The sequence below is a fragment of the Kribbella steppae genome, from assembly GCF_004342025.1.
In the GTDB taxonomy this organism is placed as follows: domain Bacteria; phylum Actinomycetota; class Actinomycetes; order Propionibacteriales; family Kribbellaceae; genus Kribbella; species Kribbella steppae.
In genome coordinates this window covers 114,586-172,256 of the sequence record NZ_SLWN01000017.1, presented here as the reverse complement: position 1 = coordinate 172,256, position 57,671 = coordinate 114,586, and the positions used below count along the sequence as shown (strand labels likewise).

General features: G+C 67.8%; 51 protein-coding genes (1 of these 51 running past the window's edge). 23 read left to right on the top strand and 28 right to left on the bottom strand.

Features of this window, described 5'->3' with window-relative positions; genetic code table 11:
- Nucleotides 1–89: 89 nt before the first annotated feature.
- The 7 genes from EV652_RS37580 to EV652_RS37550 all read right to left on the bottom strand — a co-directional run bounded on the left by EV652_RS37580 (nt 90) and on the right by EV652_RS37550 (nt 9,353).
- On the bottom strand, nt 90–1,394 hold the full coding sequence (locus EV652_RS37580) for a cytochrome P450 (RefSeq protein WP_132214601.1): 1,305 nt from the start codon (nt 1,392–1,394) through the stop codon (nt 90–92).
- 551 nt (nt 1,395–1,945) lie between these two features.
- A complete protein-coding gene (locus EV652_RS37575) occupies nt 1,946–2,740 on the bottom strand; it encodes a DUF2785 domain-containing protein (protein ID WP_132214521.1) in 795 nt (264 codons plus the stop codon).
- A 229-nt stretch (nt 2,741–2,969) separates the two neighbouring features.
- Nucleotides 2,970–3,734 (bottom strand): ABC transporter permease, encoded by a 765-nt coding sequence (locus EV652_RS37570; protein ID WP_132214519.1) that lies wholly within the window; start codon nt 3,732–3,734, stop codon nt 2,970–2,972.
- A gap of 1 nt (nt 3,735) precedes the next feature.
- Complete coding sequence (locus EV652_RS37565; RefSeq protein ID WP_132214517.1) at nt 3,736–4,734, bottom strand: ABC transporter ATP-binding protein; 999 nt, start codon at nt 4,732–4,734, stop codon at nt 3,736–3,738.
- A 323-nt stretch (nt 4,735–5,057) separates the two neighbouring features.
- On the bottom strand, nt 5,058–6,230 hold the full coding sequence (locus EV652_RS37560) for a DUF4142 domain-containing protein (protein ID WP_158441442.1): 1,173 nt from the start codon (nt 6,228–6,230) through the stop codon (nt 5,058–5,060).
- A 245-nt stretch (nt 6,231–6,475) separates the two neighbouring features.
- The gene (locus EV652_RS37555; protein ID WP_132214513.1) at nt 6,476–8,779 is read right to left on the bottom strand and encodes a sodium-translocating pyrophosphatase; all 2,304 of its coding nucleotides are present in this window, start codon (nt 8,777–8,779) and stop codon (nt 6,476–6,478) included.
- 214 nt (nt 8,780–8,993) lie between these two features.
- Nucleotides 8,994–9,353, bottom strand: a complete 360-nt coding sequence (locus tag EV652_RS37550) for an STAS domain-containing protein (RefSeq protein ID WP_439649119.1) — start codon at nt 9,351–9,353, stop codon at nt 8,994–8,996.
- Nucleotides 9,354–9,514: 161 nt separating this feature from the next.
- Here EV652_RS37550 and EV652_RS37545 point away from each other — a divergent pair, with 161 nt between their 5' ends.
- The 9 genes from EV652_RS37545 (at nt 9,515) to EV652_RS37505 (ending at nt 20,552) form a co-directional block, all read left to right on the top strand.
- Nucleotides 9,515–11,824 (top strand): DEAD/DEAH box helicase, encoded by a 2,310-nt coding sequence (locus tag EV652_RS37545; protein WP_132214511.1) that lies wholly within the window; start codon nt 9,515–9,517, stop codon nt 11,822–11,824.
- Nucleotides 11,825–11,859: 35 nt separating this feature from the next.
- Nucleotides 11,860–12,282, top strand: coding sequence for a hypothetical protein (locus tag EV652_RS37540; protein ID WP_132214509.1), 423 nt, complete (start codon nt 11,860–11,862; stop codon nt 12,280–12,282).
- Between the two features lie 409 nt (nt 12,283–12,691).
- Nucleotides 12,692–13,459, top strand: coding sequence for a DNA-directed RNA polymerase subunit beta family protein (locus tag EV652_RS37535; protein WP_158441440.1), 768 nt, complete (start codon nt 12,692–12,694; stop codon nt 13,457–13,459).
- 726 nt (nt 13,460–14,185) lie between these two features.
- Complete coding sequence (locus tag EV652_RS37530; RefSeq protein ID WP_132214505.1) at nt 14,186–15,610, top strand: extracellular solute-binding protein; 1,425 nt, start codon at nt 14,186–14,188, stop codon at nt 15,608–15,610.
- The gene (locus tag EV652_RS37525; protein ID WP_132214503.1) at nt 15,610–16,617 is read left to right on the top strand and encodes a carbohydrate ABC transporter permease; all 1,008 of its coding nucleotides are present in this window, start codon (nt 15,610–15,612) and stop codon (nt 16,615–16,617) included. The genes EV652_RS37530 and EV652_RS37525 overlap by 1 nt, the downstream gene beginning before the upstream one ends.
- Nucleotides 16,614–17,438, top strand: a complete 825-nt coding sequence (locus EV652_RS37520; protein WP_132214501.1) for a carbohydrate ABC transporter permease — start codon at nt 16,614–16,616, stop codon at nt 17,436–17,438. Before EV652_RS37525 ends, EV652_RS37520 begins: the two co-directional genes overlap by 4 nt.
- On the top strand, nt 17,438–18,559 hold the full coding sequence (locus EV652_RS37515; RefSeq protein WP_132214499.1) for an ABC transporter ATP-binding protein: 1,122 nt from the start codon (nt 17,438–17,440) through the stop codon (nt 18,557–18,559). Before EV652_RS37520 ends, EV652_RS37515 begins: the two co-directional genes overlap by 1 nt.
- Nucleotides 18,559–19,806 carry a CehA/McbA family metallohydrolase gene (locus EV652_RS37510; protein ID WP_132214497.1) on the top strand — a complete coding sequence of 416 codons (1,248 nt, stop codon included), beginning with the start codon at nt 18,559–18,561 and terminating at the stop codon, nt 19,804–19,806. Before EV652_RS37515 ends, EV652_RS37510 begins: the two co-directional genes overlap by 1 nt.
- A gap of 332 nt (nt 19,807–20,138) precedes the next feature.
- Nucleotides 20,139–20,552: a hypothetical protein gene (locus tag EV652_RS37505; protein WP_132214495.1), complete on the top strand. Its 414-nt coding sequence runs from the start codon at nt 20,139–20,141 to the stop codon at nt 20,550–20,552.
- 140 nt (nt 20,553–20,692) lie between these two features.
- Here the strand turns inward: EV652_RS37505 and EV652_RS37500 are convergent, their stop codons facing one another.
- The 8 genes from EV652_RS37500 to ssd all read right to left on the bottom strand — a co-directional run bounded on the left by EV652_RS37500 (nt 20,693) and on the right by ssd (nt 26,619).
- Nucleotides 20,693–21,313, bottom strand: a complete 621-nt coding sequence (locus EV652_RS37500) for a response regulator transcription factor (RefSeq protein WP_132214493.1) — start codon at nt 21,311–21,313, stop codon at nt 20,693–20,695.
- A gap of 171 nt (nt 21,314–21,484) precedes the next feature.
- Entirely contained in the window at nt 21,485–21,850 is a 366-nt protein-coding gene (locus EV652_RS37495) for an Rv3654c family TadE-like protein (protein WP_132214491.1), read from the bottom strand.
- Entirely contained in the window at nt 21,847–22,194 is a 348-nt protein-coding gene (locus EV652_RS37490; RefSeq protein WP_158441438.1) for a TadE family type IV pilus minor pilin, read from the bottom strand. The genes EV652_RS37495 and EV652_RS37490 overlap by 4 nt, the downstream gene beginning before the upstream one ends.
- Before the next feature lie 181 nt (nt 22,195–22,375).
- Nucleotides 22,376–22,588 carry a DUF4244 domain-containing protein gene (locus EV652_RS37485; protein WP_132214487.1) on the bottom strand — a complete coding sequence of 71 codons (213 nt, stop codon included), beginning with the start codon at nt 22,586–22,588 and terminating at the stop codon, nt 22,376–22,378.
- Nucleotides 22,589–22,729: 141 nt separating this feature from the next.
- On the bottom strand, nt 22,730–23,440 hold the full coding sequence (locus EV652_RS37480) for a type II secretion system F family protein (RefSeq protein ID WP_132214485.1): 711 nt from the start codon (nt 23,438–23,440) through the stop codon (nt 22,730–22,732).
- Nucleotides 23,437–24,057 carry a type II secretion system F family protein gene (locus tag EV652_RS37475; protein WP_242002245.1) on the bottom strand — a complete coding sequence of 207 codons (621 nt, stop codon included), beginning with the start codon at nt 24,055–24,057 and terminating at the stop codon, nt 23,437–23,439. Before EV652_RS37475 ends, EV652_RS37480 begins: the two co-directional genes overlap by 4 nt.
- Before the next feature lie 325 nt (nt 24,058–24,382).
- On the bottom strand, nt 24,383–25,540 hold the full coding sequence (locus EV652_RS37470) for a TadA family conjugal transfer-associated ATPase (protein WP_132214481.1): 1,158 nt from the start codon (nt 25,538–25,540) through the stop codon (nt 24,383–24,385).
- Nucleotides 25,537–26,619 (bottom strand): septum site-determining protein Ssd, encoded by a 1,083-nt coding sequence (ssd, locus tag EV652_RS37465; RefSeq protein ID WP_132214479.1) that lies wholly within the window; start codon nt 26,617–26,619, stop codon nt 25,537–25,539. The genes EV652_RS37470 and ssd overlap by 4 nt, the downstream gene beginning before the upstream one ends.
- 204 nt (nt 26,620–26,823) lie before the next feature.
- On the opposite strand from ssd, the gene EV652_RS37460 reads away from it, so the two are divergent.
- The gene (locus tag EV652_RS37460) at nt 26,824–28,539 is read left to right on the top strand and encodes a glycosyl hydrolase family 18 protein (protein ID WP_132214477.1); all 1,716 of its coding nucleotides are present in this window, start codon (nt 26,824–26,826) and stop codon (nt 28,537–28,539) included.
- A 28-nt stretch (nt 28,540–28,567) separates the two neighbouring features.
- Nucleotides 28,568–30,121 carry a cellulose binding domain-containing protein gene (locus EV652_RS45915; RefSeq protein WP_132214475.1) on the top strand — a complete coding sequence of 518 codons (1,554 nt, stop codon included), beginning with the start codon at nt 28,568–28,570 and terminating at the stop codon, nt 30,119–30,121.
- Between the two features lie 90 nt (nt 30,122–30,211).
- On the opposite strand, the gene EV652_RS37450 is transcribed toward EV652_RS45915, so the two are convergent.
- The gene (locus EV652_RS37450; RefSeq protein WP_242002244.1) at nt 30,212–30,970 is read right to left on the bottom strand and encodes an SGNH/GDSL hydrolase family protein; all 759 of its coding nucleotides are present in this window, start codon (nt 30,968–30,970) and stop codon (nt 30,212–30,214) included.
- Between the two features lie 76 nt (nt 30,971–31,046).
- Nucleotides 31,047–31,934, bottom strand: a complete 888-nt coding sequence (locus EV652_RS37445; protein WP_132214473.1) for a LysR family transcriptional regulator — start codon at nt 31,932–31,934, stop codon at nt 31,047–31,049.
- Nucleotides 31,935–32,005: 71 nt separating this feature from the next.
- Here EV652_RS37445 and EV652_RS37440 point away from each other — a divergent pair, with 71 nt between their 5' ends.
- Together EV652_RS37440 and EV652_RS37435 are read left to right on the top strand one after the other, a co-directional pair.
- Complete coding sequence (locus EV652_RS37440) at nt 32,006–33,229, top strand: MFS transporter (protein WP_242002243.1); 1,224 nt, start codon at nt 32,006–32,008, stop codon at nt 33,227–33,229.
- Between the two features lie 4 nt (nt 33,230–33,233).
- Nucleotides 33,234–33,683, top strand: coding sequence for an aminoacyl-tRNA deacylase (locus EV652_RS37435; protein ID WP_132214471.1), 450 nt, complete (start codon nt 33,234–33,236; stop codon nt 33,681–33,683).
- Nucleotides 33,684–33,699: 16 nt separating this feature from the next.
- Here EV652_RS37435 and EV652_RS37430 read toward each other — a convergent pair whose 3' ends face one another.
- Nucleotides 33,700–34,614, bottom strand: a complete 915-nt coding sequence (locus tag EV652_RS37430; protein ID WP_132214469.1) for a helix-turn-helix domain-containing protein — start codon at nt 34,612–34,614, stop codon at nt 33,700–33,702.
- Nucleotides 34,614–36,092: a chitinase gene (locus EV652_RS37425; RefSeq protein ID WP_132214467.1), complete on the bottom strand. Its 1,479-nt coding sequence runs from the start codon at nt 36,090–36,092 to the stop codon at nt 34,614–34,616. The genes EV652_RS37430 and EV652_RS37425 overlap by 1 nt, the downstream gene beginning before the upstream one ends.
- A 534-nt stretch (nt 36,093–36,626) precedes the next feature.
- Here EV652_RS37425 and EV652_RS37420 point away from each other — a divergent pair.
- Nucleotides 36,627–37,439 (top strand): HAD family hydrolase, encoded by an 813-nt coding sequence (locus EV652_RS37420; protein WP_242002242.1) that lies wholly within the window; start codon nt 36,627–36,629, stop codon nt 37,437–37,439.
- Between the two features lie 296 nt (nt 37,440–37,735).
- Here EV652_RS37420 and EV652_RS37415 read toward each other — a convergent pair whose 3' ends face one another.
- Nucleotides 37,736–38,515 carry a Fic family protein gene (locus tag EV652_RS37415; protein ID WP_132214463.1) on the bottom strand — a complete coding sequence of 260 codons (780 nt, stop codon included), beginning with the start codon at nt 38,513–38,515 and terminating at the stop codon, nt 37,736–37,738.
- Nucleotides 38,516–38,539: 24 nt separating this feature from the next.
- On the opposite strand from EV652_RS37415, the gene EV652_RS37410 reads away from it, so the two are divergent.
- The 4 genes from EV652_RS37410 (at nt 38,540) to EV652_RS37395 (ending at nt 44,635) form a co-directional block, all read left to right on the top strand.
- Nucleotides 38,540–40,762, top strand: a complete 2,223-nt coding sequence (locus EV652_RS37410; protein ID WP_132214461.1) for a bifunctional glycosyltransferase/CDP-glycerol:glycerophosphate glycerophosphotransferase — start codon at nt 38,540–38,542, stop codon at nt 40,760–40,762.
- Nucleotides 40,763–40,876: 114 nt separating this feature from the next.
- The gene (argS, locus tag EV652_RS37405; RefSeq protein WP_132214459.1) at nt 40,877–42,586 is read left to right on the top strand and encodes an arginine--tRNA ligase; all 1,710 of its coding nucleotides are present in this window, start codon (nt 40,877–40,879) and stop codon (nt 42,584–42,586) included.
- Between the two features lie 10 nt (nt 42,587–42,596).
- Entirely contained in the window at nt 42,597–43,625 is a 1,029-nt protein-coding gene (locus tag EV652_RS37400) for an alpha/beta hydrolase-fold protein (protein WP_132214457.1), read from the top strand.
- A 41-nt stretch (nt 43,626–43,666) separates the two neighbouring features.
- On the top strand, nt 43,667–44,635 hold the full coding sequence (locus EV652_RS37395) for a GNAT family N-acetyltransferase (RefSeq protein ID WP_132214456.1): 969 nt from the start codon (nt 43,667–43,669) through the stop codon (nt 44,633–44,635).
- Between the two features lie 45 nt (nt 44,636–44,680).
- On the opposite strand, the gene EV652_RS37390 is transcribed toward EV652_RS37395, so the two are convergent.
- The gene (locus EV652_RS37390; RefSeq protein ID WP_132214454.1) at nt 44,681–46,162 is read right to left on the bottom strand and encodes an MFS transporter; all 1,482 of its coding nucleotides are present in this window, start codon (nt 46,160–46,162) and stop codon (nt 44,681–44,683) included.
- Between the two features lie 199 nt (nt 46,163–46,361).
- On the opposite strand from EV652_RS37390, the gene EV652_RS37385 reads away from it, so the two are divergent.
- Nucleotides 46,362–46,940, top strand: coding sequence for a TetR/AcrR family transcriptional regulator (locus tag EV652_RS37385; RefSeq protein WP_132214452.1), 579 nt, complete (start codon nt 46,362–46,364; stop codon nt 46,938–46,940).
- Here EV652_RS37385 and EV652_RS37380 read toward each other — a convergent pair.
- Nucleotides 46,921–47,424, bottom strand: coding sequence for a dTDP-4-dehydrorhamnose 3,5-epimerase family protein (locus EV652_RS37380; protein ID WP_242002241.1), 504 nt, complete (start codon nt 47,422–47,424; stop codon nt 46,921–46,923). The two genes, EV652_RS37385 and EV652_RS37380, sit on opposite strands and share 20 nt — an antisense overlap.
- 22 nt (nt 47,425–47,446) lie before the next feature.
- Nucleotides 47,447–48,661 (bottom strand): DUF2786 domain-containing protein, encoded by a 1,215-nt coding sequence (locus EV652_RS37375; RefSeq protein ID WP_242002240.1) that lies wholly within the window; start codon nt 48,659–48,661, stop codon nt 47,447–47,449.
- A gap of 179 nt (nt 48,662–48,840) precedes the next feature.
- On the opposite strand from EV652_RS37375, the gene EV652_RS37370 reads away from it, so the two are divergent.
- On the top strand, nt 48,841–50,232 hold the full coding sequence (locus tag EV652_RS37370) for an FAD-binding oxidoreductase (protein WP_132214448.1): 1,392 nt from the start codon (nt 48,841–48,843) through the stop codon (nt 50,230–50,232).
- A 41-nt stretch (nt 50,233–50,273) separates the two neighbouring features.
- Here EV652_RS37370 and EV652_RS37365 read toward each other — a convergent pair whose 3' ends face one another.
- From EV652_RS37365 to EV652_RS44305, 4 genes are read right to left on the bottom strand one after another with little or no spacing between them, the layout of a single operon-like run.
- Nucleotides 50,274–51,023, bottom strand: coding sequence for an SDR family NAD(P)-dependent oxidoreductase (locus EV652_RS37365; protein ID WP_199238619.1), 750 nt, complete (start codon nt 51,021–51,023; stop codon nt 50,274–50,276).
- Complete coding sequence (locus EV652_RS37360; protein ID WP_132214446.1) at nt 51,013–52,254, bottom strand: AMP-binding protein; 1,242 nt, start codon at nt 52,252–52,254, stop codon at nt 51,013–51,015. The genes EV652_RS37365 and EV652_RS37360 overlap by 11 nt, the downstream gene beginning before the upstream one ends.
- Nucleotides 52,251–52,502 (bottom strand): phosphopantetheine-binding protein, encoded by a 252-nt coding sequence (locus tag EV652_RS37355; RefSeq protein WP_132214444.1) that lies wholly within the window; start codon nt 52,500–52,502, stop codon nt 52,251–52,253. The genes EV652_RS37360 and EV652_RS37355 overlap by 4 nt, the downstream gene beginning before the upstream one ends.
- A gap of 32 nt (nt 52,503–52,534) precedes the next feature.
- Nucleotides 52,535–52,705, bottom strand: coding sequence for a hypothetical protein (locus EV652_RS44305; protein WP_158441436.1), 171 nt, complete (start codon nt 52,703–52,705; stop codon nt 52,535–52,537).
- Between the two features lie 108 nt (nt 52,706–52,813).
- On the opposite strand from EV652_RS44305, the gene EV652_RS37350 reads away from it, so the two are divergent.
- Nucleotides 52,814–55,246, top strand: coding sequence for a hypothetical protein (locus EV652_RS37350; RefSeq protein ID WP_199238618.1), 2,433 nt, complete (start codon nt 52,814–52,816; stop codon nt 55,244–55,246).
- A 3-nt stretch (nt 55,247–55,249) separates the two neighbouring features.
- Here EV652_RS37350 and EV652_RS37345 read toward each other — a convergent pair whose 3' ends face one another.
- Nucleotides 55,250–56,818, bottom strand: a complete 1,569-nt coding sequence (locus EV652_RS37345; RefSeq protein WP_132214442.1) for a glycoside hydrolase family 10-like protein — start codon at nt 56,816–56,818, stop codon at nt 55,250–55,252.
- 83 nt (nt 56,819–56,901) lie between these two features.
- Here EV652_RS37345 and EV652_RS37340 point away from each other — a divergent pair, with 83 nt between their 5' ends.
- Both EV652_RS37340 and pseI read left to right on the top strand, forming a co-directional pair.
- On the top strand, nt 56,902–57,411 hold the full coding sequence (locus tag EV652_RS37340) for a GNAT family N-acetyltransferase (RefSeq protein WP_132214440.1): 510 nt from the start codon (nt 56,902–56,904) through the stop codon (nt 57,409–57,411).
- On the top strand, nt 57,408–57,671 hold the 5' portion of the coding sequence (gene pseI, locus EV652_RS37335; RefSeq protein ID WP_132214438.1) for a pseudaminic acid synthase. 789 nt of this gene lie beyond the right edge of the window; only the first 264 of its 1,053 coding nucleotides appear in the window; it begins with the start codon at nt 57,408–57,410; its stop codon lies beyond the right edge, outside the window. Before EV652_RS37340 ends, pseI begins: the two co-directional genes overlap by 4 nt.

The window sequence follows — 57,671 nt, the reverse complement described above, 5'->3', positions numbered from 1 at the left end:
GGCCAGGAGCACTCGGCGTCGCGGAGCAGGACGCCGGCGGCCTGGCGTTTGCGGCCAGGCCGACGACGTACTGCTCGATCGGCTGCAAGTCAGCCGGCGGCCTGGGTGGCGGCGGTGGCGTGGAGTTGGACGGGGAGAGTCTCGACGCCGTACACGATGGAGAAGTCGCGGAAGCGGAGCTGCTCCTCCGGGACTGCCAACGCGAGGTCGGGGAATCGGTGCGCGAGAGCCGTGAAGGCGGCGCGGAGCTCCATGCGGGCGAGTTCGGCGCCGACGCAGCGGTGCATGCCGTGGCCGAAGGCGAGGTGGGCGGCGGGCGCCGCACGCTTCGGGTAGAAGTCCTCGGCGTCGAGGCCGAACACCTGCTTGTCCCGGTCGGCCCCGGACAGCGACACCGCGACCAGGTCACCCTTCTTGACCTGCTGGCCGAACAGCTCCAGGTCGTGCCGAGCGAACCGCGGGAACGCGACCTGTACGACGGTCAGATACCGCAGCAACTCCTCGACCATCGTGTCGACCGCACCCGGCTCGTTCCGGATCCGCTCGAAGTTCTCCGGGTCGCGCAGCAGCACCAGCGTGCCGAGCGCGAGCATGCTCGCCGACGTCTCGTACCCGCCGAGGAACACCCCGTCGGCCAGGCCACCCAGCTCGATGTCGTCGATCTCGTCACCCTGCGCGCGGATGATCGACCCGATCAGCCCGTCCCCGGGCTGCCGGCGCTGCTTGCGGACGATCTCGAACAGGAAGTCGCGGGACTCGCTCGCCGACCCGAACACCCCGATCCCGCCGCCGGACAGATCGAACCGGGCCGGACCGAGCGCCCGGAACCGGTCGCGATCGGACTCCTCGACGCCGAGCAGGTCGGCGATCAGCAGGAACGGCACGTTGAAGGCGAAGTCCGCGACGATGTCGACGACCGGGCCCTTGGTCTCCATCAGGTCCAGCTGGTCGTTGACGATCTTCTCGATCACCGGCTCCAGCCGGGCCAGCCGGCGCTTGGTGAACTCCGGCGTCAGCAGCTTGCGCAGCCGGGTGTGGTCCGGCGGATCGGTGAACCCCAGACCGCCGATACCCTCCGACGGCTTGTTCGGGTCCGAGCCGACCAGCGGCCGGATGTCGTTGCTGAAGTTCGCCGTGTCGGCGAGCACGGCCTTCGCCTCCGCGTGGCCGCTCACCATCCACACGTTCAGTCCGAACAGATGAGCCAGCTTGTGCACCGGCTCGGCCTCGCGCACCTGTCCCAGCGCCGGGACCGGGTCCACGCCCTCGCGGCGGAGCGGCATCGAGACCTGACGTGGGACGATCCGCATCTTCGACAGGTCGAGACCACCTTTGCGGGTGGTCCTGTTCAAGATCCGGCTGCCGACCCATCTCTTCAGGTATGTCGCAACCATGACTTCCACGCGCCCTCTCTAAAACTGCTGCCCCTAACGGCTTTCGTCAGCAAAAAACTAACGTCGCCAGGGACCAGGTCCGATGGTGTTGGCACTACTGCGGTAGTGGCGTTGGCACCACCATGGGAGGGGGCCACGGCATTGCCACCCAGACGATCCCACGACAAGGGTTCGGCTTCCACCGGAACCCACCTGTACCGTGCCCTGGACCGCGGCGCATCGTCCCTCGGGGACAGTTCAGGGAAACCCCAGCCGAAAGTCGGATGCGCCGGCCGCCGATCGTCGGCTGTCCTGAATCCATGACCAGGGCAACCAATCCCGGCAGCTCATTGGGCCAGGTTAGCCTTACCAACAGCCCCAGCCCTGCCGCACCTCACCAGATCCGTCACTCGGTGAGTCGCTCGCGCATGTCCGCGCTCTGCAGGTAGGCATCGACGTACCTGCCGTTGAAGATCCGCGCGCCGTACTGGTTCCGCTCCTGGCCCATGCCAGGCAGAAGCCGCAGTCCTCACCGGATACCAGCCGGGCCCAGTTGCCCGGCCATTCGGGCTTCACAGGTAGTGCGGTGTGACGATGCGGACGACTTCGGTGAGTTTCGACTTCACCTGGTCGCGGTGCGGGATCCGGGTCGGCAAGTTGGCACCGGGGAGCCGGGTGCCGTGGTCGACCAGGAGGTACAGGGCCCGCAGGGTGCGAAGGGTGTTGGTGACCTCGGGGGTGATGCCTTCGACGGGCGGGGTCGCCAACGCGCGGAGGACGGGGTCGAGCCAGTCGACGGCGTCGATCTCGGCGAGGTCGGCGCGGGTCATGGTGACCGCCAGGGCATAGCCGAGGCGGTCGTCCTCCAGGTCGCGCAGGACGTACGACGTGGGCGTCAGGAGCCGGCCGATACCGAGCCGGAGCATCTGCACCGGCTCGACCGCCGGATGCAGGCCGAGGGTCCCGAGCAGGTCGGCGCCGTGCGCGACCGCGTGCAGCCAGCCGAGTTTGGCGTCGTACCCGCGCAGATCCTCCTCGGCGACGTACCAGCGCTCGAACGGCGGCACCCAGCTCGGCTCGAAGACGCCGGCCGAGACGATCGAGTCGAGGATCAGCGGCGCGAACGTGCGGGTCTGGATCTCCGGATCGGCGAACCGGGTGACCATCTCGTCGCCGAGCTCGCGGAGCTGGTCGGCGGACAGGACACCACGGCCGATCCAGGTGGCGAGCACGGCGTACCCGTGGGCGTCGCGGGTCACTGGATCCGGTGATCGCAGCAGGCCGGACAACTCGGCGACGAGATCGGTGAGCGGACGATCGGTCGGGACGGCGTAGCCGTCGGCGCGCACCCGCGCCCAGTCGGTCATGCGCGGCAGGCTAAACGCTTTCCCACACAACCCGCCAGCCCTACCGGCCGGTTCCGGAACCGGTAACCGGGGTACGACGACCGGCCGCAGCCGGGCCTGGAACGGGTAACGGCCCGTGGTACACCCGGTTTCCCGGATGTTCCACGGGCCGTAGCGGCCAGGACCCCTCAGCCCGGCCGGGCCTCGCGTCCCCGGCCAGGGCCCCTCAACCTCGGCCGGGGTCGTCTTGTCAGGCGTCGCGCTTGCTTGCGGTCACCAGAGCGATGATCAGCACGCCGATCGCCCAGGCCGCGTAGTAGGCCAGCGCCCACCACGGCGACAGCGCGGTGGAGGCACCCGCCGCGTCCGCACCGGCCAGGCCCATGTCCTGCTCGCCGTTGAGGAACTGGTTCGCGTTCGTGAACGGCGTCCACTTCTGCAGGTCGTCGCCGATCTTCGGGATCAGCGGCAGCAGGCTCTCCACCAGCAGCGGCCAGAGGATCAGGATTGCGATCGCACCGGCGCTCTGCCGGATCAGGATGCCGATCGCGATCGCGAAGATCGCCGAGAGCGCGTAGACGAACGCCTGGCCGAACATCAGCCGCCACTCGGCGGAGGTGTTGATCGCCATGTCCGCGGTCGGTGCCAGCAGGTTGCCGATCGCCCACGAACCCCACGAGGCGGCCAGACCGACCACGGCGGCCAGGGTGGCGACCACGATCGTCTTGTTCAGCAGCAGGGCGGCCCGCTGCGGGACGGCCTGGAAGCTGGTCCGGATGGTGCCGAACCGGTACTCGGTGGTGACCGCCAGGGCCGCCATCACCATGATGACCATCTGCCCGAGGCCGACGCCGAACTGCGTCATCGCGGGCGTCACCTCAGCCTCCTGCGGACCGGTGGCGAAACCTGTCGCGAGCGCGGCCAGACCGATGGACAGCACGGCCGCGATGATCATGCACCACCACGGCGACCGGGTGGAGAAGAGCTTGATCCGCTCGACTTGGATCAGCGACATGTCAGTTGTCCTCCTTCGGACCCGAGACCACCTCGACGCCGGTCGGCGGCGTGAGGTTCACGTCGCCGACGTGGGCGAGCTCGTCGTGTGCGTGGTACTGGACCGAGTCGCCGGTCATCTGCATGAACGCCTGCTCCAGCGAGCCGCGCTGCAGGGTCAGCTCGTGCAGCACGATGCCGTGCGCGGCGGCCGCCTCACCGATCTGGTCTGTGGTCAGGTCGCCCTCGACGAACAGCACCTTGCCCTCCTTCTCGATGTCCTCGATCCGGGTGACCAACTGCTGTTGATGCAGTACGCCGGCCAACTGATCCAGCTGCGGGGTCCGCACCTTGACGGTAGTGCCGCTGGCCCGGTCGACGAACTCCTGAGTGGAGCTCTGCGCGATCAGCCGGCCACGGCCGATGACGATCAGCTCCTCGGCGGTCTGCGCCATCTCGGACAGCAGGTGACTGGAGACCAGGACCGTCCGGCCCTCGGCGGCCAGCCGGTGCATGAAATTCCGGATCCAGAGGATGCCCTCGGGGTCGAGGCCGTTGACCGGCTCGTCGAAGAGCAGGATCTCCGGGTCGCCGAGCACCGCCCCCGCGATGCCGAGCCGCTGGGACATACCCAGCGAGTAGGCACCGGCCCGCTTGTTCGCGACCGAGGTCAGGCCGACCATCTCCAGCGCCTTGTCGACGCTCGACTTCGGCAGCTTGTTGGACGCGGCCATCCAGGCCAGGTGGGACCGCGCCGAGCGGTTCGGGTGCACCCACTTGGCGTCCAGCAGCGCACCGATCTTGGTCAGCGGCTGGCGCAGGTCGCGGTAGTGCTGACCGTCGATCCGGACGTCGCCGGAGGTCGGAGTGTCCAGGCCCAGGATCATCCGCATGGTGGTGGACTTGCCGGCCCCGTTCGGGCCGAGGAAGCCGGTCACCTTGCCGGGTTTCACCTCGAAAGACAGGTTGTCAACGGCAACGGTTGCGCCGTATCGCTTGGTGAGGCTTTCTGCCTCGATCATCGCCGTACTCCTCGTTCGGTGGCGCGCCATTGGTCGTGGGCGGTGTCGCATTCAGTATCGAGGGCTGACCGGGCCAGATCATCGGACCCGGGGCGGATCCGGTGTGTCCACCCCTGGGTTGATTCTGCCGTCCGGGCCGATCGCGCTGCCATCGGTTAAAGCCCTGACCACAACCCCGACGATCCCCTATCCGGGCAGGAGTCCGCATCAGCCGAAAGTCGACGGCCACCAGTACTTCGGCATACCGCGGGACAAACGCTTGAAGCTGGAAGTCACCCCCGAATGGCGGCAACGTACGGTTTAACGCGAAACCGCCCGCCGATTCAGGTGCGAGCCACCGGGACGCCGTAGAGCACCAGGTTATGGCTGTAGCGGTGCGCCGAGTGGTTGTACGAGCCGATGCAGGTCACCAGCGCCAACCGAGGCTTCACAGCACCGTGGAACAGGTCGGCGGGTAAGGCTTCCTGCCGGTAGGTCCGGCGAGCCACGATTCGGTACCAGTGCACGTCTCCGTCCCCGGCTGTCACCGCAACTTTGGCGCCGACCTGCACTTGCGACAGCGCGGCGAACACCCCGCGCGCGGACCGGGCGGAGTCCACGTGGCCGGCGAGCAGCACGGTTCCACCGGCCGAGCCCGGCGCCGCACCCGCCGCCCACCAGCCCACCTCGGCCGGCGACTTCGGCATCTGCAGGCGCCTGTCGCTGCCGGTCGCGACGGGCAGCACCGGCGCTTCCACGACGCCGGGCAGCGCCAGCCGGACCGGCGGAATGGCGGCTTCCCGTTCCGCAACGGAACGGCCGGCTTGCGGAACCTCTCCGGTATCGCCGGGCGACCCTCCGAACACGAGGGCGATCCCCATTCCCAGCGCACCAAGGCCGAGGAGCCGCCGCCGCGCCCGGATGTGCTTGCCGGCGAGGAGGATCACTCCGAGGCCGAACAGCACCAATCCCGTCCGCGAGCGGATCCGCTGGGCGTCGGCGACCTGGCCACCGTCGCCGGTGGGCACCGTGATGGAGCCGGTTCCGACCCGACAGGTGCCTTTCACCATGTCCAGATGCATCTGGACCACGGGCTGGGCGCCCTTGGCCACCGACTTGACGGCAGGCTCGGTGCCTTTCGCCAGCTCGCCTTCGATCAGGGTCAGGAGCTGCTGGTGCTCCTGCCGCTGCAAGGCCAGCCAGGCGGCGTCGTACCCAGAGGTCCCGGCCTTGGCGGCGAGGGCGTCGAGCTGCTGACGCTGTGCCTGCGAAGGGATGGTGACCAGCCCGACGCCCAGTTGACTCGCGGCCTCGAGCTCCTGCGCGGCCAGCCTGCGATGGTCCCGTTCCATCAGGGCGCCGACCTGCCGCACGCACGAACTCCGGCCCTTGGTTTTAGCAGCCTGGGCGGCCTGAATGATCGTCAGATTGCTCTGGTGGGCAGCGTTGAGGTAGGCGACATCTTGTTGCGTCGTCGTCGCGTACCCCGGCTGCGCCGCTCCCAGCACTCCCGCCATGACCAGCAGCAGAAATGCCGACAAGCGGGTCGTCGCCACCCGTCGGGGAGGAGCAGAGCCCTTGTCCTGTCGCCGAGGCACCCCTACCTCCCCTGCGCTCAGACCGGCAGTCACCCTCAAGCATTCGTCGTACAGACGACAGTAGAACGGTGAACTGTCCGGGTCCATTCGTCAGGGCGGGGCGGCCGGAGGATGCGAAACGGCCCGCCGGATGACCGGCGGGCCGTTTCTGCTGCTTGCCTGGATCAGGCGGCGGCGTTCACCTCGGCCGGGGTTTCGGAGATGACCGACTCCCGACGCTTGGAGATGATCACGGCCACGGCCAGGATCACGACCGCCACGAGGGCGATACCGATCCGCAGCGGGGTGTTGGTGTCCTCGCCGATCGAGGACATCCCCACGACGGCCGGGGCGATCAGCACCGAGACCAGGTTCATCACCTTGATCAGCGGGTTGATGGCCGGACCGGCGGTGTCCTTGAACGGGTCACCGACGGTGTCACCGATGACGGTGGCCTCGTGCGCGGGCGAACCCTTGCCACCGTGGTTACCGTCCTCGACCAGCTTCTTGGCGTTGTCCCACGCGCCACCGGAGTTGGCCAGGAAGACGGCCATCAGGGTGCCGGACGCGATCGCACCGGCCAGGTAGCCGGCCAGCGCCGAGGCACCGAGGCCGAAGCCGACGGCGATCGGCGCGGTGAGCGCGAGCAGACCCGGGGTGGCCAGCTCACGCAGCGAGTCGCGGGTGCAGATGTCGACGACCTTGCCGTACTCCGGCTTGCCGGTGCCCTCCATGATCCCCGGGATGTCGCGGAACTGGCGACGGACCTCGTAGACGACCGCACCGGCGGCGCGGCCGACGGCGTTGATCGCGAGACCGGAGAACATGAACACCACGGCGGCACCGATGATGATGCCGACCAGGGTGGACGGGTCGAAGACCAGCGCGTCCGCGTTGAACGCCGCGTCGCCCGCGTCGTTCAGCACCGCGTAGATCGAGTCCGTGTAGGAACCGAACAGCGCGGTCGCGGCCAGTACGGCGGTCGCGATCGCGATGCCCTTGGTGATCGCCTTGGTGGTGTTGCCGACGGCGTCCAGCTCGGTCAGGATCTGGGCCGCCTCGCCGTCCACGTCACCGGACATCTCGGCGATGCCCTGGGCGTTGTCGGAGACCGGGCCGAAGGTGTCCATCGCGACGATGACGCCGACGGTGGTGAGCAGACCACAACCGGCCAGCGCGATCGCGAACAGTGCGACGACACCCGAGCCGCCGACCAGGAAGGCGCCGTACACGGCGGCCGCGATCACCAGTGCGGTGTAGACGGCGGACTCGAAGCCGACCGAGATACCGGACAGGATGACGGTCGCGGCACCGGTCAGCGAGGTCTTGCCGACGTCCTTGACCGGCTTGTCCTCGGTGCCGGTGAAGTAGCCGGTCAGGGCCAGGATGATCGCGGCCAGCACGATGCCGATGATCACCGACACGGTGGCGATCAGCCGCGGGTCGCCGTCGTGGGCGGCGATCGCCTCGGTGGCGCCGGTCAGGTCCCGGAAGTTGCCCGGCAGGTAGACGAACGCGGCCACCGTACAGAGCACCGCGGAGATGACCGCGGAGATGTAGAACGCCCGGTTGATCGTGCGCAGGCCGTTCTCGCCGGTGCGCGGGCGGGTCAGGAAGACGCCGATGACCGCGGTGATCGCGCCGATGGCCGGCACGATCAGCGGGAAGATCAGGCCCTGCTCGCCGAAGGCGGCCTTGCCCAGGATCAGCGATGCCACCAGCATCACGGCGTACGACTCGAACAGGTCGGCCGCCATACCGGCGCAGTCACCCACGTTGTCGCCGACGTTGTCGGCGATGGTGGCGGCGTTGCGCGGGTCGTCCTCGGGGATGTTCTGCTCGACCTTGCCGACCAGGTCGGCACCGACATCGGCGGCCTTGGTGAAGATACCGCCGCCGACACGCATGAACATGGCGAGCAGGGCGGCACCGAAACCGAAGCCCTCGAGCACGGTCGGGGCGTCACCCTTGAACAGCAGGACGACGACCGAGGCGCCGAGCAGGCCCAGACCCACGGTGGCCATGCCGACGGTGCCACCGGTGCGGAACGCGACCCGCATCGCCGGGTCGCGGCCCTCGTCGCGCGCGGCCGCGGCGACCCGCACGTTGGCGCGCGTCGCCAGCCACATGCCCATGTAGCCGATCAGGGCGGAGAAGCCCGCACCGACCAGGAAGAAGACTGATCGGAAGATCTTCAGCGTGGTCTCGTTGTCGCCGTCACTGTGCACCGGCAGCAGGAACAGCAACAGGAATGCGACCACAGCGAAGATCGACAGCGTGCGGAACTGCCGGTTCAGGTAGGCCGATGCGCCTTCCTGGACCGCCGCGGCGATCGTCTTCATGTTCTCGGTACCATCGTTCGCGGCAAGCACCTGGCCGCGGAAGACCATCGCGATGGCGATCGCGAGGATCGCGATCACTCCCACGACGACCACCACAGTGGTGTTGCTCGACGAAAGATCCACCGCTTGTGCGAGCAGCGCGGACATCCGTCCTCCTTGTAGGCAACCCTTCAGGGACTTGACGGCCCCCGTTTGCCGCAACCGAAGGGTTGGGGAAATACGACACAGCGCCAATGACTGGCGCGGTGGGTCACTCTAACGGGTATCCGACCAGACCTGACGACAGGGTGGTCTACGCCATACCCAGGGGAACAGGGAAGAACCTCACTCTTCGTAGTACTGCGGATACCTTTTCGCTTGCTCAGATCGCCGAAGCGACGTCCGGATGGATGTCGAAGACCTTGGTCAGGCCGGTGATCCGGAAGATCTTGAGCAGCCGTTCCTGGGTGCAGACCAGGGACAGGGATCCGTCGTGGGTGCGCACCCGTTTCAGTCCGCCGACGAGAACGCCGAGACCGGTGGAGTCCAGGAACTCCACGCGTTCCAGGTCGATCACCAGGTGATGGACACCTTCGTCGACGAGCGCGGCGATCTTCTCGCGAAGCTTCGGTGCGGTGTAGACGTCGATCTCCCCCGCCACCTCGATGACGGTCCGCCCGCCCTCGGCACGCGCGTTGAGCGACAGATCCACTTCGGCCTCCGATCCCGTGAACTGCTGCATTCAACCATGTACGGACCGTGAGTAGGGCCGTTGCCGAAAACTCTTTCATCTCGTTACACCGAAGTCGATCTCAGCCCCGAAAAAGCCGGGTGCATCCGCACCTGCAGTCGCCGCATGCACGAGTTCGGGCACTGTCCGAGACCGGCACTAGGCTCAGTGTCATGCGTGCAGGTGGTGAGGCGGCGACCGTGCTGAAGCGCCTTGCCGTGGGTCGTGACGACCGGCTCACCCATGTCGAGTCAGTGCCGGCCCGGGCCGGGCAGACCTGCGCCTGGCCGCGCTGGGCGCCGACCGAGGTGCTCGGTCAGCTCGCGGACGCCGGCATCATCGCGCCGTGGACCCACCAGGTCGCCACCGCGGAGGCGGCGTACGCCGGGAAGCACGTGGTGGTCGCGACCGGGACGGCCTCGGGCAAGTCGCTCGGCTACCTGTTGCCCGCCTTCGCCACGTTGAGCATCGCGCAGGCCGCCTCACCCCATCGCCGGACCGCCTCTGTTCTGTACTTGTCTCCCACGAAGGCGCTGGCGCATGACCAGCTCCGGGCCGTCTCGTCGTACACCGTGCCCGGCCTGCGGGCGACGACGCTGGACGGCGACTCGGAACGGACCGAACGCGACTGGGCTCGCGACCATGCGACGTACGTGCTGAGCAACCCGGACATGCTGCACCGCTCGGTCCTGCCGAACCACCAACGCTGGGCCCGCTTCCTGGGTTGCCTGCAGTACGTCGTGGTCGACGAGTGTCACCACTATCGCGGTGTGTTCGGCGCGCACGTGGCCGGCGTACTGCGGCGGCTCCGCCGGGTCTGTGCGCAGTACGGTGCTCATCCGATCTTCGTCTGCGCATCGGCGACGGTCGCTGAGCCGGCCGTGTCCGGTGAGCGGCTGACCGGCCTGCCCATGGTGGAGGTGATCGACGACGGCTCTCCGCGTGGCGGCATCTCCTTCGGCCTGTGGGAGCCTCCGATGACCTCACTGCGCGGTGAGAACGGAGCTCCGGTACGCCGCTCTGCCACAGCCGAGGTGGCCGACCTGCTGACCGATCTGGTGGTGACCGGGGTCAGGACGGTGGCATTCGTCCGGTCGAGGCGTGGAGCCGAGACAGTCGCCATGACAGCGCGGGAGAACCTGGCTGAGGTGGACCCTGGGCTGATCGACCAGGTGTCGGCGTACCGGGCGGGCTATCTGCCAGAGGAGCGCCGACGACTCGAGAGCATGTTGCAGAGCGGTGAGCTGACCGGAGTCGCCGCGACGAACGCGCTGGAGCTCGGCATCGACATCGCCGGCCTGGACGCCGTACTGCTGTCTGGCTGGCCTGGCACCCGCGCGTCACTGTGGCAGCAGGCCGGACGTGCTGGACGCGCCGGCGGGGACGCACTGGCCTTGCTGGTCGCACGCGACGACCCGCTGGACACCTATCTAGTGCGCCACCCGGCTGCGATCTTCGGACGTCCCGTCGAGGCGACGGTGTTCAACCCCGAGAACCCGTACATCCTGGGCCCTCAGCTCTGCGCCGCCGCCCAGGAGCTCCCACTGACTGCTGCGGACTACGAGGTCTTCGGCAGTACGACACCCACCGTCATCGCGCAGCTCGTGCGGCAGGGCCTGCTGCGGGAGCGGCCGCACGGCTGGTTCTGGACGCGGCGGGAGCGGGCTGTCGACGCCATCGACATCCGCTCGGCCGGTGGCAAGACAGTGCAGATCGTGGAGGACCAGACCGGTCGGCTGCTCGGCACAGTCGACGGCGGCTCGGCACACTCCTCGGTCCACGAGGGTGCTGTCTACGTGCACGCCGGCGAGTCCTATCTGGTCAAGACCCTCGACCTCGAGGGGTACGCCGCTGTCGTGGAGCCGGCCGCCCCCGACTACACCACGTTCGCCCGGGATGTGACGGAGATCAGCATCCTGGCGACCGAGGAGACCTGCTCCTGGGGTACGGCGGAGTTGTCGCGCGGCTGGGTCCAGGTGACGAGCCAGGTGGTGTCGTTCCAGCGCAAGCTGATCACGACTGGCGACGTACTGGACGAGCAGCCGCTCGACCTGCCCGAGCGGACACTGCGGACCAAAGCGGTCTGGTGGACCATGCCCGACACTGCCGTCGCCGCGCTCGGCCTGTCCGACGTACCAGGTGCGGCGCACGCGGCCGAGCACGCGTCGATCGGCCTGCTGCCACTCTTCGCCACCTGCGACCGGTGGGACATCGGCGGCGTCTCCACCGCCCGGCACGCCGACACCGGCAGCCTCACCGTCTTCGTGTACGACGGCCATCCGGGCGGGGCCGGTTTCGCCGAACACGGCTACGCCGCGGCGCGCGAGTGGTTGACCGCGACACGTGAGGCGATTGCACACTGTGAGTGCATGGATGGATGCCCGTCCTGCGTACAGTCGCCGAAATGTGGGAACCAGAACAACCCACTCGACAAGGGCGGCGCGGTCGCGCTGCTCACCGCACTACTCAGCAGTGAGGCCTGAACAGCCAGCCCCGGCTGGCGGAGAGGCAGCTCGCCATGGCCGTCCTCGGAATCGTCTTGATCGTCCTCGCCGTCGTGTTCGGCCTCGGGGTCTCGGTGTCGTCGTCCGCGTCCACCACGATGGAAGTCTTCGGCGTCGACTTCGGTGTGTCCGTGCCGACGGTGTTCATCCTCGGCGCACTGGCCGGGGTCACGCTGATGTCCGGGCTCTGGCTGACGAAGAAGGGACTCGGCCGCGGCTACCGCCGGCGCAAGGAGATGAAGGAACTGCGCGCACAGGCTGCGACGACCGATACCGCGCCCGCTACCGAGAGTGATGTCGACACGAAGGTGCCCGACGCCGACACGAAGGTACCCGACACCAAGGCCGCGGACACCGAAGAGCTGACCTCGGATGAACGGCTAGCACTCGAGAAGCACACCGCCACCGACCCCACTGACACCAAACAACCCCACTGAACACTCAGTTGCCCAGGGCATCAACCAGCGCCCGGATGGTCCTATAGATTGCGCTAACATCTCGATAGCACCACAGCCTCCACTCGGCGACGGCACGACGATCCTGCGGCGGGATTTCGATGCCCTGCGCAACGACTTTGCCCTGGCAGTTAGTTGCCATTGGCATCAAGTTCCGCCATCTTGCCATCACCACAGCCGAGCCTCCTGTGCCTTACTAGTTGTGGCGTCAACGTCGCGTTGAGTCACCATCGGCCTTCCGGGCCACACCGCCTCCTCACGGGGGATCGACCCGCAGCTCGCCCTTCGCGCAAGGGGTGTCGTCGCGGTTCCCGGAGCCGGGTCCGGCTGACGCGGTCGGGGTCCCGACGACCTGACGCGAGCTGCGATGGCACGACCTCTGGAGGTTGTCTTGATCATCCGTAAGTTGTTGAGCCGTACCGGCGTGACGGTTCTGGCCGTCAGCGTCGCTCTGGCCACCGCCGTACCGGCGCAGGCCGCGAACCTGGAACCGGCCCGGTCGGCACCTCCGGGCGTCGAGGTCGGCGTGGCGAAGCAGATCGCCACCCGCTCCGACACGCGGTACTGCCTCACCTTCGTCGCGGCAGCCAAGGTCCCGATGGCGGTCATGATGGCCTGCGCGCCGGGCAAGGAGGGCAAGACCCAGGAGTGGATCTACACCGAGTCCGGCCAGCTGCAGGTGGCGATGAGCAAGAGCGTCGGTGGCGCCCTTGCCGAGACCGGCGCCTGCCTGGACAGCGGTGCGGATCTGGCCAAGGTTCCGGCCAACGCGCCACTGCTGGTGCTGCCCTGCCGGGCCGGCGACGGGCAGAAGTGGAGCTACGACGAGAGCGCGGGCACGTTCGTGAACGCCGCCAGCGGACTCGCCCTGACGTCCCTGCTCGGCAAGGGGAAGGCCAAGCAGGCACAGCCGACCGGCAGCATGTCCGCGTCCGGCACACCGGTCCAGGGCTGGAGCGCGCTGCCGCTCCCGGGTCTGGACATCCTGGGTGCGGTGTTGGCACTCGTGAACGCGCTGCTGGCTTCCCTGGGCCTGGCCCTGCCACTGCCGATCGCGAACGCCGCATCCAGTCTGCTCGAGCTGGTTCGGCCGCAGACCGCGGTCCCGGACCAGATGTCGGTGCTGCCGAAGCAGATGATGCAGCTCGCTCAGCGCTGATCTCCAAGGAGGATCCTCAGCCACACAGAGGACAGCCGGCCCCGACATCGTCGGGGCCGGCTGTTTTCACTCCTTCGTGATCGACACTCCTTCAGTTGTGATTCTGGTGATCTGCTTCGGTTCGGAACCGGTGCTCGAGGTTCGACTTCCGGATCCCCGCTGCTTGCGCGTCAGCGGGAGCCTCGTGTCGCTGTCACCGTCCGCCCGTCTCGTCCCCGGCCGTCACCAGTCGGCCGGGCCTGTCACCACCAGCAGTGATGATGGCAGTGCCAGAGCAGGTCATCGAGAAGGCAAGCCAGTCCGTGCAACAGCATGTCGTCACCTCCGATCCACTGAACCGATCGGCATGGACGTTACAGCCTGCTGTCACGTTGTGTATCTAGTCAGATACGGGTTGCCACAGAACCTTGAGCACACTTTAACCCTCTCGCAATGCACCCCGCCTGATCCCAACTTGACGCGACGTCCGGATCACCGATAACTGCCCACATCCACCCCGTCACCCGCAGTACCGGGAAAGCCCTGCCCACCGTGGGAATCGCCCGTCGTACCGGGGTTTCCGGCGGTCGGCGTCGTACGACGGTGCCGACACGCGGTTGCCAACGGCATCCGGGTCGTCGCTGACAACGTTTTCTCGGGGGTTGGGTAAAAGTCTTCACATAGTCGCCAAGGAGTGCCAATCTTTGACCGGCACTCGCTGCACCGAACCTCGCAAGGAGACCCCTGATGCGATCACTGAGGCTGTACACCACTGCCGCCATCGGCGCCGCGTCCCTCGCGCTGCTCACCGGCTGCCTCGGCTCGTCCGACGCCGGCAGCGGCGACCAGGACGCGAACCGCAACGCCGACGCCAAGAAGGTCGAGCTGACGATCGGCTCGAACTCGGTCAAGGGCGGCAAGAACAGCGCCGGCGCGACGTTCACGCAGGATGTCCTGATCCCGAAGTTCGTCGCGGAGCAGAAGGGCAAGGGCGTCGACGTCACGGTCAAGTACCAGGGCGACGGCTCCGACGACGAGGTCTACAAGCAGAAGCTGTCGCTGGACCTGTCGAACAAGTCCGGCCCCGACGTGTTCAACATCGACGGCATCTGGGTCGGCGAGTTCGCCCAGGCCGGCTACATCAAGCCGCTCACCGACACCGTCGGCGACGCGAGCAAGGTGGACGACTGGGACGGCTGGAAGCAGATCCCGGACACGGTGCAGCAGCTCGGCAGCTTCGAGGGCAAGCGGTACGGCGTCCCGGGTGGAACCGACGGCCGGGTGCTCTACTTCAACAAGAAGCTGTTCCAGCAGGCCGGACTGCCGGCCGACTGGCAGCCGAAGTCGTGGGACGAGATCATCTCCGCCGGCCAGGCGCTGAAGAAGCTGTCCGGGGTCACCCCGATCCAGATCAACGCCGGTACGGCGATGGGCGAGGCGACCTCGATGCAGGGCGTGCTGCCGCTCCTGGTGGGCACCGGCACGACCGTCTACCCCGACGGCAAGTGGCTGGGCGACACCCCGAAGCTGCGCCAGGTGCTCGACTTCTACCACCAGATCTACACGACCGGCCTCGGTGACCCGGTGATGCAGCGCGAGGCGAAGGGCCGGGACAAGTCGTTCGCCCAATTCGCCGCGAACAAGATCGGCATCCTGCTCGAGGGCGACTACTTCTGGCGCAGCGTCGTCGAGCCGAAGGAAGGCGTCGCCAAGATGGCCGACCGCGACACCGCCGTCGGCTACGCGCTGATCCCGGCCGCCAGGCCGGGCGGCGGGGTCAAGGGCCAGGACTTCGTCTCGATGTCCGGCGGCGGCGCGACCGTGATCAACCCGAACACGAAGTTCCCGCAGCAGGCGTGGGAGCTGATGGAGTTCATGAACTCCGCCGAGATGGTGAAGGCGTCCCTGGACGGCGCGGCCAAGATCACCCAGCGCACCGACGTCAACAACGAGGTGCTGGCCGGTGACCCGATGCTGAACTTCGTCGCCACCAAGGTCCTGCCGATCACGCAGTACCGGCCGGGCGTGGCGGAGTACCCGCGGATCTCGGCCGCGCTGCAGCAGGCGACCGCTGACGTGGTCGGCGGCAAGACCACCGATGCCGCTGCGATGGCCTACCAGAAGGCCGTTGAGGCGGTGGCCGGCAGCAAGGACAAGGTCGCCGGCAACTGATGACGTCTGCTTCCGCACCTGTGCCGGTTGATCCGGTCCAGGAACGTGATCCGGCCGGGTCGGGTGACCCGGTCGGGTCGGGTGGCCCGGCCGGGCGCGGTCCGGCGCGGCGTGATCCGTCGGCCGGACGTGGTCCGGCGCTCGATGTCGCGGGGCTCGGTGTCGGCCGGGCCTTCGGCTTCGTCTCCCCGGCCATGCTGCTGATCGGCGCGTTCCTGGTCTTCCCCGCGCTCTGGACGATCTACATCGGTGTCACCAACTACCGGCTCACCGGAGTCGAGGCGGTGTCGCCGTCGTTCGTCGGCCTGTCCAACTACACCAAGGCGCTGAACGACGCGCTCTTCCACAACGCCCTGTGGCTGACGATGCTGTTCGTCCTCGGCTCCGCGATCATCGGCCAGAACATCCTCGGCTTCACCCTGGCCTGGGTGATGCGCCGTACGCGTCCCGCCGTACGTCGTACTGTCGAGGCCTTCGTGTTGCTGGCCTGGATCCTGCCCTCGACGGTGGTCGCGTACCTGTGGGTCGCCTTCTTCGACCGCGACGGCGGCACCCTCAACAGCATCCTCGGTACGCCGGGAACGGCCTGGCTGATCGACTACCCGATGGCGTGCCTGGTGATCTTCAACACCTGGCGCGGTACGGCGTTCTCGATGATGCTCTACTCCTCCGCACTGCAGGCGGTCCCGCCGTCGCAACTGGAGTCGGCCCGGATGGTCGGGGCGTCGGGGTGGCAGACGCTGCGGGACGTGGTGTTCCCGCACATCCGGGGTCACGTGCTCACCAACACCCTGCTGATCTCGCTGTGGACGGCGAACGACTTCTCGCCGTTCCTGCTCACCAAGGGCGGGCCGAACCACGAGTCCGAGACGGTTCCGGTCTACATCTACAACGTGGCGCTGCAGGGCGGTGAGCTCGGCTATTCGTCGGCCATCTCGTTCCTGCTCCTGATCGCGAACCTGCTGGTCTCGCTGATCTACCTCCGACTGTTGAGGAGGCGCTCGTGAGGACTCCTGCCTTCGTCGTACGGCGGATCGGCTTCTACACACTGATCTGCGCGATCACGCTGTTCTTCGCCGTACCAATGCTGTGGCTCGCGTCGGCCCCGTTCGACGCGTCCCCCGGCCTCGGCGTGCACTGGCCGGACTGGACGCTCGACAACGTCCGCAAGACGCTCGAGCACCCGTACGCGATGCACTCGATGGTGAACTCGCTCGTCATCTGCGTGACCACCGCGGTGGGCGTGACCGCGTTCGCCGCACTGGCCAGCTACGCGTTGTCGCGGGTGCGGCTCCCCGGCCGGGACGCCTTGCTGTACGGATTGTTGCTGCTGTCATCGGTCGTCACCGGGACGGCGGCGATGGTGCCGATCTTCGTGATGATGTTCCAGCTCGGCCTGATCGACTCGCGGTTCGGGGTCGCGCTGGTGATGACCGGCGGGCTGTTGCCAGCGGCAATCTTCATCCTGAAGGACTTCGTCGACGCGGTGCCGAAATCGTACGAGGAGTCGGCCCGGGTCTTCGGTGCGTCCACCGGTCAGATCCTGCGCGACGTCGTACTGCCGGTGGCACGGCCCGGAATGGCCACCATCATGGTCTGGGCGTTCGTCAACTCCTGGGGCAACTTCCTGGTGCCCTTCCTACTCATCCGGTCGATCGACCTGCAGCCCGGCGCAGTGCTGATGCAGACCCTCACCGACGAGGGTGGCAGCGTGAACCTGCAGGTGCTGCCGGTGTTCTCGCTGCTGTTCTCGATCCCGGTCGTCGTGTTGTACCTGCTGGTGAACTCGCGGTACGGGTTCCGTTTCCATGGAGGGATCAAGAGCTGATGGCCGGCATCGACATCGAAGGCCTCGCGACCGTCTACCCGAACGGCGTCCGCGCCGTCGACGGTCTGGACGTGCACGTGGAGCACGGCGAGTTCTTCGCCCTGCTCGGTCCGTCCGGGTGCGGCAAGACCACCCTGCTGCGGACGATCGCGGGTCTGGAACCGGCGTCCGAGGGAAGGGTCCGGATCGACGCCGTGGACGTCACCCGCACCGAGCCGGGCAAGCGTGGCGTGGCAATGGTCTTCCAGGACTACGCCCTGTTCCCGCACATGAACGTGTCCGAGAACATCACCTACCCCTTGAAGGTACGACGGGTTGCCATGGCCACCCGTACGGCGACAGCGGAGCGGACCGCTGGTGCACTGTCGCTGCAGGGACTGCTGGACCGCAAGCCCGGCCAACTGTCCGGCGGACAACAGCAGCGGGTCGCACTCGCCCGTGCAATCGCATCCGAGGGCAAGGTGCTGCTGCTCGACGAGCCGCTCTCCAACCTGGATGCGCGGTTGCGGCTGGAGGCACGGACGTTCCTCAAGAAGCTGCAGCGCGACCTCGGCATCACCACAGTCTTCGTCACCCACGACCAGGCCGAGGCACTCGCCCTGGCGGACCGGATCGCAGTGATGGAAGCCGGCAAGCTGCGTCAACTCGGCACCCCCCGCGAGGTCTTCGCCCGCCCCGCCAACACCTTCGTCGCCAACTTCATCGGTTCCACCCCGATGAACCTCCTCCCCGGGACGGTCTCCAACCCGAACGGCTCGAGGCGCGACTCCGATGCGGTCGGCACGGTGTCGGTGACGGGCGGATTGTTGCCTGCGACCATTTTCTCGGTTCCCAGCGGCGCCGAGGTCACCGTCGGCATACGACCCGAGTACCTCACCCTCGCCACTGGCGACGTCAGCGGACCATCCCTCCGCGGCCAGGTCGTGGTGGCGGAGAACCTCGGGACGCAGTCCCTGGTCAGTGTGGACTGCGACGGGACGCTGGTCGGCGTGACCGTGCCAGAGGAGGACGAACCAGCACCTGGCGCTCCGGTCGTGCTCACGGCCCCGGCATCGCGGGTGCTCTTGTACGACAGGGAGTCAGGCGAGCTCCTCGCCCGGCAGCCGGCCACGGTCGGCTAATGGCAGTCACGTCGTACCGCCGTCGCTGGACCCTCGACGACCGGGCGGAGTCGGTCTGGCACTCGCTGCCGGTCGACATTCCGGCCGACTGTCCCGGTCTGCTCGTCACACTGACCGTCCCGCCTGGCGAGGGCACCGTCATCGACATCGGCTGCGAGGGGGCGGCGGGGTGGCGCGGGTGGTCTGGCGGCGCACGCCGTACGTTCGCTATCACTCCTACCGCGGCGACGCCCGGGTACGTCGCCGGCGACCTCGAGCCAGGCACGTGGTGGGTCGTCATTGGCCTGCACCGGCTACCCCTCGAGGGCGCCGAGCTCATCGTCGAGGCGGTGACTGGTCCGGTCGACGCTGTGCCTGGTCTGGCGGAGTACGCCGACGCCACCGCGGCTATCGCCGTACCGCCTCGTCCCCCGCGTCGTACGCTGCCTGCGGCTCCGGGGTTGAAGTGGGTGGCTGGTGACTTCCACGCGCACTCGCTGCACTCCGACGGCTCCACACCGATCGCCAACCTCGCCGCACTCGGTGTCGCGGCCGGACTGGACGTACTCGCGATCACCGACCACAACACGGTCGCTCATCACCTCGAACTGCCTGGGCTCAGCAAGCAGTTCGGCATCGGGCTGATCCCCGGCCAAGAGGTGACGACCGAGTCCGGGCACGCGAACGCGTTCGGCGACATCGGAGTGATCGACTTCCGCCGCCCGGCCTCGACCTGGGTCTCCGAGGTCGCCAACCGCGGCGGACTGCTGTCGATCAACCACCCACTCGGCGGCGACTGCTCGTGGCGTCAACCGCTGCCTGAGCATCCGCCTCTCGCCGAGGTCTGGCATTCCAGTTGGCTCGACCACCGCTGGGGCGGCCCGATCGCCTGGTGGCAAGCCTGGGGCATGACCAGTACGACGCCGATCGGCGGCAGCGACTGGCACAACCCGACCTCGATCACCCCACCCGGCACCCCCACCACCTGGATCGCCGTCGACGCCTCAGCCGAAGGCCCCGACGAACTCCCCCTCGCTGTCCTGGAAGGCCTGTCCGCCGGCCGCACCGCGATCTCCGCCTGCTACACCGCCCCCATCCTCCTGCGCACCGGCAACGAGTTCGTCGTCCTGGACGCCCCCAACACCGTCCTCATTTCCCCCGACGGCACCCGCCGCCCCATCCGCACCTCCCACCAGACCGTTCCCGCTATCCCTGGCCCCCACATCCTGGTAACCCACACAGGCCAGTTCCTGTCGATCTGCACCTGACCGCCAAGCACCGGCTGGTTCGGCGTTTGGTCAAACCGCCACGCACCAGGTGTCGCCGAGCGATAACGGCAGCGGAACACCGCGCGCCGATCCACCGACCGTGATCATGTCGACTGTCGCCTTCGTGGGGTTGAGGATCTCGACCGCGCCCCCCGATGCAGAGCGACCGGTTCCACACCCGGTCGGACGATGCGAAGAAGCATGGGGCCTGCACTTTCAATCCGCTTTCAGAGCGTTACCATCACCCGCCACGGCGCGAAGTCCAGGCGGAGCGCCACGACCGACGGCGGCGGGTCGATCGGATTCCCAGGTGACAGGGGCAGACTGGCCTGATGACGAGTGCACGGCGCCAGGTAATCGTGGTCGACGCTGCGAACGTGATCGGCTCCCGCCCGGACGGCTGGTGGCGCGATCGCCCCGGCGCGGCCCGAAAGTTGCTGCTGAAGCTGGCCTCCCTTCAGGAACGCCTGCCAGAGACCACGGACGTGGTGGCAATTCTCGAAGGCGCCGCCCGCGCAGCGGTCACCGGCCCCGACGCCCCAGACGTCGGATCCCTCCGCGTAGTCCTCGCCGAGGGCTCCGGCGACGACACCATCGTCGCAGTCACCGCCGAGTCAGCCGCCCACGAATCCAACCCCGAAGTCACCGTAGTCACCGCCGACCGAGGCCTCCGCCAACGCATCGAACCAACTGGCGCATCAGCCGTCGGGCCCCGCTGGCTGCTGGACCAACTCGACAGCCTGTAGGCCCACCCGAACCAGAAGGCGTGACGAAGGTCTATCCGGCCGACACCGGGTCGGAGCGCAGTGTCGATCACCCCCGACCCGCCAGTCCTACATCTCCATGATCTGTGGAGTGGTTGAGGCGCGTTGCTCGGCGGGGGACGTTAGTCGAGGAGCCAGCCGTTGTGTTCGGCGATTTGGATGGCGTCGGAACGGGTGCGGGCGCCGGTCTTGCCGATAGCGGACCAGAGGCGAAGGCGGATGACGCGTTCGGAGACTTCGAGCTTGCGCGCCATCAGGGCGATCGAGCCGCCGTCGCGGGCGGCGCGCAGGGTGTCGGTCTCGTCGTCGTCGAGCGGCGTCTCGGAGTACTGCAGGTTCTCGGCGGCCAGGTTGGCGTCGACCACGCGGAGCCCGAGGTGTACCCGTCGTACGGCGTCGGCCAACTGCGGAGCCGGGCTGCCCTTGAGGGCGAACCCCTTGGCGCCGGCCTCGATGCCTCGGCGGAAGTGGATCGGGCGCCCGTACGTCGTGAGCATGACGACGCGACACTCCGGGATCGAGGTCCGCAGTCTGGTGGTGACCTTGATGCTGTCGTTCCCCGGTCCGGCGGCGTCGAGCAGGGCGACGTTCGCGCGGAGGCTTTTCGCGGCGGCCACCACGTCGTCCGAACGGTTGAGCTCGGCAACGATCTCCAGGTCGCGTTCGCGTTCCAGACCGCTTCTGAGCACGCCTCGACTGAGGATCTGGTCGTCGACCAGCAACAGCCGGATGCGGTCGGGCAAACGAGCCTCCGGGGTGACCGTCCGGGCGCCGGGGAAGTGCGTCCGGGAGGATGGGCAGTACTTCGGTTCCAGATCATGGAGTCCGCTCCCGCACCTCGTCCAGATCAACGCGGCATCTCTACCAGATTGCGACCAGATCGCGACCGCATCAGAATCACCCACGTCCGAGAGCTAGACGGGGCCCGCGCGGGCGGAGGCGGACAGGGTTGGGCGGGCGATCTCGGCCAGGTCTAGCTGGGTGGTCACCCGGATAGATACGGAATCGAGCGCGAGTTGACAGTCGGCCAGGTCGACATGGTGCGTGGCGGCTATGCGGCGGGCTGTGGTGCAGGGGTCAGGGGCGCCGGAGGCGAGGACCTGCGCGGCGCTCAAGGCTGTCAGGTCGGCGGCGGCTGCGAGTTTGTGGCGGGCTATGGAGATGGCTGACCAGAGGGTTGCCATGGCCACGGCGGTTGCTAGGAGTAGGCCCATGAAGAGGATCAGGAGGGTGCCGCTGCCGCGTTCGGTACGCGCTCGTCGGGTTGGTGTGTGGTTCATGGCGTTGTTCCCTCGGTGGCCGGTTCGGATTGGACGGTGGATTCAGCAGCGATCGGGCTCGCTGGGAGGGCGGCTAGCAGGGGTGCGCTGCGGTGCGGGGTGGCAGTGACTGTCACGTGGATGTCGGAGTCGGTGCGGCTGATGGTGATGGTTGCGTTGGCGGGAGCTGTGCGGCGGCCGATTTCTTCGGCTGTTTCAGGAGACTCGCCGCGAGCCACTGCGCGGGCCACGTCGCGGGCGGCGTCGATGCAGCGGATATTCGCCGTGACCACGCCGATCAACCAGATGCCCAGGAAGAGCAGTGTCAGCAGGACCGGGAGCGCAATGGCCACCTCGGCGGTCACCGCACCACGCTGAGCACTCATGCGCCCACGTCGACCTCTCACCGCACCACGTTGGCTGCCCGCGGTGGTGCGGTGGTTGCTTGCGGTGGTGCGTTGAACTCGTGTCGGTGGCATTGGGTCTCCTCCGGTGGTGTGTGGGTCGGTCGCGGGTGAGGGGGGTCCCGCGACCGACCCGGTCTGGTTAGAGCTGGACGCCCTCTACGCCGGCGAGCTGCAGGGCGTAGTTGATGAGTGCCTTGAGCGCGTTCACCATCGCGTCGGACTTCAGCAGGGCGACGAGGATGCCGCCGAGGCCGCAGACCGCGACGACGCTCACCGCGTACTCCGCGGTGGCTGCTCCGCGCTCGGAACGGTTGCGAAGACGGTGACGGACCGCCACCAGCGCCTTGGACATCTGATACCTCCCGATCTGCGGTCCGGCTCATCCGGACCACTCACTGACAAGGTGCCGTCGTCAGAGCCCTTTTTTTGAAGGAGTTTCGAACCTGGGGACAACTTCTCAGCGTCCTGTGGGATTTAGTTGCCTATAGCCCTTTCATCGAGACAGGTAAGGGATCAGGGCGTCGGCGATGGTGGGGACGATGGACAGGAGGACGAAGGCGGGCAGGAAGCAGAGTCCGAGTGGCAGGGCCGTGCGGGACTCGATGGCGCGCGCCCGTTGGTCGGCGGCGTGGTGGTGGGCTTGGCGGGTGTCGTCGGCCAGGTGTTCGAGGGTCTTCGACAGCGGTGCGCCCGAGCGGAGCGAGCGGTCGATGGCTCTGGCGAAGGGAGCACAGGCCGGCTCGGAGCGCAGGTGCAACCAGGCGTCCATGGGATCCGCTCCGAGCGCGAGGTGATGTGCGACCTCTGTGAACAGTTCGGCGAGTGGGCCGCGGATGGCCGTTGCGACTGTGGCTAGAGCTTGTTGTGGTGGGCGTCCGGCGCGCAGGCAGGCGGCGAGCAGATCGACCGCCAAGGGAAGGTCGCCGGCGATCTGGGCGGCGCGTTGTCTTGTGGCGGCCGGTTCCAGACGGGCTAGTGCTTTGGGGACGACATAGAGAGCAGCCCCCGCGAGCGGAACGCCCCACGGGAGTCCGAAGGCCACCAGCAAGCCAGCTGCGGCGATCCCGGCCGCCAATCTGTGCAGGCGTGGTGGACGGGCACGCGTACGGCGAGGCTGGGGCGACAGGCGGCGGAGATCCGGTCGGGCGGGTATCACCAGGTACGACGTGATGGCCGCAGCAAACGCGGCCAACGCAGCGGTCATGGGTTGGCCTCCGCTAGTCGAGTGGTCCAGTGGAGGCCGAGCGTGGTGAGACCGAGGCCGGCGAGCAGGCAGAGCCAGCCGACTGGACTCGCGGTGAGGAAGGTCAAGGGTTTGGCGCCGAGCGAGTAGCCGAGGGTGATGCCGAACACCGGCAGCAACGCGAGGATGCGGGCGGTCGAGCGCGCGCCGGCGAGGCTGGCGGCGGTCTGGCGGTGGATGGCTTCGTCGGCGCGGAGCGACTCTGCGAGGCGTTCGGTGAGGGCGGCGAACGCGGCTCCGGATTCCTCGGCGACGCGCCAGGCTGCCGAGAGTGCGCGGAGACCTCCTGCGCCGGGAGACTCTGCGGCGATCTCGAGAGCGCCAGGGACATCACCGCCGAGCTTTGCGGCGGCGTAGGCGACTTGGAAGTCGGAGCAACTTGCTGCGGCACCTTCCAAGGCGTCGATGGGTGGACGGCCGGCTGTCAGGTCAGCGGCGAGGACGTCGAGTGCCTCGATGATCTCGGCACGGCGGGCTGCGGCAGCTGTGCGTCGCCGGTGTTGGACTCGCTGAACGAGCACCAGTGAGGCGACAACGGCCAGAGCCACGGCGGAGACCAGGAACTGCGTTCCGAACACAAGGGTGATGAGAAGGGCGATTGGAACGAGCAGCAAACGATGAGGTAGGCGCGGGCGAGAGGGAGGTCGTAAGACGAGGCGGTGTAGACCGCGGCCTCGGGCGGGCAGCGCCAGAAGCAAGGTGACCAGGACCAGCACACAAGAGACCAAGGCGTAGCTCATGCGGCGCCTGCCTGCTGCCTGGCGAAGCGTTGGGCTGCGGGGAGGAAGGTGACCCTTGCAAGGACGCCGGGGGCGAAGGCGGGCATGCTGCACCGCCCCGAGCTTGGTGAAGCGGCGGGCTGTGGGGTGACCAGGGCAAGAGCAACCGGGGCGAGGGCGGGGGTCATGCTGCACCCGCCAGGGAGTTGGTGAAGGGGTGGGCGGTGGGGAGGAGGGTGATGGTGCCGTTCGGGTGGAATTTGACGGCTGGGCGGGTGACTACTTGGCCGGTCGGTAGGCGGTCGAGGGTTTGGATCTCGGAGATTCGGCGGATGCCGTCGGGGGTGCGGGTGAGATGGATGACGGCGTGTAGGGCTGAGGCGACTTGGCTGTGGACGGCGTCTCGGGTGAGGCCGGCTAGGGCGCCGAGGGCTTCCAGGCGGGCTGGTACGTCGGCTGCTGAGTTTGCGTGGAGGGTGCCGCAGCCGCCTTCGTGGCCGGTGTTCAGGGCGCTGAGCAGGTCGACTACTTCAGGGCCGCGCACCTCACCGACGACCAGGCGGTCGGGGCGCATCCGCAAGGCTTGGCGGACGAGGTCGCGCAGGCTGATCTCTCCGCTGCCCTCGACGTTCGGTGGTCGCGCCTCGAGACGGACGACGTGTGGATGGTCCGGACGCAGTTCGCTCGCGTCCTCGACCAGCACCAGTCGCTCGGTCGGATCCACCAACGACAGCAGTGAGTTGAGCAAGGTGGTCTTGCCGGTTCCGGTACCGCCGCTGATCAGGAACGCCAGGCGCGCATCGAGTAGATCGCGCAGGACCGTCGTACCGGCTGGTGGTAGGGCGCCTGCGGCGACCAAGTCGTCGAGGGTGAAGACCTTGCGGGAGGGGACTCGTAAGGACAGGCAGGTGCCGGGTGCGGCGACGGGTGAGAGGACGGCGTGGAAGCGGGTGCCGTCGGAGAGGCGTACGTCGACGTACGGCGTTGCGTCGTCGAGGCGGCGACCGGCGGCCGCGGCCAGCCGGGTGGCGAGGCGGCGGATGGCGGGCTCGTCGCCGGTGCGTGTCAGCACCCGTTCGAGGCCGGAGCCGCGGTCGACGTAGACCTCGTCGGGGCCGTTCACCAGGATGTCGGTGATGCCTGGCTCGGATAGCAGGGTGTCGAGAGGACCTGCTCCCAGAGCCTCGCGGCGGAGGGCGGCGACGACGGCAAGCACGATGGAGTCGCCGTAGACGCCACCGTCGGCGCGCAGTGCGGCGGCGACCCGAGCGGGTGTCGGTTCGGCGCCGGTGACGGCCAACGTGCCGCGAACCCGGTCGATGAGCGCAGCGGAGACGTTCATGCTGCTGCCTGGGTGGAGAGGCCGAGGAGGTCTAGGAGGTCGGAGGCGGCTCGGCCGAGGGGGCCGCGGGGCCGGGGATCGAATCGACCCTGATCCATTGCTGCTGGTAGGTCGCGCTCGTGGCCGACTCGCGTTGCCAGTGGCAACGACAGGTGGTCGGCAACATCGGCTGCGGACAACGCGCTCGCGCGAGGCTCGCGTGCCACCAGGCGGAGGTCGCCGGCGACCTCTCGCAGCGGACCGACCAGTCGTTTGGCGGCGGCCACGGATCTGACATCACACGGTACGACGAGCACCGTCACGCCGGCGCGGACGAACCCTTCCTCGACCGCCGGATCCGCACGACGCGGCAGATCGACCACTACTAGATCGCTACTGCGTTGCGCCGCACCCAGAACCGAACTCATCGTCTCCGGCGGCAGAACCGTCACGTCGGACTGATCCCACGACAGCACCGCCAAGCCATCAACCGACGGCAGGGCGGAGCGCAACGCGGCGGCACTCACCCGGCCCGCGGCGTTGAGTAGCTTCGGCCAGCGATCGCCGACATCGTGCTCGATCCCCAGCGCGAGCTCGATACCGCCACCGAGTGGATCACCGTCGATCAGCATCGTCCGGAAGCCGCGCCGGTTCCCGAACACCGCGACCGCCGACGCGAGGGTGGTCGCACCAGCTCCCCCGCAACCGCCGACGAAGGCAAGTGTCTGGGCCGTCCTGACCCCGCCGTCCAAGGTATCGGCCAGCTTGTCACCCAACGCCGATTCGTCCGTCGGTAACCGGAAGACCGACTCCGCACCGATATCGAAGGCACAGCGGTACAAGTCGTCGCCGTCCGCGAGACCGGCCACGACGACGCCTGATCGCCGTACCGGCTGTGTGCGGGCGAGCGGATCGGCGAGATCTTGGCCGACGACGACCAGCGAGCCGGTATGCCAATTGCGTCGGAGACCGAGCAGGTCGTGCTCGACCAGTGGTGTCACCGAGGCGGCCGCTGCCAGCCGGAGCAAATCGTCGAGCAACACCTCGTCGGTTGTTGCCATGAGCACCGAAACGTCGTGAGCAGGGAAGGAAGTGTCCATACCTAGAAGATGCAGTCGCCGGACCATCGATCGAACAGGCACTGGAATCCCTGTGGACAAAGGCGTTGTCGGGTTTCCGTCAGCAGCGGGAATCCGCCATCGTGAGGCGGCGACCAACCCGCCGGAAACGGTTACGGTTCCTTTCGAAGCGTCTTTAACTAAATTTCACCGGACCGCTTCCGTCCCAGCTCCGGAGGACCGCCCATGAGTCGATTGCGCCTGCTCGCCGCCACGGCGACCGTCGCGGCCACCGCACTGCTCACCGCCGCCGGCGTGTCAGCAGCGACCGCCGAGTCACCCCAAGCCCAAGCCCAAGCCGCCGCCGTCAGCGGTGGTGTGAAGACCGCCTACTTCACCCAGTGGGGCATCTACGCCAACGCGTTCTACCCGAAGAACCTGATCACCACCGGCGCGGCCGGCAAGCTGGACTTCCTGAACTACGCGTTCGCCAACATCCACCCGACCGACCACACCTGCTTCATGGCGAACAAGGCCGCCTCGCAGGACGAGAACAACCCGAACGCGGGTGACGGCGCCGGTGACGCGTTCGCCGACTACGGCAAGTCGTACGGGGCGGACATCAGCGTCGACGGGGTCGGTGATGTCTGGAACCAGCCGATCCAGGGCAACTTCAACCAGTTGAAGAAGCTCAAGGCGCAGTACCCGAACCTGAAGATCCTGATCTCGATCGGCGGCTGGACCTACTCGAAGTACTTCTCCGACGCGGCCTCCACCGACGCCAAGCGGAAGACCTTCGTCAGTTCCTGCGTGAACATGTTCCTCAAGGGCGACCTGCCGGTGATCGACGGCTTCGGCGGCCCTGGTACGGCGGCCGGCATCTTCGACGGTATCGACCTCGACTGGGAGTACCCGGGTTCGCCGAACGGTCACGTCGGCAACCACTGGAGCCCGGCGGACAAGCAGAACTTCACCGCACTGCTGGCCGAGTTCCGTGCCCAGCTCAATGCCTACGGCAACCAGACCGGCAAGCGCTACTACCTGACCGCGGCCACCCCGGCCGGGCAGGACAAGATCGCCACCATCGAGACCGACAAGATCGGTCAGTACCTCGACTACAACAACGTGATGACGTACGACATGCACGGCGGCTGGGATGCCACCGGGCCGACGAACTTCCAGGACCCGCTCTACCAGGCCCCGGACGATCCGAGTACGCCGATCCCGCCCGGCTCGGCCAAGTACTCGGTCGACGGAGCCATCAAGGCGTGGACCGCCGGTGACCCGGCATACGGCATCCCCGGCGGCTTCCCGGCGAACAAGCTGACCATCGGGTATCCCTTCTACTACAGGGGTTGGAAGGGCGTTCCAAACACTGCAAACGGCAAGTACCAGCCGGCCACTGGACCTGCTGACGGTCATGCGATGAGTGGCAACGTGCCAGGCGTCTCCTTCTACAAGGAGCTCGTGGGCTTCGTCGACGACCCGTCAGCGACGTACTTCGACGACACCACGAAGGCAACGTGGTTCTACCGCAACGGGACGTTCTGGACCGGTGACAACGCCCAGTCGATCAAGGCCAAGGCGGACTACCAGCACTGCAACGGTCTGGCCGGCGCGATGATGTACTCCCTCGAAGCGCTGGACCCGAGCGTGACGCTCTTCAACCACGTGGTCAACGCGGTCAACGCCGACACACCAGGCTGCAGCGGGCCGAGTCCGACTCCCAGCCCCACCCCTACACCTACTCCGACCCCAACACCCACACCTACCCCGACTCCCACCCCGACGCCGACGCCGACACCGACGCCCCCGACGGCCACCCCGTGGGCGCCCAACACGACGTACGCGACCGGTGCGCTGGTGAGCTACAACGGCCTCACCTACAAGTGCATCCAGGGGCACACCTCCCTGACCGGCTGGGAGCCACCGAACGTCCCCGCACTCTGGGGCCAGGTCTGATCACGTACCGCCCACTGATCGGAGCATCATGAAACGCATCTCGATCGCAACAACGACAGCGCTGGCCGCCGTCGCCGCAGTAGTCCTTGCTCTCCTGACAGCACCCGCCGCGAACGCGGCCTCCGTCACCGCAGCCTTCACCAAGGTGTCCGACTGGGGCAGCGGCTTCGAGGGCAAGGTGACCGTCACTAACGGCACCACGAGCTCACTGAGCACGTGGTCGGTCGCACTCGACTTCCCATCCGGCTACACCATCAGTAGCTCGTGGGACGCGACCAGGAGCAGCAGCGGCCAGACACACACGTTCACCCCGCCAAGCTGGGCCGGACCGCTCGCACCAGGCGCCACTGTCACCTTCGGCTTCAACGGCAGCCCGGGCAACTTCCCCGGTCTGGCCGCCTGCCGACTGAACGGTGGCTCCTGCACAGGTGGCGGTGGGGGCACGGCACCCGGCGCACCAACAGGTCTCTCCGGTACGGCGACCTCGTCGTCCGTGAGCCTCACCTGGTCCGCACCAAGCGGTGCAACGAGCTACAGCGTGTACCGCAACGGCACGAAGGTCGGTTCCCCGACTGGTACGTCGTACACGGACTCCGGCCTTGCTGCGAACACGACGTACAGCTACCAAGTCAGTGCGTCCAACAGCGCCGGCGAAGGTCCGAAGAGCAGCACCATCTCGGTAAAGACCACCACCGGTGGCGGTGAGCCCAGCACCCGGCGGGCAGCGCCGTACCTCTACATGGGTTGGGGCGACCCACCCAACCCGGCGACCGTCATGAACGCGACTGGCATCAAGTGGTTCACCATGGCGTTCATCCTGTCGTCCGGCGGCTGCAACCCGGCCTGGGACGGTAGCAGGCCGCTGCAAGGCAGTGCGGACGCCAACGCGATCGCACAGATCCGCGCGGCCGGCGGCGACATCGTGCCGTCGATCGGCGGCTGGAGCGGGAACAAGCTCGGCCCGAACTGCAGTACGCCGGAGGCGCTGGCCGGGGCGTACCAGCAGGTGATCAACGCGTACAACCTGAAGGCGATCGACGTCGACATCGAGAACAGCGACGAGTTCGAGAACGAGGTGGTCCAGGACCGCATCCTGAACGCACTCAAGATCGTCAAGCAGAACAACCCGGGGATCCAGACGATCCTCACCTTCGGTACGTCGACCACCGGCCCGAACTTCTGGGGCAACCGGCTGATCGAACGGTCCGCGGCACTCGGCGCGAATATCGACATCTACACGCTGATGCCGTTCGACTTCGGCAGCTCGAACATCTACAACGACACCGTCGGCGCCTCCCAGGGCCTGAACAACAAGCTGAAGGCGACCTTCGGCTGGACGACCGCGCAGGCCTACGCCCACCAGGGCATCTCAGGGATGAACGGTCTGTCGGATCAGCAGGAGATGACCACGACGGCCACCTGGCAGAACATCACCAACTGGGCCAAGTCCAACGGCCTGGGCCGGCTGGCGTTCTGGTCGGTGAACCGTGACCGCGGTTGTGCCGGCGGCGGAGTGGTCTCCAACTGCTCCGGCATCGCGCAACCCGACTGGGAGTTCACCCGCATCACCGCGGGCTTCTAGCAGCATGCGGTACGGCGACGTGCGGGCAGCGACCCGCACGTCGCCCAACCGGAACCACAAACCACAACCGCAACCGGCACCTGAGCCCGGTCAGCCCGACTTGAGGGCCTTGACGATGAGGGCGTTGCGGGCGTTCTGGCCGAGCGGGATCGACGGGTGGAGTCCGTCGCGCAGGTACTTGGCCAGGCGATTCGGCTTGGCAGCGAGGTGCTCGGCCCACTGCACGACGCGGAGGTTCTCGTGCCGGCGCTGAGCGTCGGCCAGCTGCAGGTTGATCCAGGCGCTGTTCCGCTGGTCGGAGACCTGGACGCCGGGACCGTGCCCGGTCCGGGCCGCCTGGATGTTCACCCAGAAGACCGTGCGCTCGTCGCCGACGATCTGCATCGTCCGCTCGACCTGAGCGGCCACTGCCGGCGGGGTGAAGATGTCGTTGGAGCCGACCGACATCAGGATCCGGTGTGGCAGGCCATGGTCCTGGGCCCAGGTGTCCAGCGCGTCGACGGCCGGCGTGACCGGTCGGCCGGCCCAGTTGTGCACGGCCATGTTGACGCCGTGCTGGGACAGCAGCCTGGCCAGCGACGGACCGTCCTGGACGCCGATGCTGTCGCCGAACATGAAGACGCCGTCGGTCTCCCGCGTCTCGCGGATCTGCGCATCGCTCGAGATCGCGCGCGCCTGTCGCTCCCACGCACCCAGCACGCCCGACCCGTAGGCCCCGGTCGAGGTCAGCTCGCCCACCGAGGCCGCCGACGCCGTTGCAGCCGACGCAACGGTCGACGCGGCAGCGGCCGTACCTGCTGTGAACAGCAGGCGCCGGCTCGGCCGAATCGAACTGAGACGCTTCCTCACGGGGAAACTTTGCGGTGGAAAGCCCTCTCTCTGCAAGTCGACACCGTGGAAATTGGACCAACGCTACGAAAGTCACTCACGTCGACCTGACCGGCTGGGCGCGGACGAACGTGCGGAAGCGCTCGGCGGCTGGTGTCAGCTGCGCCCGCAATCGCCAGGCCATACCGATCTCGCGGCGGGCCTGGACCCCGGCGAGTGGTATCGACACCGCCCCGCTCTCGTTCCCGCGGACCGCGCCGGAGGGCAGCACTGCCACGCCCAGGCCGGCACCGACCAGGCTGTCGATGGTCGCGAGGTCGGTCGCTTCGAAGGCCAGCTGCGGTGTGAACCCGGCCGCACGGCACAGCTCCTCACTGATCCGCCGGAAGCCGAACCCAGGCCGCAGCCCGACGAACTGCTCCTGAGCCGCCGCAGCCAGCTCCACGCGGCGCCGTGCGGCCAGCGGATGTCCAGGCGGGACGTGAAGGCACAGCCGCTGCTGTTCGAGCAGATGCCAGCCGAACACCTCCGGATCCGGTCGCGGCGCGATGATGCCGATCTCGGCCTCACCGCTCTCCAGGTCCTGGACGATGTCGTGGGCCGGCTCCTGCCGCAGCGCGAACCGGACGCTCGGCGCCTCCTCGCGGAACGCCTTCAGCAGGTCCGGCACGAGGCTGGTCGCGACCGAATGCAGGAACCCGAGCCGGACCGTCCCGGACTCCGGGTCGAGCAGCGCGTCGATACGCTGCCGAGCCGAGTCGACCGCCGCCGTACCGGCCCGGGCAGCCTCCAGGACGACCCGCCCGTACGGGTTCAGCCGGACACCCCGATGCTCACGCTCGAAGAGCTGGACTCCGAACGCGCTCTCGACCCGGCGCAGCGACCGGGACAGATTCGGCTGACTGGTCCCCAGCAGTGCGGCCGCCTCGGTCAGGTGCTCGGCCTCCGCGAGTACGACGAACCAGCGCAGATCCTCGACATTCATTCCAGAAGCGTATCGATTACTGCTGAGATCGACATTTTACGCATCGCAAGTCACGTGGCACGGTCGAAGACATGCACACCTCCGTCGCCGCTCAGCCCGGCTATCGCCCGGGTGACCCCGGCTATCGCCGGCTGTCCATCGCCCTGTTCGCGGCGGGCCTGGCGACGTTCGCACTGCTCTACAGCACCCAGCCGCTTCTCCCGGAGCTCGTCGACGCGTTCCACGTCTCCCCCAGCCAGAGTGCGTTCACTGTGTCGCTGGCCACTCTCGGACTCGGCGTCGCTCTGCTGCTCGCCGGTCCGGCCTCCGAGGTGGTCGGGCGTACCACTCTGATGCGCTGGTCGGTCGCAGCCACCTCCGGCATCGCGCTGCTCTGCGCAGTGGCTCCGACGTGGCACACACTGCTCGCTCTCCGCGGTCTCCAAGGCGTCGCCATGGCCGGGCTGCCCGCGGTCGCGATGGCGTATCTGCGGGAGGAGGTGCATCAGGACAGCCACGCGCGTGCCAGCGGCCTGTACATCGCCGGTACGGCGGTCGGCGGTATGGCGGGTCGCCTGATCGCAGGCGGGCTCGCAGACCTCGGCGGCTGGCGCGTCGCGTCTGGCGGCATCGCGCTCGTCGGTGTGCTGTGCGCCGCTGTGGTCTGGGTGCTGCTCCCCGCGTCGCAGAACTTCCACCCGACCTCAGCGAGTCCGCGGCAGCTCATGACACAGACAGGTCGAGTACTGCGTGATCCCGCACTGCTCGCGCTCTACGGAATCGGCGCCACCGCGGTAGGCGCGTTCGTCGCCGTCTACAACGGATCCGTCTTCCGGCTCTCCGGGTCGCCGTACGACTTGAGCGCCGGGGCGGCGGGGCTGGTGTTCACTGTCTATCTGCTCGGGTCAGCTGGTTCGGCGACGGCTGGGTGGCTCGCTGACCGGTACGGACGTCGTACGGTCGTCCCGGTCGGCTGTCTGGTCACACTCGCCGGAGTGGCCATTTCTCTGGCCGCACCGCTTCCGCTGATCGTGGTCGGGCTTGCGGTGATGACGGCGGGCTTCTTCGCCGTACATGGTGTGGCCAGCGGATGGGTGGCCGCCAGGGCGCACGCCGGCGGTGGGGGCACCGGACAGGCGGCCAGCCTCTACTTGTTCTCGTTCTACCTGGGCTCGTCGGTCTTCGGCGGTCTGGCCGGGGCGGCGTGGAGTCACGGGGGCTGGAGTGGCGTGGCGCTCGAGGCCGGCGTGCTGTTCCTCATCACTCTCGTGCTGGCCGTTCTCCTCAAGAACGTTCCCAGCAAGGTGCGAAACTAGCCGGGTGACCAAAGCGATCGAGGCAGCCGACCAGCTGGGGCTGAGCTACGAGGTGACCAGACACGGGCGCGTCAACTCGCTGGAGGAGGCCGCGGCTGCCCGCGGCATCGAGCCGGCCGACCTGATCAAGACGATCGTGGTCCGGCTGTCCGATGACGACTATCGGTTCGTGCTGGTCCCCGGTGACCGGGAGATCGCGTGGCCGAAGCTGCGCTCGCTGCTCGGCGTCAACCGGATCTCGATGCCGGACAAGGGCACCGCGTTCGCCGTCACCGGGTACGTCCGCGGCACGATCACACCGCTCGGCAGCACGCACGCCTGGCCGGTCGTCGCCGACGAACGCATCACCGGCACGATCTCCCTCGGCGGCGGCGACCACGGCGTCGGCATCACCGTGGCCGCCGAGGACCTCTTCAAGGCCCTCAACGCCACGGTCGCCGATGTGACGGACTAAAGGCAGACGTCACGGACTAGACGAGCAGCCCGCGTTGGCCGGCGCGGAGTCCGGCCTGGAAGCGGGTGGTCGCGTCCAGCGCCTTCAGGATCCGCTGCATCCGCCGCTCGACCGTCCGCTGCGCCACACCCAGCCGTCGAGCGATCGCCTGATCCGTCAGCCCAGCCGCAGCCAGTGCGAGCAACTGCTGATCGTCGTAGCTCAGCGGCCCCTCCGACGCCGCCGGAGACAGCGGACTCGCCTGCTGCCACAACAGCTCGAACAGCCGCAGCAACGCGTCCAGCAGGCTCGAAGCCCCCAGCTCCACGACCACGTCCGGACTCGTCGGAAGCAGTCCGGTACGACGATCCACCACAACCAGCTTGATCGGTACCTCGCGCAGGATCCGGCAACCGGCAGACCGGGCAGCCATCAGGTCACCCGGCTCGGACAGCGACGCCAGGTCGTAGATCGTCCGGTAGGACACTCCATGCGCACGCCGCGGCTCGATCGGCAGTACGACGTATGGCGACCGGTCGAGGAGCAGCACTTCGGTCTGGGCGCTCTGTTGTGCCTGATAGAACCGCTGCGCGACCGCCTCGGCCCCTCGGATCACAGTGGACGAGTCCGGCCGGCGGAACTCTGTCGTCAGCACGGACGCACCGAGCCTGGCCTCGACGATCGCGGCCTGCTTCCGCAGCGCCAGGAGCTCGACAGCAGCCTCCGGCACAGCAGGCACGTACCTGGCCGGGCGGCCTGTCGTCCGCGAGGCGAGGCCGAGGGACAGCAGTGACTTCAGATGCCTGCCGACGCGGTTAGCAGGCCACCCGGTGTCACGTGAGAGGTCAATAGTGGTGGACTCCGGTCGGGCCAGAAGCGCCCGGTAGAGCTGCTCGTCCTCCGAGCAGACACCGAGCGCTTCCAGCACCGGAGCCGGTCGGTAGCTGTGCATCAGGGCAGTGAGTGGACGTGGGCGCCGACCTGGTTGGCGAACGCGTTGCCGTTCAGCGCGTCCCAGTTGGTCGACCAGGTCATCGCACCGCGCAGCGACGGCCACGTGGTGCTCGGCTTGAAGTTGCCGCAGTTCGTGCCGCGGGTCAGGCAGTCCAGCGCGTTGTTGACGATCTGCGGCGAGACGTAGCCGCTGCCGGCCGCTCGGGACGACGCCGGCAGGCCGAGACCGACCTGGTCCGGGCGGAGGCCGTTCTGCAGCATGATGCAGGCCTGCGCGGTGATGAAGTCGACCGTGCCCTGCGAGTACACCTGCCCGTCACAGCCGTTCATCGAGCCGGAGTTGTAGTACTGCACGTTGACCACGGTCAGGATGTCCTTGATCGCCAGCGCGAGCTTGAAGTACTCGAACGACGTACTCTGCATGTCGATCGTCTGCGGCGCCATCGCGATGATCAGGCCGCTGCCGAACTGGCTCTGCAGGCTGCGCAACGCCTGATCCATGTACTGCGCGTTGACCCCGTTCTCGAGGTCGATGTCGATCCCGTCGAAGCCGTACTCGCGCAGTACCGTCAGAGCACTGTTGGCGAAGTTGGTCGCGGCCTCGGCGTTGCCGACCGAGATGGTGCCGTTCTGACCGCCGACCGACAGGATGACGCTCTTCCCGGCCGCCTTCTTGGCCGCGATGTCGGCCTTGAACTGGGCGACCGTGTAACCACCCAGCCCGGCGGAGTCCAGGTTGAAGGTGATCGCACCCGGCCGGGACGGGTCAGCGTCGGCGAAGGCGACCGCGATCAGGTCGTACGCGGCCTGCACGTCCGAGATGCGCTGGACCGTGGCGCCGTTGTTGAAGTTCTGCCAGTAGCCGGTGAGAACGTGCTTGGGCAGAGCGCCGTTGGTCGGCGGCGGAGTGGTGGGCGGCGTCGTGGGTGGTGTGGTGGGAGGAGTCGTCGGCGGGGTGGTCGGCGGCGTGGTCGGATCCGGCGTACCACCCGGACCATCCAGTACGACGTCGTCCGCCTGGTACGGCGGTAGCCCGTACCAACCGTGCAGGTAGATCGTCACCCGGGTCGTGGAGGCGCTGGTGGTGAAGGTGGTCGTCAACTGGTTCCAGGTGGTGCTGGTGCTCCAGGTCGACGTACCGCCCTCGAAGCCCAGGTAGACGTTCGAGCCTTTGACCCACGCAGACAAGGTGTACGTCGTACTGGCCTTGACCGGAATCGACTGGCTGCAGCGGGCGTTGTCGGACGACGTCGGGCTGCCCTGGAGGGCGTAGCTGCCGGTGCGGGCCGAGGTGGTCGCGGCGCCGGCGGCGCAGGTCCAGCCGGACAGGTTGCCGGTCTCGAAGGTTCCGTTCGTGACGAGATTGGTGGCGGCGGATCCGGTCGCGGGGACCAGAAGCAGGCCCGTGAGGGCGGCGAGAAGCGTGATCAGGGCGGGAATGATCGCGGCCTGGGGGCGGAGTGCACGCGGGTTCATGGCTTACAAACTGTGACTGCGTAACTACATTGTCAAGACCCTGCATAATTTGAAAGCGCTCCCACCGTCAGAAAACTGAGGAAGCTTTTACATTCACCACGGAGAACTCCGCCCGAACCGGGCAGCAGACCCTCCGAACCCGGAGGAGACCTCTCTCAACCTGGAGGCGGCCTCTCCCAAACCTGGAAGAGGCCGTCCACCTGGAAGAGGCTGTCCACCTGGAAGAGGAAAGGCGACGGCCCCCGGCGGGGGGGGTGACCGGGGGCCGTCTTCGGCCACGGGCTCGGGGGGAGGAGCCGGGGGCCGATCAGGAGGCGACAGTCTGCCACTGTCAGGAGGTATGTACCCCCCGAATCTGGATTCCACACATCTCAGTTCAGTTGCAACCAGATGATGTCGTCCAGCCGCCGAGCCCGCCGAACAGGCGCTCTCGAGCCAGTGTCACTGTCACACTGCCAACAGTCTAACGGGAGACTGGCCCACGCAAAAGCCCGGGTCCCTCGGCGTTTCGCTCCAATGCCTATGCTCGACCCCATGGCGCACTCCAGGACGGCCAGAACGGCCGCCTTCTTCGATCTGGACAAGACCATAATCGCCCGTTCCAGCACGCTGGCGTTCTCCCGGCCGTTCTACGCCGGCGGGCTGATCAACCGCCGTACCGTCCTGCGCAGTGCCTATGCCCAGTTCGTGTACCTGCTCGGCGGCGCGGACCATGACCAGATGGAGCGGATGCGGGAATACCTGTCCGCTATGTGCACCGGCTGGGACGTGGAGACGGTGAAGGCGATCGTCGCCGACACCCTGCACCACATCGTCACCCCGATGATCCACGAGGAGGCGGTGGAGCTGATCGACGAGCACCACGCGGCCGGCCGGGACGTGGTGATCGTGTCGTCGTCCGGGGCCGAGGTGGTCGAGCCGATCGGGGCGATGCTCGGCGCCGACAAGGTGATCGCCACCCGCATGGTAGTTGCTGACGGCAAGTACACGGGTGAGATCGAGGAGTACGCCTACGGTCCGTACAAGGCGACCGCGATGCTGGCGCTGGCCGAGGCCGAGGGCTACGACCTGGAGAACTCCTACGCCTATTCGGACTCTGTCACCGACGAGCCGATGCTGGCTGCGGTCGGTCACCCCTTCGCGGTCAATCCCGACAAGGCGTTACGCCGGCTCGCCGTCGCCCGGGACTGGCCGGTACTGGACTTCAGCGAGCCGGTCGGCCTGGCCGAGCGAGGCCGTTTTCACGAGGTACGACGGCCCGCCATGGCCACCGTCGCCGTTGCCGGACTGGCCGCCGGGGCACTGCTCCTGGCCGCCCGCCGACGCGCCCGCCGGACCGAGAACTGACCCTCGAAACCGACCCCCGGCCGACCCCGAAAGCTGAAGGCCGCTTCATTGTTCTCAACTCCATGAAGGCCGCGTAAGCCCTTCACACGAAGGGTTTTCAGGAGTACAAAGGAAGTACAAAGGATCTTCGGATCCGGTAGAGATTGCACGGCACCCAGGCACCCACGCGGCGACCAGCCCATCCCAACCGGGCAGCGCGACCCAGGCCTAGTCCTGTGGCGGCAGACAGGTGCACGCATGGTAACCAGGGTGACGTGCCAGCGACGGCGTTCTCAGTAGAGAACGCCGTTCGCATGTCAGCCGACGTGTGCCAATGGCGATCGTTCGGCACCCAGTGCCACGACCTCGCAGGTCCGCAGCAGCCAGTCACGAACCCCCGTCAGCCCTTGCGCTGCGTAGTCGCCGAGCCCAGACGGATAGGTTCCTGCCAACTCATAGTGACCAATCTCCGGAACGGTGACCGCGACCGGGTCGATGCCCCTGGCAACTAACAGGCAGCGTTCGGCGGCCCGGGCGACCAGACCGTTGGCGGTCGGGAAGGGGCGCAGGACGGCGAGCTCGGCATGGACGATCGCCGCGACCACGAGACCGGGTGCCGTGGTCGGGCGGGTCAGATTCTGCGCCAGCGCGCTCAGCCGCTCCCACATCTCGTCGGCACCGGGCGCCGGCGGCAGCCCCGGGATGTCGTCCGGCACCGGCTCCCGACTGGTCCGCAGATGGCCCAACTGGTCTTCCGGGCCCAGGTCGGCCGCGGCCAACTGGTGCAGTCTGGTCCAGACCTGCACCGGGGCAGTGTCGATCTGGGGAGCGAGCCGCATCAGCTCACCGGTGATCCGGACCGCACCCGTGGCCAGTCCGTCGGCGGCACCTCGTCGTACCTCCTCGAGGGTCGCCGGGCTGCCGGCCAGCGCGGCGGAGGCGTGGGCGCCACGCAGCAAAGCCTCGGCGGTCACGTCCGAGCCGACCTTGCGCAGCCCACGGTCTCGCAACAGCACATCGACCGCGTCCCGGGCCGCCCGGGCCGCCGACCCCACGCCCTCCAGCCCAGCCAGTGGCTCGAACACATCTGTACTCATACCTGCACCCTAGGATGACGTGGCATGGCGCTCGGCATCGTCCCCAAGTTCAGCATCGTGGTCCCCTGCCATGCCTCCCGGGCGTGGCTGCGACCGTGCCTGGACTCGGTGCTCGGGCAGTCGTTCACCGACTTCGAGATCATCGGGGTGGATGATGCCGACCGGGACGGGTCCGGCCGGATCCTGGACGAGTACGCGGCGGCCGATCCGCGGGTCCGGGTGCTGCACCTGGACGAGAACGTCGGTGTGGGGCTGGCCCGGAACGCCGGGCTGAAGGAGTGCCGCGGGGACTATGTGCTGTTCCTCGACGCCGACGACCTGTACCTGCCCGGTTCGCTGGAGGCGATCGCGACCCGGATCGACGCGACCGACCGGCCGGACATCCTGCTGTTCGACTACGAGCGGATCTTCTGGGACGGCCGGGTGGTCCGCAACCAGCGGCACGACGCCTTCGCCGGGCACGGCGCGGGAGTGTTCACCGCGGCGGAGCGGCCGATCTTCCTCACCTTCCTCGAGGTGGTCTGGAACAAGGCCTGCCGGCGGGACTTCCTGACCCGCCACGGGTTCGCCTTCACGGCCGGTTTCTACGACGACGCGCCCTGGACGTACTCGACCATGCTGACCGCCGAGCGGATCGCGACGCTGGACCGGGTGGTCGTGCACTACCGCCAGCACCGGACCGGCGGCAACATCCACGCCACCGGCGGCCGCAGGCAGTGGGACATCTTCGACCAGTACGACCGGGTGCACGCGTTCATCCAGTCCGACCCGGAGCTGGCCGGCTGGCGCCGGTTCGCGTTCGACCGGTCACTGGACCACATCCTCGCCGTACTCGCGAAGCCGGAGCGGATCGATCCGGACGACCGGGCCGAGTTCTTCCACGCGGCGCATGAGTTCGCCAAGCGCTGGAAGCCGGCGGGGTACGGCGCCGACCGCACCAGCCGCGGGTTCAAACGGTGGTTGCTCATCCACGACGACTACGCGACCTACTCCACGCTCAAGCTGAGCGCCAAGGTGCTGCACGTCCCCAGCCCGCGCAAGACCGTCGGCAAGCTCCTGCACCGCAACAAGCTCGACCCGAACCTGGCCGCCTACTGCTCCTACTGGTTCAAGCAGTTCGCCTGCAACCCGCGGGCGATCTACGAGAAGGCGGCCGAGCTGGCGCCGCACCTGCGCGGAGTCTGGGTCGTCGACGCCGACCACGTCGCAGTTGTCCCCGAGGGTGTCGAGTACGTCGTCGCGGGTTCGCCGGCGTACCAGAAGCTGCTGGACCGGGCGACGTACTTCATCAGCAACATGAACTGGCCGAAGGAGCTGGTGAAGCGGGAGGGGCAGATCCACCTGCAGACCCAGCACGGTACGCCGCTCAAGACGATGGGGACCGACCTGCGGCACTTCCCGTTGGCCGCGAAGGACCTGGACCTCGACGAGCTGATGCGGCAGACCGACCGGTGGGACTTCAACATCTCGTCGAACCGGTACTCCTCGGAGATCTGGGAGCGGACCTACCCGGCGTACTTCGAGGAGCTCGAGTACGGCTTCCCGCGCAACGACCGGCTGATCAACGCGACCCTCGACGAGGTCCGCGCGATCCGGGCCGGCTTCGGCTTCGACGACTCGCACCTGGTGGTGCTGTACGCGCCGACGTTCCGCGACGGCGTGGACTCGGTCCGGACCCCGGCCGGGCTGATCGACCTCGGCGGGGACGGGATCCACCTCGACCTGGACCGGCTGGCCGTCGCGGTCGGCGAGCACGGCCGGGTGCTGGTGCGGACGCACTATTCGTTGTCGAAGGCACCGGATGTGCATTCCGGCAGGGTGATCGACGTGTCCCAGCACCCGCGGGTCGAGGATCTGATGCTGGCGGCCGACGTACTGATCTCGGACTACTCGTCGATCACCTTCGACTACGCGAACCTGGATCGCCCGATCGTGCTTCTGGTCGAGGACCAGAGCTTCTACGACGGACGGCGCGGCACCTACTTCGACATCACCGAGTTTCCGCCCGGTCTGGTCGCGCGGTCACCCGAGGAGCTGCTGACCGTCTTGCAGACCGGCGGATTCGCGTCGGCAGAGGCGGCCAAGCACCGGCAGCTGTACCGGGAGAAGTTCTGCGAGTACGACGACGGACGCGCGGCCGAGCGGGTGGTCCGGCGGGTGTTCCTCGGCGAGACCGACGTACCGCCGATCGAGCCGCTGGCGGACCGGAAGCCAGCACCCTCACCGCACTTCATGCATAATGGCTGACATGTCGATCAGCCTGGAGTCCGTCAGCGCGCTGCGCCTGCGGTCCGGCCTGCGACGACGACGCACTGTCTGAACACCTCATCGTTCCAGTGCGTCTACTCCAAAGGACCATTCATGTCCGCTGTTCTGCCTGTCCTGGCCACCAGACTGTCCACCGCCGCCGCGGTCGCCTTCGGTTCGTCGTACGCCGAGCTCGATCCAGAACTGCTCGACCCTGAGCTGCGGTCGGCAACCAAGCCCGAGTTCGGCCACTACCAGAGCAACCTCGCGCTCCGGCTCGGCAACGCTCTGGGCCAAGCGCCGCGGGAGGTCGCCGCACGCCTGGTCGAGGCGCTCGACATCGCCGACCTGTGTGAGACCCCTTCCATCGCCGGGCCTGGTTTCATCAACCTGACGCTGCTCCCGTCGACGCTCGCGGCCGCGGTCAACGAACCGCAAGCCTTCACCACAAGGCACCAACGTGTAGTCGTCGACTACTCGCAGCCGAACGTCGCCAAGCAGATGCACGTCGGTCACCTGCGGTCGACCGTCATCGGCGACGCGCTCTGCAATGTGTTGCAGTTCGTCGGGTACGACGTGATCCGGCAGAATCACGTCGGCGACTGGGGCACGCAGTACGGCATGATGATCGAGCAACTGCTCGGCGAGAACCTCAACGCGGAAGAGCTTGATCTCCAGGGTTTGCAGGTGCTCTACGAGCGGAGCCGGAAGCACTTCGACGCCGACGGCGCCTTTGCCGACAAGTCCCGGGCGAGAGTCGTCCTGCTGCAGTCCGGCGATCCGGAGACGCGGGCGATCTGGCAGCGGATGGTCGACGTCTCGCTGGACGACTTCGAGCAGGTCTACGCGCTCCTCGATTCCAGGCTGACGCGTACCGATGTCGTCGGCGAGAGCGCCTACAACAACGACCTGCCGCGGATCGTCGACGAGCTGTCAGAGGCTGGACTGCTCACCGAGTCGGACGGCGCGTTGTGCGCGTTCCTGCCGGGCTTCAAGGGCCGGGACGGTCAGCCGCTGCCGGTGATCGTGCGGAAGTCCGACGGCGGCTTCGGCTACAGCGCGACCGATCTCGCCGCCGTCCGGCACCGGGTCTCCACGCTGCACGCCGATCGGATCGTGTACGTCGTCGACCATCGGCAAGCGCTCCACTTCGAGCAGATCTTCGCACTCGCCACCTCAGCAGGCTGGTTGCCATCGACAACAACTGCCGAGCACGTCGGCTTCGGCACCGTCCTCGGACCGAACGGGAAACCCTTCAAAACAAGAGCCGGCGGCACGGTCAAGCTGACCACTCTGCTCGACGAGGCGGTCGCGCGGGCGGACTCGTTGCTCGAAGGCCGGGAAGGCATCGACCGGCAGGTCACGGCGAAGGCGGTCGGGATCGGAGCAGTCAAGTACGCCGACCTGTCCAGCGACCGGGGCAACGACTACGTCTTCGACCTGGACCGGATGGTCGCGATGACCGGCAACACCGGGCCGTACCTGCAGTACGCACACGCCCGGCTGACCCGGCTGCTGTCCAAAGCCGGCACAGACCACGACCAGATCTTGGAGCTCAAGGATCCGGCCGAGGAACGGCTGGCCCTGTTGCTGACCGGTTTTGCGGGTGTCGTCGAACAGGTGGTCGAAACACTGCAGCCGCACCGGCTGTGCACCTATCTGTACGACGTCGCGACCGCACTGTCCGTGTTCTACGAGCAGTGTCCGGTGCTGACCAGCGAAGGTGACACGAGAGCCAGCCGGATCGCGCTTTGCACGGCGACCCGGAAGGTGTTGCAGGATGGGCTTGGTCTGCTGGGTATCCAGGCCCCGGACGCCATGTAGGAGGTTGCCGATGTTGCCGTGGTCCGCTGAGCTCGCCGGTCGGTTGGAGCAGACGACGTACGAGAGCGAGTTGCTGCGCGGGAACCCGCTGGGTGATCCGCACGAGCGGCCGGTGCTCGTCTATCTGCCGCCTGGGTACGACGAATCGGACCAGCGCTACCCCGCGATCTACGTGACGATGGGGTACACCGGTCACATCGGGATGTGGTTCAACCGGACGCCGTTCCGGCAGCCCTACCCGGAGTTGCTCGACGCACTGTTCGCGACCGGCGACGCACCGCCCGCGATCGTGGTGTTCGTCGACTCGTGGACGAGGTACGGCGGCAGCCAGTGCCTCGACTCTCCCGGCACCGGGCAGTACCACTCCTACCTGTGTGAGGAGATCGTCCCCTGGGTCGACGCGACCTACCGGACCATCGCCGACCGCGACCACCGCGGCATCACCGGCAAGTCCAGCGGCGGCTACACCGCGATGGTGACGCCGCTGCTGCGGCCGGATGTCTTCGGCGCGCTCGCGACGCACGCCGGCGACGCGGCCTTCGACCTGTGCTATCGGCCCGAGTTCCCGGAACGCGCCCGGACGCTCCGGGACAAGTACGACGGCAGCTACGACAAGTTCTTCGAGTCTGTGGCGACCCGGACCGGCCGGACCACGAACGAGGACCTGCACCTGCTCGAGATCTACGGCTATTCCTCGGCCTACTCCGCCGAGCCGGACGGGACGGTGCTGCTGCCGTTCGACGATCTGGGCGCGATCATCCCGGAGATCTGGGCGCGCTGGCTGTCCCGCGATCCGGTCGAGATGGTCCGCGAACCGCAGTACGCCGACGCGCTGCGCTCGCTGCGGGCGGTGTGGATCGACGCGGGGAAGCAGGACGAGTACTACCTCGATCTCGGCGCCACCGCGTTCCACCGGGCCGCGCAGGAGGCCGGCGTACCGGACGAGCGGCTGCACTTCGAGCTGTTCGAGGGGACGCACGGCGGGATCGAGTACCGCTACCCGCTCGCGGTCGGCTGGCTGGCCGAACGACTGCAGTAATTCGGGTGCCGGTCCGTCGGCGTACGCCGTACCTTCGAACCATGAGCTGGCCGGAGGGGATCGAAGCGCGCCCGATCGACAAGGGTGACGCGGACGCGTGGGCGGAGTTGCTGGCCGCCAAGGAGAAGGTCGACCAGGAGGGCGAGAACTACGACGCCCAGGACCTGATCGACGAGCTGGAGGACCCGCACCTGGATCCGGCGGTGGACACCATCGGCCTGTGGGCCGACGGCCGGATGGTCGGGTACGGCAAGCTGCACGCCGCCGACGCGGTGATCGACATCGACCGGGTCGGCACCGAGGGAACGATCCATCCGGAGTGGCGCCGTCGTGGCCTCGGTTCGGCGCTGATGCCCTGGCTGATCAACCGGGCCGGCGAGCTGCACGCGGCCAAGCATCCAGGGACGACCGGTGAGGTCACCAGCAACCGGATCAGCACGAATGTCGGTGCCGAGCGGCTGTTCCAGCAGTTCGGTTTCGAGGAGCGCCGGTACTTCATCGACATGAAGCGCGGGTTGGACCAGCCGGTGCCGAAGGTCGCCCTCGACGCCGGGCTGCGGCTGGTGCCGTTCGACACGTCGATGGACGAGGCGTTGCGGCTGGCCCACAACGACGTGTTCCTGGACCACTGGGGTTCGACCCCGAAGGATCCGGAGAGCTGGAAGACCTGGTTCACCGGTGCCCGGGCGTTCCGCGGCGGAGCGTCGTACGTCGTCCTCGACGGCGACACCATCGCCGCCTACGTGCTCGGCTACGAGTACGAGGCCGACACCGAGGCGACCGGGATCCGGGAGCTGTACATCGGCCAGGTCGGGACGGTGAAGGCGTACCGCGGCCGCGGGCTGGCCCGCGTCACGCTGGCGAAGGTCCTGGCCAAGGCGGCCGAGGTGGGCTACCAGCGCTCCGGCCTCGGCGTCGACGCGGACAACCCGACCGGTGCGCTCGGCCTGTACGAGCGGCTCGGGTACTCGGTGTCGTCCAAGTGGGTCAGCTACGGCCTGCCGCTCTGACAGTTCAGCGGTACGCCGATGACCGGCGTACCGCTGAATCCGTGCTCAGATGTGTGAGTCGACCACCACGGGCTCGGGCGTCGGCTCGACGGGCGTGCGCTTGAACCACGTCCACGGGCGGACGCTGACGACGATCATCGTCAGGCTCAGCGCGGCGTACACCAGGGATCCGATGAAGGCCGCGTGCACGCCGTCGGTCAGCACCTCTCGCGGGCCGGTCGAGGTGGAGTTGCGGCTCGCCGTACCGAAGATGGTGACCAGGATGCCGAGGCCGAGCGCGCCGCCGACCTGCTGGACCACGTTGAGCATGCCGGACGCGGCACCCGAGTCCTCCGGTGCGACGCCGGAGATGGCCCGGCCGACCAGCGGGATGAAGATCATCCCGGCGCCCAGACCGAACAGCAGCATCGGCCCGACCACGTCGGCCAGGTAGGTGCTGCGAGCGTCGAGCTGGGTCAGCCACACCGTGCCCGCGGTGACCAGGGTGGACCCGGCCAGCATGAGCTTGCCGCCGTCGACCCGGGCGACCAGCTTCGGCACGATCCGCGACGACGCGAACAGCAGACCGGTCAGCGGCAGGAAGGCAAGACCGGCCGCCAGCGGGCTGAGCTCGAGCACACCCTGCAGGTACTGCGTGAGGAAGAAGAACATCCCGAACATCGTCCCGACCACCAGCAGCATGGTCAGGTACGACGCCGAGCGGTCAGCCGACCGGAACAGCCGCAGCGGCACGATCGGGTGGCTGACCCGGCGCTCGATCAGGACGAACGCGACCAGCAGCACCACACCGGCCGTGAACGAGGCCAGCACCTCGGCCGACGTCCAGCCGACCTCGGCGACCCGGATGAAGCCGTAGACGAGCGAGGTGATGCCGAGCGTCGAGGTGAGCGCACCGGCCACGTCGAACCGGCCGGTCTCCGGCTCCGTCTCGGTCAGCACCTGCCGGGCCGCGATGACGAGTCCGATACCGATCGGCACGTTGATGAACAGACCCCAGCGCCACGACACCCAGTCCGTCAGCATGCCCCCGAGCACCAGGCCGACACTGCCGCCACCGGACGACACCAGGCTGTAGTAGCCGAGCGCCTTCATCCGCTCCGGGCCCTCCCGGTAGGTGAGCATGAGCAGAGTCAGAGCCGCCGGCGCCGCGATGGCACCACCGACGCCCTGCAGGACACGGGCGGCGAGCAGCAACTCCGCGGTCGGCGCGAGACCGCCGAGCAGCGAGGCGAGCGTGAAGACGCTGACACCGGTGACGAACACGCGGCGGCGACCGAGCAGGTCACCGGCGCGGGCGCCGAGCAGGAGCAGACCACCGAACGCGAGCGCGTAGGCGTTCTGCACCCAGGACAGACTGGCCGGACTGAAGTCGAGTGCGTGCTGGATCTTCGGCATCGCGATGTTCACCACGGTGCCGTCGAGGATCACCATCAGCTGCGTGATCAGGATGACTGCGAGGACTACCCCCGGCCGCCGCGCGGGCGAGCCGGTACCGGCGCCGGCCGGCGCCGCGGTTGTTGCCGACATACTGCTCCTTGAGCGAAAAGCTCCCCGCGCGCTGTTGGGCCCGGGGCGCTACAGTTGGGTTCGAGGAAAGCGGAGCGCTCCTCCGGATACGATACGGAGGCACCCTCCGCTTTATCAAGCGATTTACGCAGCAACTTCTGGGAAACTGTGTCGTGGAACTTTGAGCGGGTTTGCCGCTACGGACAGTGAGGAGGCCGGGATGGGCTCGACACCGCTGCCGTCCACGCGGCCGGCCCGCGCGGACGCGGCGCGGAACTACGACCTGCTGGTCACGGCCGCGCGCGAAGCCTTCGCCGAGCACGGCACGGATACCTCACTCGAGGAGATCGCCCGGCGGGCCGGAGTCGGCATCGGCACGCTCTACCGGCGCTTCCCGAACCGGATCGCCCTGCTCGAGGCGGTCTACGTCGACGAGATCCAGTCCGTCTGCGACCGTGCCTACGGATTCGCCGAGAAGCTCGAGCCGTTCGACGCGCTGGCCGCCTGGCTGCGCAGCTTCGTCGGCTACGGCCTCTCCAAGAAGAGCCTGGCCGGCGAGCTGACCGTTGCTCTAGGCAAGGACTCGCCGTTCTTCCAGTCCTGCAAGGTGAATGTGAAGGAAGCCGGCGAACTCCTGCTGGACAAGGCGAAGGCGGCCGGCGAGGTCCGTGAGGATCTGGACCTGATGGACATCATGCGGCTGGTCGGTGGTATCAACATGGGCCGCGACATGGAGCCCGACCAGGCCAACCGGCTGCTCGACATCGTCCTGTGCGGCCTCAGACCAGAGCGCTCCTGACGCTGTCCAACGACGGATTCGCGGCGTCCCGCTCGGTGTAGCTGAGCCGGTCCCGCGGGAACGGCCACTCGATCGCGAGCTCCGGGTCGAACAGGTCGACGGTGACGCGCTCCGGCGACCAGTGATCGTTCACCAGGAAGTTGTAGACGGTGTGCGGCTCCAGGACGCAGAAGGAGTTGCCGCAGCCGCGCGGCACAGAGAGCGCCTGCCCGGCGTCGAGCTCGAACGTCTCCACCCGGCCGAAGGTCTCGCCGTCGCGCAGATCGACGATCGCTGCGAACACCCGGCCGTTGGACGGCGACAGGTACTTGTCCCACGGCTCGGCGTGGATCCCCCGCGTGATGCCCGGCTCGGCCAGGTACAGCACGTTGTGCTGGCGCACCTCGAAGCGCGGCATCCCGGCGTCTTCGAGCTCGGCGGCATGGAAGTTCTCCTTGAACCAGCCGTCGGCATTCGGCCGCACGTCCAGCTCGATCCGCAGCACGCCGGGGATACCGGCCCGGCCGTCATCGGCGGACCTGGCGGCGGGCGTCGAGCTGGGCCTGGTCGGCCGCGGTGAGGCCTGCTTCCCAGCCGGCGCCGTTGGTGATCCTGGTCCGCCGGGTTGTCGTGTTCGGGAACAGCTTGGTGAACAACGCGTCCACCTGCTCCTCCCGCTTCGTCAGGACCGGCAGCAGCCGGTCCGCATCCGCTTCCGGTACGGCGGCCTGCGTGGCGGCCGCCGTCACCTGCAACCGCTCCCCGATCCGCTGCGCGTACGCCATCAGGAACGACTGCCGGAACGAGCGGGTCCGGGACTCGCCACGCCGGCCGATGTGTTTGCCCGCGGCAAGCATCGCCCGATTCGCCTGCACCAGCAGGGAAGTACTGAGGATCTCGGTCAGCTGCAGGTCCAGCTCCTCGCCGACGATGGTGACTACGGCCAGCTGATCGATCACAACCGTCCGACAGCGGTTCGCCGACGCAACCGCGCCGACCAGCTGCGCCTTGGCCGAGACGTACGGCGTATCGACCCAGAGCCGGCGGGCGGCGGAGTCGTCCGGGATCTCCACCGCCGGGTCCGCCTCGACCAGGGCGCGATCGAGCGAGAACTTCGCCATCAGCTCCTGCGCCTTGCCGGACAAGGCTTCCGCCTCGTCGGGGAACTCGGTCGCCTCCGCCTTCGCCAGCAGTCCCCGGATCCGGGCGAGCATCTTCCCGTTCGCCGGTACGGCGGGTGCCTGGCGTCGTACCGAAGCGGCACCTGGCAAGGGGTAGAGCCGGGCGAGTATCGGTAGGGCCTGGAGGAAGCCGGCCAGCGAGAGGGCGTGGTGGAGCGTCAGGTAGCGGCCGACGCGGGCGGCGGCGGCCCACGTGGTCAGGCTCAGCTCGGTGAAGGGTTGCGAGACCCCCAAGTCCGCCAACTGGTCGAGCCAGCGCGGATCGATCGTGGTTTGTCGATAGGTCTTGTGTTCCGCGGAGATCGCGGCCAGCAGCAGCGGCTCCACACCTGGGTCCAACTGCCGGCGGCCGTGCTGGACGACATCGGCCGGCGTCCAGCCGCGTTCCCAGGTGGCGCGGACCAGAGCGGTCAGAAAGCCTTGCAGGCAACGGTCCACCTGCGCTTGGTCGCGCTCGTCGTACGCACCCAGCCGGGCCAATTGCTGGTCCGCGCGATCGTCGCGTACGGCAACGATCGTCGCCGCGATCGGTAACAGCCGCAGGATTTCCTCGTCACTCACGCGGTCGAGTCTGACACTCAACGAAGTTGACACCCAAACGCGATCGACAGCCCTTGTGGAAAACCGGGCTTTTCTTAAGCCTGACTGAAGACAGCGCGCGAAGATCTGCCCTAAAGGGCGCTGTCCGCGGGAGCACAGGCACCTAGCCTGACAGCACCGAAATCGGGGAGGGGAAAGTCATGACTCAGCTTGCGGAAGCCGGCTTCGACGAACTACGCACTGCCCTGGAGGGGACCGTACTCGGACCGGGCGAGGACGGGTACGACGACGCCCGGCGGCTGTGGAACGCCCAGCACGACCGGCGACCGGCGGTGATCGCCCAGGTGCAGACCGCCGAGGACGTCTCGGCCGCCGTGCTGTTCGGGGTGGCACAGGGACTGGAGATCGCCGTCCGCGGCGGCTCGCACAGCATGTCCGGTGCCTCATCGGTCGACGACGGCCTGATGATCGACCTGAGCAGGATGAACCAGGTCACGGTCGACCCGGAGGCTCGCCGGGCCCGGGTCGGCGGCGGCGCGCTGCTGCGTGATCTCGACGCCGCGACCCAGCCGCACGGGCTGGCCGTACCGGCCGGGATGATCAGCCACACCGGTGTCGGCGGGCTCACGCTCGGCGGCGGGATGGGCTGGCTGACCCGCCAGCACGGCCTCAGCATCGACAACCTGGAGTCGGTCCAGATCGTCACCGCGGACGGCAGCATCCTGCGCGCCGCCGAGGACGAGAACCCGGATCTGTTCTGGGCGGTCCGGGGCGGTGGCGGGAACTTCGGCGTGGTGACCGAGTTCGAGTTCCGGCTGCACGAGGCCGGGCCGATGGTGAACTACGGCCTGGCGTTCTGGGGTCTGGACCAGGGCGCCGACGTACTGCGGATGGCCCGGGACCTGATCCCGAGCCTGCCACCGACGTTCAGCGTGGTGCCCGCCTGCCTGAACGCGCCGCCGGCACCGTTCGTGCCGGAGCAGCACCATTTCCAGCCGGGCTACGGCCTCGTAGTGATCGGGTTCGGTTCGCCCGACGAGCACGCGGAGGTGCTGGAGCGGATCCGCACCACGCTGCCGCCGCTGTTCGAGTTCGCGACGCCGATGCCGTACGTCGCGCTGCAGCAGTCGCTGGACGAGGCGAACGACTGGGGCCACTACTGCTACGAGAAGGGCACCTACCTCGAGGACCTGACCGACGGCGCCATCGAGGTGATCACCGAGCACGTGCCGAAGAAGACCTCACCGTTGTCGGCCGTGCTGTTCTACCGGCTCGACCACGCCTACACGGCGGTCGCCGACGACACCACCGCGTTCGGCGGCGGGCGGACCGACCGGTACGCGGTGTTCGCGATCGCCCAGTGCCCGATGCCGGAGATGCAGGACGCCGAGCGCGAGTGGGTGCGGGGATTCTGGAACGCCCTGCAGCCGCACGCGATCAACATCGGCAGCTACATCAACGGGATGGCCGACTACGACGAGGACCGGCTGCGGGCGTCGTTCGGACCCAAGTACGACCGGTTGGCGGAGCTCAAGCGGAAGTACGACCCGGACAACGTGTTCCACCGCAATGCGAACATCAGACCTGCGTGAGTTCGCCGGGACTTCGGTACGTCTCGGCGTACCGAAGTCCCTCAGATCGAGGCGGCGCCGTCGATGACCAGGACCTGGCCGTTGATGTTGGTGTTGTCGAGCAGCAGCATCCGCACGACCGGTACGACGTCGTCCGGCTCGGTCAGGTGTCCGGTCGGCGTCCGGCGGACGATCTGGTCGAGCTGGGTCTGGCCGAGCACCGCGGACATCTCGGAGGCGAAGAACCCGGGCGCGACCGCGTTGGCCAGCACGCGGCCGCCGAGCTCGCGGGCCAGTGACCGGGTCGCCGCGTCCATCCCGCCCTTGGTGGCGGAGTAGGCGACCAGGCCCGGGTAGCCGCGCTGGGCGCAGATCGAGGTGACGTTGACGATCCGGCCCTTCAGGCCCTTCGCGAGCATGCGGCGCAGGACGAACCGGGTCAGGATCAGCGGTGACGTCAGGTTGGTCTGGATGATCTGCGCGAGCTGGTCGGCCGAGGTGTGGACGTGCAGCGAGTCCTGGCCGATCGCCGCGTTGTTGACCAGGCCGTCGATCGGGCCGAGGGTCGTTTCCACCGTGCGGACGAACGCCTGTCCGGCCTCGGCGTCGTTGACGTCGACGGAGCCGTAGTACAGGTGGTCCGGGTACTTCTCGCCGAGTGCGGTCAGCTCCGGTGTCACGGTCCGGGCGAACGCGGCGACCTTTACCCCGGCGGCGAGCAGATCGGCGACGATCGCCAGCCCGAGGCCGCGGGAACCACCCGACACCAGGACGACCGACGCGGGCGGGACCAGGTTGGATTCAGACGTCACTTTTGAGTGTCTCTTTCTGCGGGATCTCGTCGAGGAACCGGATCCGCCGCGGTACGCCGTAGTCCGGCAGCCGGCTCGAGCACCACTGGACCAGGTCGTCGTGGGTGATCGGGCCGAGCGCCCGGTTCGGCACAACCTCGGCGGCGACCATCCGGCCGACCAAAGGCGCCTTGCGCGCGTACACCCGCGCCCAGGAGACGCCCGGATGACCCATCAGCACGTTGCGGACGATACCGGCGGACACCTTCGACCCGCCGACGTTGATCTCGTCGGTGTCGATCCGGCCGGTGATCAGCACGCGGTCGTCGACGAACTCGACCCGGTCGCCGGTGTGCACCGCGCCGACCAGCCCGGCGCCGTGGTGCGGCGAACGGATCACCAACTCGTCGCCGTCCAGCGACAGCATCGGGCGGTCCGGATCGGGCTTGCGATCCAGCCACTCACGCGGGAATCCGGCCAGCCCGTCATGGACCACGATCGAGGCACCGACCTCGGACGACGCATAGATCCAGGAGATCCGGGCCTTCGGGAAGAGGTCCCGCAACTGATCGAGGATCGCCTGGTCCACGGGTTCACCACCGAGCGTGATCTGCTCCAGCGGTACGGCGGCCAACGCGTCGGCATCCCGGTAGATCGCCTGCCGCCAGAAGGTCGGCGTACCGGAGGCGGCGGTGACACCGTGCTCGGCGGCGATGGCCGGCCAGTCCTCCAGTTCGTCGGGCTCGATCACGACCAGGCCCTGGTCGGCGTGGGTCAGCGAGAGCGTGACGACCTGCCACCAGGCGTAGGTGCCTGGTGAGTACGGGAGCAGCCAGGTGCGCGGCGGCTGCTCGCCGGTGACCGTGGTGAGAGTCTCGAGGGTGTGGCCGATCCGCTTGGGCCGGCCGGTCGATCCCGACGTGAGCAGCCAGGCGCGACCGGATTCCTCGACCCGCTTGAGCTTTGCCGGCGTCACGTCGCCACCGGGCAGAACGATGGCGAAACCGGACTCGCCCAGCTCCTCGCGCATCCGATGGTCGACGCGGGACCTCGTCGCGACCAGGAGCTCGGTGCCGTGGACCGCATGGTGGCGGAGGGCCGCCAGTGCGTCCGCGCCGTTGTCTACCAGGACGGCAGCCGGTGAGGGCAACTGCGAAAGCTTGTGCAGGGTCCGCCAGGTCAGGCTCTTCCCGGCGACGACCACTGTGTTGTCGTCACCGATGAGAGCGGTGGTCCGGCGCGGCGCGGTCACGCCGACTGGAGTTGCTCGATGAAGTCCAGCACATCGCCGACAGTGGCGATCCGGCGCAGCCCGGGGGCATCGAAGTTCAGCTCGTCACCCAGCTCGTCCTCCACCCGGAGGGCCAGCTCGGAGAAGTCCAGCGACCGAAACCCGATCTCTCGCAGATCGGCGGTGTCGTCGCCCGGCAAGTTCCTTCCCTGCGCCGTCATCACCTCGCCCATCAACTCCCTGACCCTGCCACGCGCTATCGAACTCATGAGGCCAAAGCCTAGCTTGTGCGCCGACTGGCTCACGGGGGTTCCGGTGGCGGGGTCACGGCGCGACGTCGTACCAGGGATTTCAGTCGTTTGACCCGGCTCGAGATTTCCCAGCCGATCAGGGCGATCAGCGGTGCCGCGGCCGCGATGGCGGCGAGCACGATCTCCTCGACCGGCAGCCCGGCGATGTGGAGGGCGATCATAGGACCTCCCGTCTGACTTGGGAGATTACCGAGTGTAAGAGGGATCTTCCAGGCAGTAAACGGCTCGCCGCCTGCGAGTGCGACTCTCGCGACTCATAGACTTCACCGGTGATCACACCAGGCCGTCGGGCTCAGCGCATGTCCGCCGGCCGGGGTAAGCGCGCGGCTCGGGTTCGCGGCGCACGGGTGGCGGCGTTGGTGAGTCTGCCGGTGCTGCCGCTGGCGTGGTTCGTCGGGTTGCAGGAACAGCCGCCCTGGATGCCGGGCGCGTATCTCGGATACCTGCTGGTCGTCATCGTCGTACCGGGCACGATGTTCTGGCGGCGGCTCACCGGCGGCACCGGCTGGTTCACCACCGACGTCGTCCTGGGTACGGCGTTCGGACTCGCTGTCGAGGCGCTGTTCTATCCGATCGGGATGGTGTTCAGCATGCCGTTCGCGGCGCTGCTGATGCCGGCGCTCGCCTTCGGGATGTATCGCGCCTTGCCGCGCCGGAAGCTGCCCGAGCGGCCGACGCCGTGGTGGGCGACGGCCGGCGTGATGGTGGCGGTCGGTGTCGTGGCCGCGTGGTTCGTGCGGGTCGGGTCGCAGCTCATCCCACTGACCGGCCCGAGTGCATTGCGGCCGAACTCGGATGCACCGCACAGCCTCGCACTGGCCGCTGAGCTGACGCACCACTTCCCGCCGAGAGTCCCGTACGCCGATGGCAAGTGGGTCACCAGCCACTGGGCCGCGTACGACCACATCGCCTCGTCTCACTGGATCACGAGCATTCCACTCGACGTACTGACGTACCGGATGGTGCCGTTCGGTCTGCTCTTGCTGACCGTCCTGGGAGCCGCTGCGGTCGGCATGCAGCTCACCGGTCGGGCTGTGGCCGCGCCGATCGCCGCTGGACTCACCGTGGTCGCGGGCGACCTGGCTGCGTGGCCTTGGACCGTGTCGAACCGGCTGTTCACCGACACCCCGTTCGCGCTCGGCCAGTTGACCAATCCGACGCAGGCGTTCTCCACTGTGCTGCTGCTGCCGCTCATTGCGGTCACTACGTTGCTCCTGCGACGTAAGCCCGGTCAGACGCGCGCACAGCTGTTCGGACTGTTCGTCGCTGCCGGAGTGCTCATCGCGGCGCTCGCACTCACGAAGGCGACCACACTGCCTGTGTACGCCGCTGGGCTCGCCTCAGCGTGGATCTACCTCACTGTCCGGGCCGGTCGGCTCAACTTGCGTGCGCTGGTCCTTGGGGTGGGCGTTGCGGCTGCCTATGCGCTGACGTTCTTCCTGGTGCTGGGTGGCGCCCAGTCCGGTGTGATGTTCGACCCGGGTGCGACGTTCGAGTACATGGCAGACCAGATGGGTGGCGGCTCTGCGGTCGCTGTGATCGCCGCGGTGGTGGCGATCGGCTGGCTGATGCCTGCTGTCGGCGCGCTGTTGATCCGGCGGCGCCTGCCACGGGATCCGATGCCGGTCTTCCTCGTCTTCGGATTCCTGGCCGCTCTGACGGCCTCGTCCTTGTTGTACGACGACGGGCAGGCCCAGCTCTTCTTCGTCCGCACAGGCTTCATCTACGGCGTTCTGCTGGCCACCTGGGGTCTCGGGTCGCTCGAGCGTCGTCAGTACTACGTGGCGGCGATCGCACTGCTCATCGGTGCTGCCGCGATCTACTGGGGTCGCTACCGGTCGCCCGACTCTTGCACCAGCGCTGAGTGCTTCGCGCAGCCTCTGGCGGTGGCTCTGGTCATCGCAGTACTCGGTATCGGCGTCTTCGGGCTCGTGCTGCGCGGCTCACGTCGTACCTGGGCTGTCATCGCCGTGGCCGTCCTCCTGGGTATGACGGTCTCGTCGACGGCGGTGTCGTTGCGTGAGTTCGCCAAGCCGTCGTTGACGGAGTACGCGTCGATCGCGCCCGGTGGGATCGAGGCGGCGCGGTTCATCCGGCGGAACTCGGGGTCGGGCGACCTGATCGCCACCAACCTGCACTGCCACCGCGCCCGCGCCTCACACTGCCTGACTGGTTCGTACTGGATCGCCGGGTACGCCGAACGGCGCGTCCTCGTGCAGGGCTGGGCGTACAAGACCAGAGTCGACGACGCCTACCCGCACGGCGTGCAGAGCAGCTACTGGGACGAGGAGACGCTCCGGCTCAACGACGAAGCCTTCACCAAGCCGACACGCGACGTACTGGAGACCCTGCGGAATCGGTACGGCGTGCAGTGGCTGCTGCTCGACGAACGCGTCAGTGCGCCGCCGAAGAACCTGGACCGGCTCACCGAGCTCCGCTTCCAGTACGGCACCGTCCGGGTCTACCAGGTCTACGCACGGCCGCCGGCCAACCCGTTCCCGTCGCCGACGCCGACAACCTCACCGTCGCAGACGCCGGGCTTCCCAACGGGTTCGCCCACCCAGACGCCGTCACCTGGTCAGACCCTCCCGGCGGGCAACACCACCACGCAGAGCTTCACACCGAGCCTGCCGCCGCCGACGTTCCCCACCGGCACCCTCCCGACGCAGATCACCACTACGCCGGGATTCCCGAGCCCCTGACCGTCAGCGCAGGGACACCGCAGGGATCGGCACGCTCTGGTTGGACAGTCGGTCCAGGGCGGTCACTGTGTAGAGGTACGCCTTGCCCGGTGTTGCTGTCGTGTCCAGGTAGGACTCGGTCGACCGGATCGTGGCAATCAGGTTGCGGGCGTCGTTGTCGGGGCAGTGGTCGCCACCGGTGAGCTCACGACGGTAGACGGCGTACGACGTGGTGTCGGACGACGTACGGCGCCACTCGAGCTGTACACCGTCCGTGGTGCGAGAGGCGCGGACAGCGTGGACCGGGAGAGGTGCACGCGAGTCCAGCGACGGCATGGTCGGGATGAGCGCCGGCCGGGTGTACCAGGTGTTGTTGAGCAGTGTGGTCGCGCCGAGGCGGTCGGCACGGACGTCCTTGGCGGAGAAGTAGATGTTGCCCTTCACCTCAGGAATCGTGCTGTCGAACGCCAGGTGGTCGCTCAGCTCGGCCGGGTCCATCCAGTCCGGCGACTGGGTCGACGTACCGACCTTGTACGTCGCCTCACCGATGTAGAGGTGCACGTCGGTGCCACGCACCTGGTCGGCCCACCACGGGACGATCTTGTTGTAGTTGGCCGGAGCGAACCCACCGGCCCAGTAGACCTGCGGGACGATGTAGTCGATCCACTCCTCGCGCACCCACTTCCGGGTGTCCGCGGCCAGGTCGTCGTACGTCTGCACGCCGGCGGTGGTGTCGGAACCCTCCGGGTCCGTTGCCTTGTTGCGCCAGACCGCGAACGGCGAGATGCCGAACTTCACCCACGGCTTGGCCGCCTTGATCCGGTCTCCGAGCTCCTGGATCAGCAGGTCGATGTTGTTCCGCCGCCAGTCGGCCAGGGTCGGGAAGCCGGCGCCGTACTCGGCGTAGGTGGCCGCGTCGTCGAAGACCTGGCCGGCCACCGGGTACGGGTAGAAGTAGTCGTCGAAGTGCACGCCGTCGATGTCGTAGTTCGACACCGCGTCCATGATCGCGTCCTCGACCAGCTTGCGGGCCGCCGGGATACCGGGGTTGTAGTAGAGCTTCCCGCCGTACGTGACGACCCAGTCCGGGTGCTGTCGCGCGGGGTGCTCGGGGACGAGGGCGTTGATGTCCGTGCCCATCGAGAGCCGGTACGGGTTGAACCAGGCGTGCAGCTCGAGGTTGCGCTTGTGCGCCTCGGCGACGGCGAACGCAAGCGGGTCGTAGCCGGGGTTGCCGCCCTGCGTGCCGGTCAGGTACTGCGACCAGGGCTCGACCTTGGACGGCCAGAACGCGTCGGCGGTCGGGCGCACCTGGAGGATCACGGCGTTGTGGCGCTGACGGACCGCGTCGTCGAGCCAGCCTCTCAGCTCGGCCTGCTGCTGCGCCGCGGTCAGACCGGTCTTGGACGGCCAGTCGATGTTGACGACCGACGCCACCCAGCTCGCGCGGAACTGCCGGAGCGGTGTCGACGCATCGGGCGCGCAGCTCGCGTCACCCCCAGGCGCCGGCGCGGCCGACGCCGTACCGGACAGGCCAGTCAGCAGCAGACCTGCCGTCACTCCGAGAACGCCCATCACTCGCCAGACTCTCATGTCACTCTCCGACCATACGCAGCGGTGAACTCGAAAGATGTTTACACATCGAGCCGCTGTAGAGAAGACGCTAGGTTGGGTACATGCTGCGCAGAGCCACGGAACACGATGTCGACACGATCCGGCGGTTGCGTAACCAGCAGGCCAATCGCGACGTCAGCATCACGTCCCACGAGATCACTGCGGACGAGCACGCCGCGTGGTGGGCGAAGACGTCGGCCGACCCGACCCGCCGGGTGCTGATCTACGAGCGCGCCGGTACGACCGCCGGTGTGGTGAACTTCTTCGACATCGAAGGATCCACCGCCGCCTGGGGGTTCTTCCTCGACGCCGACGGCCTGGCCGAGCGGGGTGAGACCTTGCCGGCCTGGATCGAGGTGATGCGCGATGCGTCGTCGTACGCGTTCGACGACCTCGGCCTCGAGGTGCTCACCGGCGAGGTGCTGGAGCACAATACGGTGGTGCGTCAGATGAACCGGCGGTTCCGCTTCACCGAGGGGACGCCGGAGATCCGGTACGCCGACGGACGCGAGGTCACCGTGATTCCGATCAGCCTGCGCAAGCAGGACCGACGACACCAGAGGACGTCATGAACACCACCATCGAGATCGGCGGAGTGCCGGTCGGGCCGGACCATCAGCCGTTCGTGATCGCGGAGATGTCGGGGAACCACAACGGCGATCTCGAGCGGGCGAAGGACATTGTCCGGGCGGTGGCGGAGTCGGGCGCTCAGGCGCTGAAGCTGCAGACGTACACCGCGGACACGATGACGCTCGACGTCGACCTGCCCGCGTTCCGGCTGCCGTCGGAGCACGAGCTGTGGAGTGACGCGCGGCTGTACGACCTCTACGAC

Coding starts and splice junctions, on each gene's coding strand:
- EV652_RS37580 (WP_132214601.1), bottom strand. CDS start 1,394: ATGGTTGCGACATACCTGAAGAGATGGGTCGGCAGCCGGATCTTGAAC.
- EV652_RS37575 (WP_132214521.1), bottom strand. CDS start 2,740: ATGACCGACTGGGCGCGGGTGCGCGCCGACGGCTACGCCGTCCCGACC.
- EV652_RS37570 (WP_132214519.1), bottom strand. CDS start 3,734: ATGTCGCTGATCCAAGTCGAGCGGATCAAGCTCTTCTCCACCCGGTCG.
- EV652_RS37565 (WP_132214517.1), bottom strand. CDS start 4,734: ATGATCGAGGCAGAAAGCCTCACCAAGCGATACGGCGCAACCGTTGCC.
- EV652_RS37560 (WP_158441442.1), bottom strand. CDS start 6,230: ATGGCGGGAGTGCTGGGAGCGGCGCAGCCGGGGTACGCGACGACGACG.
- EV652_RS37555 (WP_132214513.1), bottom strand. CDS start 8,779: ATGTCCGCGCTGCTCGCACAAGCGGTGGATCTTTCGTCGAGCAACACC.
- EV652_RS37550 (WP_439649119.1), bottom strand. CDS start 9,353: ATGCAGCAGTTCACGGGATCGGAGGCCGAAGTGGATCTGTCGCTCAAC.
- EV652_RS37545 (WP_132214511.1), top strand. CDS start 9,515: ATGCGTGCAGGTGGTGAGGCGGCGACCGTGCTGAAGCGCCTTGCCGTG.
- EV652_RS37540 (WP_132214509.1), top strand. CDS start 11,860: ATGGCCGTCCTCGGAATCGTCTTGATCGTCCTCGCCGTCGTGTTCGGC.
- EV652_RS37530 (WP_132214505.1), top strand. CDS start 14,186: ATGCGATCACTGAGGCTGTACACCACTGCCGCCATCGGCGCCGCGTCC.
- EV652_RS37525 (WP_132214503.1), top strand. CDS start 15,610: ATGACGTCTGCTTCCGCACCTGTGCCGGTTGATCCGGTCCAGGAACGT.
- EV652_RS37515 (WP_132214499.1), top strand. CDS start 17,438: ATGGCCGGCATCGACATCGAAGGCCTCGCGACCGTCTACCCGAACGGC.
- EV652_RS37510 (WP_132214497.1), top strand. CDS start 18,559: ATGGCAGTCACGTCGTACCGCCGTCGCTGGACCCTCGACGACCGGGCG.
- EV652_RS37505 (WP_132214495.1), top strand. CDS start 20,139: ATGACGAGTGCACGGCGCCAGGTAATCGTGGTCGACGCTGCGAACGTG.
- EV652_RS37495 (WP_132214491.1), bottom strand. CDS start 21,850: ATGAACCACACACCAACCCGACGAGCGCGTACCGAACGCGGCAGCGGC.
- EV652_RS37485 (WP_132214487.1), bottom strand. CDS start 22,588: ATGTCCAAGGCGCTGGTGGCGGTCCGTCACCGTCTTCGCAACCGTTCC.
- EV652_RS37480 (WP_132214485.1), bottom strand. CDS start 23,440: ATGACCGCTGCGTTGGCCGCGTTTGCTGCGGCCATCACGTCGTACCTG.
- EV652_RS37470 (WP_132214481.1), bottom strand. CDS start 25,540: ATGAACGTCTCCGCTGCGCTCATCGACCGGGTTCGCGGCACGTTGGCC.
- ssd (WP_132214479.1), bottom strand. CDS start 26,619: ATGGACACTTCCTTCCCTGCTCACGACGTTTCGGTGCTCATGGCAACA.
- EV652_RS37460 (WP_132214477.1), top strand. CDS start 26,824: ATGAGTCGATTGCGCCTGCTCGCCGCCACGGCGACCGTCGCGGCCACC.
- EV652_RS45915 (WP_132214475.1), top strand. CDS start 28,568: ATGAAACGCATCTCGATCGCAACAACGACAGCGCTGGCCGCCGTCGCC.
- EV652_RS37445 (WP_132214473.1), bottom strand. CDS start 31,934: ATGAATGTCGAGGATCTGCGCTGGTTCGTCGTACTCGCGGAGGCCGAG.
- EV652_RS37440 (WP_242002243.1), top strand. CDS start 32,006: ATGCACACCTCCGTCGCCGCTCAGCCCGGCTATCGCCCGGGTGACCCC.
- EV652_RS37430 (WP_132214469.1), bottom strand. CDS start 34,614: ATGCACAGCTACCGACCGGCTCCGGTGCTGGAAGCGCTCGGTGTCTGC.
- EV652_RS37425 (WP_132214467.1), bottom strand. CDS start 36,092: ATGAACCCGCGTGCACTCCGCCCCCAGGCCGCGATCATTCCCGCCCTG.
- EV652_RS37420 (WP_242002242.1), top strand. CDS start 36,627: ATGGCGCACTCCAGGACGGCCAGAACGGCCGCCTTCTTCGATCTGGAC.
- EV652_RS37415 (WP_132214463.1), bottom strand. CDS start 38,515: ATGAGTACAGATGTGTTCGAGCCACTGGCTGGGCTGGAGGGCGTGGGG.
- EV652_RS37410 (WP_132214461.1), top strand. CDS start 38,540: ATGGCGCTCGGCATCGTCCCCAAGTTCAGCATCGTGGTCCCCTGCCAT.
- argS (WP_132214459.1), top strand. CDS start 40,877: ATGTCCGCTGTTCTGCCTGTCCTGGCCACCAGACTGTCCACCGCCGCC.
- EV652_RS37400 (WP_132214457.1), top strand. CDS start 42,597: ATGTTGCCGTGGTCCGCTGAGCTCGCCGGTCGGTTGGAGCAGACGACG.
- EV652_RS37395 (WP_132214456.1), top strand. CDS start 43,667: ATGAGCTGGCCGGAGGGGATCGAAGCGCGCCCGATCGACAAGGGTGAC.
- EV652_RS37390 (WP_132214454.1), bottom strand. CDS start 46,162: ATGTCGGCAACAACCGCGGCGCCGGCCGGCGCCGGTACCGGCTCGCCC.
- EV652_RS37385 (WP_132214452.1), top strand. CDS start 46,362: ATGGGCTCGACACCGCTGCCGTCCACGCGGCCGGCCCGCGCGGACGCG.
- EV652_RS37370 (WP_132214448.1), top strand. CDS start 48,841: ATGACTCAGCTTGCGGAAGCCGGCTTCGACGAACTACGCACTGCCCTG.
- EV652_RS37355 (WP_132214444.1), bottom strand. CDS start 52,502: ATGAGTTCGATAGCGCGTGGCAGGGTCAGGGAGTTGATGGGCGAGGTG.
- EV652_RS44305 (WP_158441436.1), bottom strand. CDS start 52,705: ATGATCGCCCTCCACATCGCCGGGCTGCCGGTCGAGGAGATCGTGCTC.
- EV652_RS37345 (WP_132214442.1), bottom strand. CDS start 56,818: ATGAGAGTCTGGCGAGTGATGGGCGTTCTCGGAGTGACGGCAGGTCTG.
- EV652_RS37340 (WP_132214440.1), top strand. CDS start 56,902: ATGCTGCGCAGAGCCACGGAACACGATGTCGACACGATCCGGCGGTTG.